Here is a 55,670-nt window from a genome sequence, read left to right on the forward strand (position 1 = left end):
GCACGGCCCCGGCCGGATCCCGGGGCCCGAAGCCCTGCTCGGTCACGGGCCGCGCCAGAAACCCGACCCGCCCCTCGGCCACCCACTGCCGCGCCGTCTCCACCAAGTCACGCATCTGCGCCGCCCCATCCTCACCGTCAGAGCACGCCACAGAGCACCAGGTCGACGACACAAAGTGGCCTCGCTCCCAACCTATGCACGCCCACCCCCGCCCCTCACCCCCCAAAACCCACAGACCCACCCCCACGTCCTTCGTACGGACCACCATTGGCGCGCGCACCGCCCCCACGGCCCGTGCCTGATAACCGATCATGTGGCGGCGGGGGGTGGAGTACAGCTGTGCGGCAGCCGGCAGGGGGACTGGGTCGCCGTCACGTTGAGATCTGAGGGATCGCATGGTGTCGCTGGTTACGTCGGACGCTCTCGAGCGCGAGGAAAGATTTGATTGGTTCTGCGAGACGGTGTCCAGCGACGTGATGCCCGTCACGCTCAACACCCGGCACCGGGCCGATTTCCGGGCGAGCCTCATGTACCTGGACCTCGGCGTTGCGCAGCTGTCCTCCCTGACCTGCTCACCGGTGACCTCGCGGCGCACCTCGGCCCACGTCCGGCGCGGCGATCCCGAACACCTGCAGCTGGCGCTCATCACGCAGGGCACCGTCAGGATCTCGCAGCGGAGCAACGAATCCCTGGTCGCGGGGGGCCTCATGCTCACGGACACCTCGCGGCCGAGCGAGGGCGCATGCATGGGCGAGCAGACCGGGACGGTCGTCCTGCAGATCCCCCGCCAATCCCTGGCGCTGGGATCGGACCGGGTGGACCGCCTCCTGGCCCGGCCCCTGGCCGCAGACGTGGGATCGGGGGCGATCCTCGCCGACTTCCTCAAGGCGCTGGTCGCGCGTGGCCCGCACTGTCACCCCGAGGAGCTGCGGGCGATGGGGGCCGTCACCCTGGACTTGACCACCGCGTTCCTCGCGCGGCAGCTCGGTGACCCCGGCCAGGCGCCTGCCGAGGCCCGTGCGCAGGAGACCCTGCAACGGGTCTACCGCTTCATCGAGAACAATCTCGGCGACCCGGACCTGACCATCCGGACGGTCGCCGACCGGCACAACCTCTCCCTGCGCCGCCTCCACGCCCTCTTCGGTGACCAGCCCCTGACCGTCGCGGCACACATACGCCAACGCCGCCTGGCCCGCGCCCACACCGACCTCGTGTGCGGGGAACTGAGCGGCCGGCCCGTCCAGGCGATCGCCGCTCGCTGGGGCTTCCCCACCGCAACCGCCTTCAGCCGGGCGTTCCGCGAAACCTACGGCATCACCCCCACCGAACACCGTGCGCTCGCCTCGGCCGCCCCACGGCACTGAGCGCACACAAACGCAGCGCTCAACGCACACCACCGCACGCCGCTCCGGCCTAGATTCACCTCCGGCGACACGGGCCCGGGTGAACACAATTCACGGGCTCCGAGCAGGTGCGACGTTGGCACCGGCCGGGTGTCGGCGAGGTATTTGTCATGGGCATGTCTATTTACCGAATCGGCTGATCCTCCACGGTGGCCTGGGAGATCAGCGCAGAACCGACGGGTCACGCGCACGTTCCTTCCTCGCCACCGGAGATCGGCCGGTGGGCAACTCGCCTCTGATGCACGCCATATGCGTATGCGCATGCGGAGGGCGCCATGGCGCTGCCTTTCCCGACGCCTCTCGCCCCTTATCGGCCGCTCGCTCGGCACGGATCGAATTCGAGGAACCGCCTATGCTTCGACGCACTTCGGCAATGCTGCTCGCCACGGCATCCCTGGTCGGCGCGGGATTCGCCATGGGCGCCCCCGCTCAGGCCGTCCCGGTCTGCACCCCCGACAACGCCTGTCTCTATTCGGACTCGAACTTCACGGGATTCGAGCGGGATGACTACAGCTCCCGTCCCAACTGGTCCACCCTCACCTACGACTACGCCCCGACCAGGAAGCTCTACGCGGGCGACGGCGTCGTCGACAACGTCAGCTCCATTAACAACATGGACGCGGACACCAAGATATCGATCTACTACAACTCCGGATACGCCGGCCCCTGCTTCAAGGTCGCGGCTTACGGACTGGTGGACAACTTCGGGAAGATCACCCTCAGTTCCGGTTCGACCGCCAACGACAGGATGAACTCGCACAACTTCAGCAACAACTGCGCGGGGAACACGTACAACATCTTCTGATCGTCGGCCCATGAATACGGTGGGGCAGCGGCCAATTCTGCCCGACCGCACATGAGACGAGCCCCCTGTTCGACACTGAATGAAAACGAGGAAACAGCTCATGATTCGACGCACTTCGGCGATGCTGCTCGCCGCTGCATCCCTGTTCGGCGCGGTAGTTGCCATGGCTGCGCCCGCGCAGGCAGCGGATTGCACCGAGGACAACGTCTGTCTCTGGTCGGACAGCGGCCACACCGGATACCTGCGGGACGACTACCAGTCCCGTGACAACTGGTCCATCATCTCGTACGAATACGCCGGCTGGCGGCTTTACGCGGGCGACGGCAACCCTGCCAACGTCAGCTCCATCGACAACTGGGATCCGGACACCAGGGTCTCGGTCTACTACAACTCCGGATTCGCCGGCCCCTGCTTCAAGGTCGCTGCTTACGGTGCCGTGACGAACATGGCGAGCATCACCCTCAGCTCCGGCAAGACCGCGAACGACAACATGAACTCGCACAACTTCACCAACAATTGCAACGGGACCACGTACAACTTCTGATCCCGGCCCGTGACCGCGGTGGGGCGGAGGCCAATTCCGCCCCACCGCACACGAGATGCACCGTTTGTTCGGCACGGAACGAAAGCAAGGAAAGAGCTCATGATTCGACGTACTTCTGCAATGCTGCTTGCCACTGCCTCCCTGTTCGGCGCGGCAGTCACCATGGCCGCGCCCGCACAGGCCTACAGCTGCACCTGGGACAACGTCTGTCTTCACTCGGACAGCGACTTCAACGGACTGGTCCGGGACGACTTCAGCTCCCGTCCCAACTGGTCCCAGATCACCTACTACGGTGGCCAGCCCGCGGTCTACCAGGGTGACAACCACCCCGACAACGTCAGCTCCATCAACAACATGGACCCGGACTCCAGGGTCTCGGTGTTCTACAACTCCGGATACGCCGGTCCCTGCTTCAAGATCGCGGATTACGGCAGGGTGAAGAACATGGCGAGCATTTACATCACCGCCACCAAGCAGGCCAACGACAACATGAACTCCCACAGGTTCGGCGACAGCTGCCAGGGGAGCATGTACAACTTCTGATCGCCGGCACATGACCACGGTGGGGCGGAGGCCAATTCCGCCCCACCGCGCACATCCACTCTATCCAGGGGTTCCCTTGCGTTATACGCGTCTCGTCATCGCCGCCGGGGTCGGCACGCTGCTGCTCACCGGCTGTTCGGAGGGCGGTCGGGAAGGCGCCCGCGCAGGCGGTGGCGGTGCTGCTGTCCGGGATGTCGTCACGGAGGCCGACATCGTCCTCCCGGTGTCCGCCTACCTCTTCACTGCCGAGCAGCAGGCGGTGGTCGACACGGCTCACTCCGCCCTGGCCTCCGACTGCATGAAGCGGTTCGGTTTCGACTGGCCCGTCAGAAGGGCCGAGCCGGCCAAGATCGTGAACCGTCGGTACGGCGTGGTCGGCGAGAAGGTCGCCGCCGAGTACGGCTATCACGTGATCCCGTCGCCGGGCGACAAGGAGCACGCCGAAGGCGCGGTGTCCAGCGGGGCCAAGCTCCCGCCCGAGGCCTACATGGTCTACGGCGCCAAGGGCGGCAAGGCCGACGCGGGCGGCAGTTACGCGGGCAAGGACATCCCTCAGGGCGGTTGCATCGGGGAGGCGAGCCGCAAGCTGGGGCTCGACAAGGTGCAGGACCCCTCGAAGGGCAAGATCGGGCTGCTCAGCATCGACTACTCCTCCTTCGGAAAGGCCCTGGCGACGCCGGAGTTCAAGAAGACGCAGGACGAATGGGTGGCCTGCATGAAGAAGTCCGGCTACCAGCACACCGCCTTCCTCCAGCCCGCCGAGAAGTACGCGGCCCAGGGGACCTCCGCATCACCGGAGGAGAAGGCCGTGGCCAAGGCCGACGTGCAGTGCAAGCAGGAAACGAAACTCGCCACCGTCCTGGTCCGCGCCGAAACGAAGATCCAGAACGAGTACATCGAGCAGAACGCCGCCGGTTTCGCCGAAATCAAGAGGGATCAGGGCGCGGTCATCAAGTCGGCCAACGAGGCATTGGCGAACTGAATGCAGAACGACGAACAGCCCTCGGTGGACGCGGCCGGGGCGGCCCACGCCAACACCGGCAACACCGGCAAAGGTGGTGACGGCGTACGGATCAGGCGCCGCTCGCTCGCCCTGATCGCGGTGGGCGCGGTCGCGCTCACCGGTGCGGGCTTCGGAGCCTCCCTGCTGATCAAGTCGCCCGCCCAGGCCGCGGCGGACTCCCGGCCTCCCGCGCCGTCCGTGATCACCACTCCGGTCGAATACCGGGCGCTGGCCTCCTCGTTGGTCCTCCGCGGCACCGTGGTCGCAGGCCAGAGCGTGGAGATCACCCCCGGCGGGGGCTCGGCCGATGGAGGCAGTCCCACGGTCTCCAAGCTGCCGCTGAAGGCAGGGGACGAGGTGAGCGCGGGCCGCCTGCTGGTCGAGGTCTCCGGCCGTCCGGTGATCGCGCTCCAGGGCACCGTTCCGCTCTACCGCGACCTCAAGCCCGGTGCCCAGGGCAGTGATGTGGGCCAGCTCCAGGACGCGCTCCAGAAGCTCGGCCACTCCACCTCCCCCGACAACCGGGGGCGTTTCGGCGAGGGCACGAAGGCGGCGGTCACCAAGCTGTACGAGGCGGCCGGGTACGAACCCGTCCCGGTCGGCGGAGCCGAGGGATCGGCCGCCGTCACCACGGCCGAGGCACAGGTGACCTCGTCCGAACGGGCCCTGGACGACGCCAAGGACGCGCTGAAGTCCGCAGAGTCCGGCGCCGGTTCGGGCTCGGGTTCCCGTACGGGCTCGACCGCCGGAACATCCGGAACATCCGGAACATCCGGAACATCCGGGAAGGCCGATGGCGGTGCTCGCGACCTGGCGCCGCTGCGCAAATCGGTCGACCGCGCCCGGGAGGACCTGGCCACCGCGCGCGAAGGCCTCATCGCCGCGAAGGCGGCCTCCGGCCCCATGGTCCCGTCCGGCGAGGTGACGTTCCTGGAGAGCTTCCCCGCCCGGGTGCAGGACCTTCCCGTGCGGCTCGGCGGGAAGGTGCAGGGAGCCGTGATGACCGTTGCCGCAGGTCCCCTGGTGGTGCACGCCTATGTGCCCGACCACCAGAAGGGCCTGATCCGGGCGGACCAGAAGGCGGAGCTCCTCTCGGAGGCCGACGGGGCCACCGCCGACGCCTCCGTACGGTCCATCGCGACCGCGCGCACGATGCCGCGTACCGCTGCCGGCGCACAGGACGGGCAGCCGGCCGCCGGGCAGGCCGGTGGGCAGGCGGACGCGGACGGCTACCTGATGGTGCTGGCACCCGGCCGGCCGCTGGAGGCCCAATGGACCGGGCAGAACGTCCGCCTGACCGTCCTGGCCGCCACGACCGGCGGCAAGGTCCTCGTCGTCCCCGTCTCGGCGGTGTCGGCGGGCGCCGACGGTGCCACCGTGGTGACCGTGCTCGAGGACGACGGCAAGCAGCGCCGGGTCCGGGTGAAGCCCGGCACCACCGGCGACGGCCATGTCGAGGTCACCCCCGTGGACGACGGGGCCCTCCGCGAGGGCGCCCGGGTGGTGACCGGGGTCCGGGCCGACGTCGCCGCGCCGGGAGGCGCCGGATGACCGTGTCCCCGTCCCCGGCCCCGTCCGTGCCGCCCGTCATCGAATTCCGGCAGGTCGGCCTCACCTATCCGGGGCCGCCGCCCGTGGAAGCGTTCCGCCCCGGCGACCTCGTGGTCCGCAAGGGCGAGTTCATCACCGTCGTCGGCCCCTCCGGATCGGGCAAGTCCACCTTCCTGAACATCGCCGGACTGCTCGACACCCCCACCACGGGCAGCTTCCTGCTCGACGGCATCGACACCGGCCGGCTCAAGGACACCCAGCGCACCACGTTGCGCGGCCGCCGCATCGGATTCGTCTTCCAGGCGTTCCACCTGCTGCCGCACCGCAGCGCCCGCGAGAACGTCGAACTCGCCATGGTCTACGGCGACGTCCCGCGCCGCGAGCGTCCCGAGAGGGCTCGCGAAGCGCTGGCCCGGGTTCGCCTCGGGCACCGGACGGACGCGCTTCCCACCCGGATGTCCGGAGGCGAACGCCAGCGCGTGGCCATCGCGCGGGCCCTGGCCGCCCGGCCCTCGTTGCTCCTGTGCGACGAGCCGACGGGAAACCTCGACTCCGGCAACGCCGAGGCGGTGCTCCAGCTCCTGGAGACCCTCAACGCCGAGGGCATCACGGTCGTCCTCATCACCCACGACCTGGCCGTGGCCGCCCGCGGCCGGCGGACCATCACCATCCGGGACGGCTCCATGAGCGAGAGCGAGCAGGTGAGCGCATGCTGAGCCGGATCCGAAGGGCACCGGAAGCCGTACCGGAAGCCTCCCCCCACCCCGACCTCGGACGCTCCCTGTTCGCGCCACGGGACCTGCTGGCCGAGGCCTTGGCCGGGATGCTGCAGCGCCCGGCCCGCTCCGCGCTCACCATGCTCGGCACGGTCCTGGGCGTCGGCGCCTTCGTCGCGGTGCTCGGCCTGACCGCCACCGCCTCCTCGCAGATCGACGACCGCTTCAACGTGCTCTCCGCGACCGAGGTGACGGTCGAGGACATCGCCCACGAACAGGACAAGTTCGCCGACCCGGCGTTCCCGGACGACGCCACGGACCGCGTCGAGCGGCTCAACGGGGTGCGGCACGCCGGCGTGCTGTGGACGGTCAAGCCCCGGCGCAGCGCCGCCGAACTCGCCGTCACCGCCGCCCCGGTGGGCGGCAGCGGGGGAGAGGCCCTCAGCGTGGTGGCCGCCGCTCCGGCCGCCCTGCGCGCGGCCGAACCCCGGCTCTCCCAGGGCAGGCTCTACGACGAGTTCCACGCCGGTGCCCGCCAGCGCGTCACCGTGATCAGCTCGGGCATCGCCGCCCGTCTGGGGATCACCACGCTGGAGACCGAACCGGCGATCTTCATCGGGGGGCAGCCGTTCACGGTCCTCGGCATCGTCGAGGACGTCGAGCGCCAGCCGGACGTACTGCTCTCGGTCCTCGTACCGCAGACCACCGCGGTCGAGATGTGGGGGCGGCCCGCCGAGGGCGCGAGGATGCTCATCGCCACCGACCTGGGCGCCGCCCGTCAGGTGGCGGCGGAAGCCCCCACGGCACTGCGCCCCGACCACCCGGAGTACCTCAAGGCGGTTCCGCCGCCCGACCCGAAGAGCCTGCGCACCTCGGTCACCTCCGACCTCGAACAGCTCTTCCTGCTGCTCGCCGGAGTGTGCCTGGTCATCGGAGCGGTCGGCATCGCCAACACCACCCTCGTGGCGGTCCTGGAACGCACCGGGGAGATCGGCCTGCGCCGCGCCCTCGGCGCCCAGAGGCGCCACGTCACCGCCCAGTTCCTCGCCGAGTCGGGCACGCTGGGCGCGTTCGGCGGACTCATCGGCACGTCCATCGGCACGCTGGCCGTCCTGGTGGTCGCGCTGGTCAGGGACTGGACACCGGTCATGCACCCGGTGACCCTGGCCACCGCCCCGCTCATCGGCCTGGCAACCGGCGTCGTGGCGGGCATCTACCCCGCCCGACGCGCCGCCTCCGTACAACCGGCCGACGCCCTCCGCGGCTGACCCACCCCGACCCGCGCACAGACACGGCCCCCTGCCAGAGTTCTTCGCCCTTGCGGGGGGCCACCCCCTTCTCGCCCACGAGACGCGCCCTACGACTGCACAGCGCGGCAGTTGGCAGCACATACGCGAAGACCCCGTCTCAGCGAACTCGCTGACGGCGGGGTCTTTGGGCACTCCTTGCGAAGTGCCCCCGGCAGGATTCGAACCTGCGCACACGGCTCCGGAGGCCCCGTGCGTCCTACACGTTGCAGCAGGTCAGGGGCTGGTAGACCGGCTGAAGGCACTCGCTAGTCCACGAATGGGCCGCGGCCAACGATGGACTACGGCTGAGGGAAGCTCTGCTTGAGCCACTCCCGAACGGAGTCCACTGTCGTCCGTCCGTGCTGCCGCAGCACATCGATGATGTCCCGCCCGCAGACCAGTGCAATCGGATGGGCGTCTTCATGGACTTCGTCCTGCACCTGCTTGTTGAAAAACGAGGTCGTGACCAGCACACCGAAGTTGCGGTGCCGGAGCCGTGAGATCAACCGGGAAACCTCGCGTACGCCGACCGAGCTGTCTGTTGCGTAGCACTTGGCTTCAAGTGCGAAGTCGATGGCGATGGGGTTCGCCACCGGGCCCAGCACGTAGATGCCCACCGCGTCTCGCCCGCCGTCCCGGCTCGGGCGGGTGACGTCTACCGCTCCCGTGCTCGGGGCGATCAGCCGCCAGATGGCAACTGCGCAGGCCTCGAAGTCATGCTCGCGTCCGCGGAAGTACTCGCGGATCTCTTCCAGCATCGCCCGACCGGCGGGGTCATCAGGGAGCTGGTTAGCCTTCGAGCGGATGACGGTGGTGGAAGGTGCCAGCAGGGGCCGGTACACGCGGCTCTCGACCCAGGTCCGCCACACGTCGGGGCAGTCTCCGCCCAGAGGGCCCCCTCCGTCGAGTAGCTGCTGGATCCAGGTGCGGGGGATCAGGGGGTGGTCGAGCACGGTGAAGCGCGCCCGGTAGTTCTGGAATCGCTTGTCTCCAGTTGCCCTCCAGATCGCTGCCAGCTCTTCGTCAGATGTCATGGTTGGCCCACCGGGGGCCAGCAGGCCACGGAATCTGACCGACCGGCCTGACGTTCCCGACTTCTCGAAGAGGAGAAAGGGTGGGACGCTAGCGCGCTCCGTGGGGGTCCTGTAGGACGCCTCGAACGCGTCCCTCATCAGGGAGTTGCCCGACCGCTTGGTCTCGTGTAGCCCCTGGCCCGGCCTCTTGTTGTCGCCGTAGTAGGTGAAGGTGCCCGTCTGCACGTCAAGGTGGTCAGGCCAGTCGACGTCCTCGCCGCTGGTGTACAGCACGACCAAGCGCACTGTTCCCTTGGCTGGCGAGCCGGCGTACCTGAAGCCGCCCTGGTTGCCAACTCCCTTTATCAGCTTGGACATCGGGTCGTCGCCGGTGTTGCCCTTCGCCCCACCTGCGTAGAGCTTGTCGACCACAAGGTCAGCGGACGGCAGGTCTGCGAAGGGCACGTGGGGTTCAGGAGCGACAGGGAGGGTCATGCTTCATGGTCTACCACCCTGCACTGACAGTCCGGGCGGTCGCTGGCTCGTCTGCTGCGGTGCCCGGCAAAGGCGAACGAGCCTTAGCTGTCAGTGCTGTTGCGTAGGATTCCCCCGGGTACCGCCGGGTGATCTTGAGGGATGGTTGATGCGACCACTGCGCGTGATGGACCTCTTCGCAGGCTGCGGGGGGTTCAGTGAAGGGTTCCGTTCGTTCTCCACGACGGGGCACGCTCGTGAGCACGCCTTCTCCACCGTTGCCGCCGTGGAATATGCCCCTGCGGCAGCTGCCACCTTCCAGGCCAACCACGTGGGCGCCAAGGTGATGTGCGTCGACATAGAGAAGTTCGACGCGTACGACTTCGAGGGTGGCATCGACGTCATCACTGGCGGGCCGCCCTGTCAGGGTTTCTCGGGCCTGGGGAAGGGGGATACCTTTGATCCGCGAAACTCCCTGTGGGAGCAATACGCCAGGATTGTGAGCCAGGTGCGCCCAAAGGCCTTCGCCCTGGAGAACGTCGACCTATTCTTCAAATCCTATGAGTACGAGCGGCTCCAGGAGGCCGTCCAGCCAAGAGGTCCTCTCGCGGACTACACCCTGGCTGAGGGCATCCTGAATTCTGCGGACTACGGAGTTCCTCAGGCGCGTAGGCGCGCTATCGTGATTGGGACGCACCGTTCGGTCGGGAAAGCGATCACCCTGCCCGCCCCGACACATGCGAAGGTGCCAGCCCGAACCGATGGCCTGCTCCTGTTTGATGCGGAGCCCCGGCTCCTACCCTGGGTTCCAGTTGATTTGGTCTTCGAGCGGTCCGCGGCACTGAAGATCAGTGGAACGTTCCTTCCTGATCGCCAAGGAGCCGGCAACATCGCCGGGCCTTTCTATACGAGAGAGATTCACATCGGCCGGAATCCGACGGCTCTCTCGTTGGCCCGGTATCAAGCAATTCCGGCAGGGGGCAACAGGGTAAACCTCCGCGGTGTGGAGGCCGAGGTCGGTGGCAGGATCGTGTACCTCGGTACGGAGAGCTGGGACAGGCATCACAATGGCTCTGGAGATGTGATGGGTCGCCTTCGACTTGGGCAGCCGTCTGTCACAATCCGCACCGAGTTCTACAAGCCAGAAAAGGGTCGCTATCTCCACCCCTTGGAGGACCGCCCCATTACGCATTACGAGGCCGCACTCATACAGGGCTTCCCCGAGGACTACCTCTGGCATGGGACAAAAATCGAGATCGCGCGACAGATCGGCAACGCGGTGCCTGTGGGGCTGGCGCGTGCTGTGGCCGAGGCCATTCATCATCGGCTGGCTACCTGAGACCTCCAAGGATAGTAGGGGGCTGTAGGCCTAAAGATGACACCGTTGCCAAGCATTGAGAGGGCCCAGGTCACCCCCAGGCCCTCTCGCTAAGCCGTCAAACGACTAGTCAGTTATCGCCGCCGGCGAAATCGAGATGGACTCCGATCCAATGCCGGTTTCCGGAGAATCGGTGAGGCCGTACTCCTGTGACAGCGAGGCGGTCGGCGTCAAGGTTGCAATGGATTCAGAGTGCAGTAGAGATTGCTGAGCCATCTCGCGAATTACGGACAGTACATCGAGGATAGGGAACTGTCTCCGGCTTTCGAGTTCCTTTACGATGAACCGGTCCTCTGCATCTGGTAGTTGTACCGGTGGCGGAACCCGCGCATCACTCTTCAGGAACGCTCGCACGAGATAGAAACTCTTATAGTAGAGCTCCATGAAAGCGGAATCGTAGGGCAGCGGTAGGCGGATGAGGTTGAGCTTTTCATCCCTTCTCGGGACGTCGGCTTCGTTGGCTTTAGGGTAGATCCCCACCCGCAGTCCCTGGGCGCTCTCCAGTGCACCCGGCTTCACCTTTACAGTTGTGCCTACCCAGCGGTCGACTGAGGGATTTCCGATGAATAGGTCAGCCTTCCATAGCCCATTGATCGATCGGGGAAGGGTGTTCCTGTCCTCGTGTCGATGGAATGCCCGGAAGATTTGCGGAATGTAGCGCTTCAGCTTTGGTGGCTGACCTCGGTTTCCGACGTATACTCGCGAATCGTCGGTCAGGGAATCCTGGATTGATTCAAGGATGGGAATCCTCCCCTCTTTCTCCGGGCCGAAGAGGATAGAATTAGCGCCCCCCGAGATCCCGCAGAATCCCTCCAGGACCTCGCTCGCGAGAGGCCAAATCAGGCTGTTGCGATTGGCGATGGCCTCATGTACTGCCAATTCAAAGCAGATTCCGGCGTCACCGAATCCTTCCCTGAATTCCCTGGCAAGGTCCTGTAGCGTCCAAGCCGGATATCCACCCAGCCGCTGAACGCGATCCATGGCAACTGAATAGAGTGTGGCTTCGAGGACTGGCGCCACCATTGCAAACTTTGCCATGACTGCGTCAGAAACTTCCTCCTGCTGGAAGCTCTTGAGTACGCGCATATAGCATATCCCCAGCTGGTCGGACTTCATTTAGAGAGGGCAGGTGCACCATTTTTGTTGGATGTTGGAGTTCTGGGCCTATAGAAAGCCGACCCTCCGTGTCTGCTCGGCTGACGATCTGCTCGAGCTATGCGTCAGCCATGGCGCGACAGTAGTGGTTGCTGGTTCCGAATGTGGCGAGACGGCGAAGATCCGCTGGCTGCCCCGCCGCAGGGCCCCCAACTCCCATCCCGTCTGCCGTCGGCCCACACGTATGTGGAGCGGGCGCGGTGCCGGGCGTCCAGGTGGAGCGCCCAACTGGACGAACGACCTGGACGCCCGGTGCCGTGTCTGCTCGGCTTGTCCTGGGTCGATGGCAGATGGGATGGGAGTTCCCCGCCTCAACCCTCCACGGGCCGGCACCCGCCAATGGCGCCCCCGCCATCCCGGAGCCGGAGGCCCCCGCCGGAGGCATGTCGGTGAGTGATGGCACCGCGGGCCCGTAGGGGACTGCCTCATGCCTTTGGGCCTATCCCGCCTTGCAGGGGCGGGCGTCGGCGCAGCGGGGGCGGAGCGGGCCGCAGGCAGGAGCGTCGCCCCGAGCGGAGCCGGGAAGCCCGCCCGGCGGAGCGGAGCGCAGCCGGGTGCTTGATGAGGTAGAGAAACCTGTAACAGCTTGCTCTGTCCCCGGCGGTCTTGCCGACCTGGCCGTTAGCTGCTGGCATAAGCATGGGGACGGCATGCATGGGGGGGGGGGCTGCTGATGAGCGATCTGACGGTGCACTCGTGGAAGCGGCATGGCAAGGATCGGCTCTACGTGAACCTGCCGGACGGAACGGCAGTTGCCTGGGCGGATCGAGCAACCAAGGCCGTGACGATCAAGCTTCGGCAGTACGAGGCGGAGTCCCTGGCTCTCCTTCGACGTCACCTTGGGGACGAGCTTGTCGTCAGCGCCCCTCCTCCGCCGGCGCGCCCACCTCGTCCCGCGGCTCCCCCTCAGCAGCCAACGCACCCCATTCAGGCAGTCCCGAAACCCCGGCTCGAACGGTCGGCGTCTCTCCCGCCCCTCAGCCCCAGTGAGGACTTGGCGAGGAACCGCCCCGGCTCCCGAGTCGTCGGAATGATCGCCGAACGAGGTCCGTCGAAGGTACAACGGCTGACGGCGAAGTTACTGCGGCAGTCTTCGGAGTGGGACAGCTGGTACGCGGGCCTGGAAGGCGAGCGTCGGGTAGGCCGTGAGCTAGAGCGCCTTTCCCCACTCGGCTGGCGCGTGCTCCACGGCATCGAGAAGGGCAACGGCGGCGACATCGACCACGTGCTGATCGGCCCTGGCGGCGTGTTCAGCATCAACACCAAGAACCACCGAGGTGCCTCGGTATGGGTCGGTGACTCCATGGCCAAGATCAACGGCGGAAAGCCGCGTCCCTACGCTGCGGCAAGCCAGGCCGAGGCCGACTTCGTACGGAAGGTTCTGGGGCGGTACTGCGCCTTCGACGTGCCCGTCGAACCGGTCCTGGTCTTCGTCGGCATCTCGTCACTGGACCGGGCAGCAACGCAGTATGCCGTCCGCGTCTACCAGGAACGGGAGGTGTCGTCCTTGGGGCCGCTCGCCGGGAAGCTCACGCCCGAGCAGGTGGAGCACGTGTATGGCGTCGCCCGTCACCGACGCGTCTGGCTCCGCGCCTGACCGGTCGTGTCTCGCAAGAGGCGACTCGTGAAGCCCTGCCTGCACAGTCGTTCGTAAGCCTCGGCCACGTCGTCCGGGACCTGCTGGCTGATCATGAAGCCCTGCTCGGGATAGACCAACAGCCGCTGCAACGCACCGACCAGCATGTCGATGACCAGTCGGGCGTCGCCGATGGTGTCGATGTACTCGTCGAGCGTCATCGGGCTGGAAGCGCTGACGATCTCCACTTCGGGCCAGAGCTTCCGCGCCGTGGCGTACGCACGTCGCTCCTCGTACGGCTTGCTGATGAGCAGGACGGAGGACACGTCGATGCCGGCCTCTCGCAGTAGCTCTCGACAGAAGCTGATGTTCTCGCCTGTGTTCCGTGCTCGCGGCTCCACGAGCACAGCGGAGCTGGGGACCCCAAGCTCCAAAGCGCGCTCGCGGTAGTGAACGGCCTCGCCGCGGGGCATCCGTTCGCGCGTCGTCGGGCTGGTGGCGCCGGTGAACACGAGCAAGGGGGCCATGCCCCGGCGGTACAGGTCGACGGCTGCATCCGCCACGCCCAGGTCGTGGCTGCCGAGCCCAATCGCTACCGAGCACGGCTGCGGGGCATGCCCCATCTGGTGGTAGTCCCAGATGAGTCGGGTGTCTGCCCAGTCCTGGGTCGAGATCACTCCTGGCCTTCCTTGTCGTTCGCCGAATCCGGTACCTGGAAGTCGTACTCCCAAGCAAAGCGCGAAGCGGCGTGTACTCCGAGGGCGAATTCGACCACGGTGCCGTCGGCCGTGTAGGTGGTCCGGTGCAGCTCGACAACCGGTTCGCCCGGCGGAAGCTGCAAGAGACTCACTTCGTCGGCCGTCGGCGGGCGGGCGAAGATCCGCTCCTTCATGTGGTCGATCTCGTAGCCGGCGTCGTAGAGCACGCGGAATCCACCGCCGCGGCCGGCCGGACCGGGCGTCGGATCGACCAGGCGAGTGCCTTCGACGTGCTCCGGCCGGTAGTAGCTGGTCAGTGTGTGCGTCGGCTGATCGCCTTCCTTAACCAGCCTTGCGCGTGCGTAGACCTGTGCGCCTGCCGGCAGCCCGTGTGCGGCCGCTGCCGCAGGCGGTGCTTCTACGAGGCTGACCGACTGGGTTTGCTCGTTGCGGCGGTACGCGCGCCCTGAGGCCACGCGGTCCGCGATGAACGCCACCTCGTCCCCGTCGCGCCACTTGGCCTTGTCGTACCGGGCGATGCCAAGTCGCTTGAGCGGAACCTGCTCCCTTACGACGGTGCCGTGGCCTCGGGATGAGGTGACCAAGCCTTCCGCTTCCAGCGCCTTGTAGGCGGCGTGGACGGTCGCCTTTGAGCCCTCTCCGGCGTCGACCAACTCTCTGATGTGCGGCAACTGCTGGCCCGGGGCGTAGTCACCCTTTCTGATCTGATCAGCCAGCTTGTCGGCCAGCTCTCTCCACTTCGGCGCCATCTCCACCTCTCTTGTTGCCATCAAGTCAAACACAGTCCTAGGACTGTTGACAGTCCTAGGACTGCGCTGCACTATCTATCCAAGAGCTCGCAGTCCTAGGACAGCGGGCAACGGAGGGCCTTCTTTGGGCTGTTCCCAACAACGCTGGAGGCATTGATGCCGTCGTTCAAGGTAGACACGTCGACCGCCGTGGTGTTCGTGGCCACGGCTCCGACCCCGAAGCTCGTGAGCAAGCAGACCGGTGAGCGGGCGATGGACCGGGAGACCGGCGCCGGCCTCTCCACGGTGGGCCTGCTGATCTCGGACGAGGGGGAGGGCAACCTCTACCAGGTGACCGTCCCGGAGACCGGTCTCCCCGAGGGCCTGATGCCGGGCATGCCGGTGTCGGTGATCGGCCTCAAGGCCCGTGACTGGGAGAACACGTTCAACGGCCAGACCCGGCACGGCATCTCGTTCCGCGCCGTCGCCCTCACGGCCGGGATCTGAGCATGACCGACCTGACGCCCTTATGGGAGGTCGGCCTCCCCCTGGCCGGTGCAGGTGGTGCGCTCGGCTACGCCAAGGCTCGGGCGCCCCGTGTGTACTGGTCGCTCGTCGGGCTGCCGATGGCGAGTGCGCGGTTCACGATGACGTACCGGTCGACGATGGACGTGTGCGGGCTGACGGTCCAGCCGTCCCGCTTCCGGGCCTTCCTCGTCCGTAACGTCGCCCGCCGCAGCGACGTCCAGCCGGTACCGCCGAAGGTCCGCCGACTGCGGGGCTCCACGACCGGGATGCGCGTCACGCTCCGTCTGCCGGCCGGGCTGGAACCCGCCGACGTGATCGCGGCCTCGGAACGTCTGCGGCATGCCTGGGGTGTCCACTCCGTGCACGTCGTGGAGACCAAGCCGGGGTTCGTGGAGCTCCGGATGACCGGCTACGACGTCCTGCGCCGGGTGAAGATGCCGAAGCGGAAGCCGTCCGGTCGGCTGGTGGCGCTGGTCGCGCTGCGGGAGGACGGTGCGGCGTTCGTCCGGGACTACGAGAAGGTGCCGCACGCGCTGACGCTCGGCGCCAACCAGTCCGGCAAGTCGATGTACCAGCGGAACCTGATCAAGGGGCTTGCGAGCCTTCGGGTCGCGCTCGTCGGCATCGACTGCAAGCGGGGGGTCGAACAGCGCCGGTACGCGCCACGGCTGTCAGGCCTCGCGATCACGCCGGAGGAAGCATCCGGCCTCCTGAACGCCCTCGTGGGCGAGATGGAAGACCGCTTCGACCTGCTCGACCAGTACGGCGTCACTGACCTGTGGGGCCTGCCTGCGGACGTGCGGCCGGTGCCGGTCGTACTGCTCGTGGACGAGGTCGCAGAGCTGTTCCTCGTCGCGGGCAAGAAGGACGAAGAACGCCGGGACCAGATGGTCACGCAGTTGATCCGTCTCGGGCAGATGGCCCGCGCCGCCGGCATCTACCTGGAGATCTGCGGCCAGCGCTTCGGCTCCGAACTCGGCAAGGGCGCCACCACACTCCGCGCACAGCTCACCGGCCGCGTGGTGCACCGCGTCAACGACAAGCAGACCGCCGACATGGGCTTGGGCGACGTCGCCCCTGATGCCGTCGCAGCCGTGACCGCGATCCCCGCCGACCGACCCGGCGTCGCGGTGGCCGGCGACTCCTCTGGCGGCTGGACCCGGATCCGCACCCCCGAACTGAGCGCCGACGAAGCTGCCGAGATCTGCGCCCAGTTCGCGCACCTGACCCCGGCCCTCCCCGCCCTCGCGGCCTTCCGGCCGACGCTCCGGCCGACCGCCCCGGCCAGTGAACCCGTCCCGCTGGTCAAGCCGATCCCCGCGATGGACTAGCAGTTCCTTCCCCACCTCGGTCGGCGCGACCTACTCGCGCCAGGTCCCTACCGGCCCATACCCGGATTCGAAAGGAACCACCATGACCACCGCCAAGACCCCTTCGCCCCGAAAGCCCCGCCGATCCAAGCCCGCCGCAGTCACCACGCCGGAGAAGTGCGGCACCTGCGACGGATCGGGCGAGACCACCACGACGGTCCGTGTCGGTCGCAAGCGCCGCGAGATCGGCGCCACGCAGACCGGACTGTGCCCGACCTGCTTCGGCGCCGGGACGGCCTGACCCTTCCCCGAACCTGCCGGTGCCGGAGCACAGGAATCGGCACCGGTCTCCCCGAAAGGAGGTGACCCGGTGTCCCGCACTTTCCGCCTCGACCCCGTGCTCATCCAGGCCGTCATCGCCGGAGCCCTGTCCTTCGCGCACCTCCACGACCTCGCGGCGGCGGCCGGACAGGACGGCTGGAAGGCCTGGGCCTACCCGGTCAGCGTCGACCTGCTGTTGGTCGCCGCATGGCGCCGGATGCGCACGGACACAGAGAACCGTGACGCCTGGCTGTGGTTCGCCATCGCCCTCGTCGCATCGCTCGGCGCCAACGTCGCCACCGCCGGCCTGCTCGACCTGAACGACGTACCGCCCTGGCTGCGCATCCTCGTCGCCGGATGGCCCGCGCTCGCCTTCCTCGGCGGCACGCTCCTGGCCCACGCACCCGCCCGGGCGGAAGTGCCAGAGCCTCCGGAGCCGGCCGAAGTGGATCCCGTCCCGGACGCCATCGTGGAGCGGGCGCCCGATCGGGCTCCTGAGCTGCCGCCTGCGGACCCCGCGCCCGAGCACGAAGCCCTACCTGCTGCCCCGACCGCGCCGCCGGTATCGGTGCCGCCCGCCCTGCTCGACCACGCACAGAAGATCGCGAACGCCCATCAGGCCCGGACCGGTGCCCCGATCGACACCGACACCTTGCGCAGCCACCTCGGCGTACCGCCCGCGCTCGCGGACGCGATCACCCTCCAACTCACCTGACAGGAAGGAAGACAGACCCGTGCGTCCGAACCGCTTCCACAACGTCATACGCATCGGCCCGGTGCAGGTCGGCACCCACCACGACGGCCGGGGCCGCGTCCGCCACACGGCCGTCTGCACCGCCCCCGGCTGCGACTTCTCCGCCGACTACCTCACCCGCGCCGCCGCCGAACTCGCAGCCCGCACCCACCGCTGCAACCCGCGCTGATCGCGAAGGAGACCTGCGTCTTGGACGTACCGCTCTGGCTCGCTCTGATCGTTGTCGCCGCCCTCGGAATCAAGCTCATCCGCCCGCCCTGGTGGCTCGTCGCCGTGATCCTCCTCGGCGGCTACCTCCTCGCGCACAGCTTCATGGCCCCACTTATCGACCCAATCACCAAGTAGGGAGATCCCGCCATGCTCCGACCCCGCATCCCGATCAACCCGCTGCCGACCGGCATCGTCACCCCGCTCGTCCAGCCCGTTCCCGCCTTCGACGTCGAGAGCCGCTCCGAGTCCTCGCCGATGGCTTGCGTCCACCACGCCCCGGTTCCCGGCCCGATCACCTCGGCCCGCCCCACGGTCCAGCTCACCCCCGGCAGTGTGGTCGCCCTCGTCGCCGGAGGGGGTGCCGTGGTCCTGGTCGTCGGCGCCGTCCTCGTCTCGATGCTCCTGGCGGTCGCCATCACCGGCGTCTCCGTCGCCGTGATCGCGGTAGTCCTGCGCCTGCTCGTCAAGGACCTCCAGAAGGGTCGGTGACCGAGATGGATACGCACGTCATCGCGGCAGGCTTACCGGCCCTGGGCTGGGCCCTGCACGGCGGACTGCTCCTGCGCCGCCTGTCCACCGCTCGCCGCGACCCCTTGACCGGCCTGCACACCCGCGCCGGATGGACCGCCCGAGCTGATCACCTCATGGCCAAGCACCCGAGTGCTCTCGTCCTCCTGGTCGACCTTGACGCCTTCAAGGCCATCAACGACACCTTCGGCCACGCGGCCGGCGACCTGGTGCTCACGACCACTGCGCACCGCCTCACCGCGTGGTGCGGACGCCACGGCATCGCCGCCCGCCTCGGCGGAGACGAGTTCGTCGCCATCGTCACCGGCGCCGATCGGACCCCTGGCCTCCCGGCCCTCCGAGCCGCCCTCGATCGGCCGGTCGAACACAACGGCCACACCGTGGCGGTCTCCGCCTCGGTCGGCCACTGCCACCGCAGTCATCTGCTGGTGCCGGCCCTGACCGACGCCCTGTCCGCCGCCGACCTCTCGATGTACGCAGCCAAGGGCCACGGCAGGCGCAACACACGCTAAGCGGCCCCCGGAGCGGCCTCGGTCGCCAAACTTCCGCCGCCCCGGGCGCCTGAACCCAATCCAGATCCAACGGACCCGAAAGGGAGACCTCATGATGCCCGAAACCGCTTCGACCGCGCCCGTCTGCCACGACTGCGACGGCTTCGCCACCGCCACGATCACCACCGGCTCCCGCTCCACGGACGGCACCCGGGCCACCGTTCACGTCAACTGCCCGACGTGCCGGGGCCTCGGTCGCACCGTCCCCGCCGTCCTCGTTCGGATCGGGCGGTGAGCGTCATGGCCAACCTCGCCCCCACGAGTAGCGCGCCCGGCCTGCACGTGAGCAAGCCCTCGCCGTCCGAGCCCGCCACGGCGTCCGCCTTCTGCCACTGCGGTGCCTCCGCTTCCGCCAGGGGAGACGCGCAGGTCGGTGCCCTGGTCGTCGGTTGGAACTCCAACCACGGCTCTGCCCACACCACGGGAGGCACCGAATGAACGTCCCTCTCTCCAACGGACTCAAGGTGCTCGACCTGTTCTGCTGCCAGGGTGGAGCGAGCATGGGGTACCACTTCGCGGGCTTCGAGGTCGTCGGCGTCGACCTCTCCCACCAGATCCGCTACCCCTTCCGGTTTGTCCAGTCCGATGCACTCGACTTCGTCCGTGAACACGGACCGGAGTTCGACTTCATCCACGCATCACCGCCGTGTCAGCGCTACACGCTCGCCCAGCGCATCCAGAAGCGGGACCACCCCGACCTGATCGCTCCCACCCGCGCCGCACTCGAAGCCACCGGGCGCCCCTGGGTGATCGAGAACGTCGAAGAAGCGGCAGGCGAGCTGCGCAACCCGGTCACTCTGTGCGCCGCCACCTTCGGCATGCACACCTACCGCCACAGGCTCTTCGAAACAGGAGGCGGCCTCACGCTCGCACCGCCCCAGCATCAGCCTCACACCGCGCCCCTGACCAAGATGGGACGTCCCCGGGCTCAGGGTCACTTCGCCCACTACGTCGGCAACTTCTCCGGCGTGCAGGACGCCCGCAACGACATGCGCGTGCCCTGGATGAACCGGGACGGCATCCGTGAGTGCATCCCTCCGGCCTACACGGAGTACATCGGCAGCGCGCTGTACGCCTCGCTGCTGGAGGTAGCCGCGTGACTGACTCCGCCACCCTGGCGGGCCTGGACCCGGCCACCCTGAGCGACCTGCTCCGGGTGGCCGGGGACCCCGGCTTCGACCGCCTCCACGAACAGATCCGCCGCACCGGAGGATGCGCCGCCCCGATTCGCCTCTCCGGCGGGACCAAGCTCCTCGACCCGGCCACCCGGACTGTCCTCCACGCCTACAACACCGACACCGAACCCGGCGGCGTCCTCCGCGTCGCCTGCGGCAACCGCCGGGCCTCCCGCTGCCCCGCATGCGCCTGGACCTACGCCGGCGACACCTACCACCTGATCCGCGCCGGGCTCGTCGGCGACCCCGCCAAGGGCACCCCCGAGACGATCCGCGATCACCCTCGCGTCTTCGCCACCCTGACGGCTCCGTCGTTCGGGCCCGTCCACAACCGCCCCGGTACCCGGCCGTGCCGGTGCGGCGTCCGGCACCCCGAGGACGCTGGGGAACTGGGCATCCCGCTCGACCCGAGCACGTACGACTACGCGGGCGCCGTGCTGTGGAACAACCACGCCTCCGAGCTGTGGCGCTACTTCTCGATCTACCTCCGCCGTGAGGTCGCCGCCCGTGCCGGCCTCACTCAGAAGACCGCCCGCGAGCAATCCCGCGTCTCCTTCGGGAAGGTCGCCGAGTACCAGAAGCGCGGGGCCGTGCACTTCCACGCTGTGATCCGGTTCGACGGACCGGACGGGCCCGACAGCCCACCGCCCGCGTGGGCCACCCTCGACCTGCTCACCGACGCCATCCGGGCAGCCGCCGCCCGCGTCCGCGTCGTCGTTCCCGCTGCCCCGGAGCATGGCTTCGCCAACGACTGGGTGCTCCTGTGGGGCGAACAGATCGACGTGCAGCCCATCGGCGCCTTCGGAAACGGGGAGGAGCTGACGGAGCAGGCGGTCGCGTCCTACGTCGCCAAGTACGCGACTAAGGCTGCCGAGACGACCGGCGCTGTGGATCAGCCCGTGGGCAACAAGGAAGCGCTCGTCCTCCTCGGCGTGCCCGACCACCCCCGGCGGCTCATGGAAGCCTGCATGGACCTCGACGGGGCCTACCCTGAGCGTCGCTTACGAGCCTGGGCTCACATGCTCGGCTTCCGCGGCCACTTCTCCACCAAGTCCCGCCGCTACTCGACCACCCTGGGCGCCTTACGCCAGGTCCGAGCCGACTACCGCGCCGCCCAGCAACGCGCCTCGCTCGGCCTGCCCGACCCCGACGACCACCTGGAAGCCACCCTCCTCGTCGTCGCCCACTGGTCCTACGCCGGCCACGGCTCCACTCCCGGTGAGTCCTGGCTCGCCGCCAACATCCGCCGCGACATCCAGCTCAATCGCGAGACCGCCCGCGAAGCCCTGATGGACCTGGAAGGAGCGTTGACGTGAAGGATGAACTGATGACCGTCCCGGAGATCCTCGCGGAGCTGAAAGGGATCTCCAGGCGCACCTTCTACCGGTGGCGCGAGCTCGGTCATGCTCCTGAGGCCTTCAAGCTGCCCAATGGTGAACTGCGTGTGTGGCGGAGTGACTTTCTTGCCTGGCTTCGGAGCCGGGAGGGTGCTGCCACGTGAAATCGCTCGACGTCAAGATCTGGAGTGTCCGAAAGAGGGAAACGAAGAAGCCCTCCTATGACGTGCGCTGGTCTGTAGCCGGGCAGGTCTTTTCCGAGTCGTTCAGGACGAAAGGGCTCGCAGACAACTTCCGGTCCAAGCTGATGCGGGCGGCCCGTGACGGCGAGGAATTCGACACAGAGTCCGGCCTTCCCGCATCGATGGCCGAGCGGAAGGCAACGTTGAGCTGGTATGCCTTCGCGCTCAAGTACCTCGCGATGAAGTGGCCCCACGCGGCGCCGAACACCCGGGACGGCATCAACGAATCCTTGGCGTCGGTCACGATGGCCCTGCTGGATGACCGACCTGGCCGGCCTGCCGATGTCGAGATGCGGAAAGCTCTTCGGAACTGGGCCTTCGTACTGCCCGGTCCGGACAGCAGGGAGCTTCCCCCGGAGATCGGAAACATCCTGCACTGGGTCGGCAAAGCCTCTCGTCCCTTGTCGGATCTCACCGACCCGGCCCTTGGGCGAGCGGTGCTCGATTCGCTGAAGATCAAATTGGATGGGACCGCGGCTGCTGCCGAGACCGTGCGGCGGAAGCGGCGCACCTTGGTCAATGCCCTGCACTACGCCGTGGATCTCGGGGAATTCCGTGAGAACCCGCTCTCGGCGGTTCGCTGGCAGAAGCCCAAGGTGTCGAACGAGGTCGATCCGCGGGTGGTGGCCAACCCTGAGCAAGCCCGATCGCTCCTCCACGCCGTCTCGTACGTCGGTGGGTACAGCCGGGCTCGTGGACGGCGGCTGGTGGGGCTCTTCGCCGGGATGTACTTCGGGGGCTTCCGGCCGGCTGAGGTCGTGGGGCTGGCTGAGTCGGACCTGACCCTTCCGGGGGCGGGCTGGGGGACGGCACTCCTTCACCGGACCCGGCCGAGCGTTGGTAAGCAGTGGACCGACTCCGGCGAGAGCCATGACGACCGCGGGCTTAAGAACCGGCCCACGGAAGACGTACGCCGGGTGCCGATTCCTCCGCAGCTCGTGGTGATCCTGCGCGAGCACCTCGACACCTTCGGGACGGCCAAGGACGGTCGCCTCTTCTTCAGTGAGGGCGGGGGAGTGGTCTCCTCCTCGACCTATTACCGGGCGTGGCAGGAAGCCCGGCTGCTGGCCCTACCGCCGGCCGCCGCCGCCTCGCCGCTCGCCCACCGGCCCTACGACCTGAGGCACTCGGCGCTCTCCACGTGGCTCAACGCCGGCGTCGACCCCACCGAGGTTGCCGAGCGGGCGGGCAACAGTGTGGAGGTGCTGCTCAGTCGGTACGCGAAGTGCCTCGACGGTCGGCAGGAGGTGGCCAACCGGAGGATTGAAGATCTGCTCAGCGAGTACGAGTGATCGCGAGTGACTGGCGATGCGCTGCGAGGCCCCTGGACCTGTCCGGGGGCCTTCCGCGTTTCTACCGCTGACCTGCGCCGATGGACCAAGATCCTGTCCACGAATAGTCCACAGGGTCTGACATACGGGTGCGCAGGGCCGCAGTTGGCTGCACAAACGCGAAGACCCCGTTCTCAGCGAACTCGCTGATGGCGGGGTCTTTGGGCACTTCCTGCGAAGTGCCCCCGGCAGGATTCGAACCTGCGCACACGGCTCCGGAGGCCGTTGCTCTATCCCCTGAGCTACGGGGGCGCTGTCGCTGGTGTTGCGGCGACGGGTTGAACACTACCAGCTTCCGGACGGTGATCAGGAACGGATTCCGGGGGAGCGGGGCGTGCGTCGCTCGGAGGGGGTGGAAGTGGCAAAAACCCGGACGCGGGGGCCGGGGTCGACCTACTCTCGAGTTGTGTCGGGCGCCTCGGGCCGGGTGCTTGTTGTCGACGACAACAAGGTCATCCGGCAGCTGATCAAGGTCAATCTCGAGCTGGAGGGCTTCGAGGTCGTGACCGCGAACGATGGTGCCGAGTGTCTGGACGTCGTCCATCACGTGCTGCCCGATGTGATCACCCTTGATGTGGTCATGCCCCGCCTGGACGGGTTCGGGGCCGCCGCGCAGTTGCGGGCCGATCCGAGGACGCGGCATCTGCCCGTTGCGATCGTGAGTGCCTGTACGCAGAACGAGGTCGAGGCCGGGATCGCCGCCGGCGTGGACGCCTTCCTCGCCAAGCCCTTCGAGCCCGCGGAGCTGGTGCGGGTCGTGCGTCGGCTCATCGAGCGCCGCGACCGGAGAGAGCGGAAGGGTGCTCCTGCGGGGAGAGGGAGGGGATGACCCCCCGAGAGATGCCCCCCCCGAGAGATGCCCCCCGAGAGATGACTCCCTGAGATGGGGAGCTGGGCTGAGCTGAGCTGAGCGGGACTGAGCTGGGTTTAGCTGTGTTGAATTGTTCTGTCTTGTTGGCCTTCGTGGCCCCGTTGGGGCTTCCCGTGGTGGTCGCTGTTCACATGGCGAAACCCTTCGCGTGACCTCGGGGCTTCTCCCCTAGGCTGGACACGTGACCCCCGTCGACCTCTCCCGCTCCGTCGTGTGCGCCCTGCGCCGCGCCGTCGAGGACGGGGAGCTGCCCGTCGGTGTGGTCGTGCCCGAGCGGGTCGTCGTCGAGCGGACCCGGCCCGGGGGAGTGGGGGACTACGCCTCGCCCGTCGCCTTCGGGGTGGCGAAGGGGGCCGGAGTCGCGCCCCGTGGAGTGGCCGAGGTGCTGGCCCCGCGGCTGGCCGGCCTGGCCGGGATCGAGCGCGTGGAGATCACCGGCGCCGGGTTCCTGAACTTCGTACTCGCCGAGAGTTCGGTCGGAGAGGTCGTACGGGGCATTCGCGCCCGTGGGGCGTCCTACGGGTTCGCCCACGGAGCGCGCGAAACCCCGGGGGCCGAGGCGTTCCTCGACGTGCCCCTCGCGGCCCTGCGCGAGCGCGTCGTGCACGCCGCCGTGCAGCGGATCGTGAGCAGCCAGGGGGTGGTGGGAGGAGGAGAGGGCGTCGCCGCCGCCCGCATCGCCCCCGTGGCCAAGCGGGACGGGGATGTCCGCGCCCGGTTCGGGGCCGACGCCGCCGCCTGGGCGATGCTCTGCGTTCCCGCGCACGAGACCCCGGTGTTCCCCGCATGGCTGCTCGTCCAGGACGAGTCGAGCGAGTTCTTCCGGGTGCGGTACGCCCACGCCAGGGCGCGGGCCCTGACCCGCAATGCCGGGCAGTTGGGGTTCCGGGGCGAGCCCGGGGAGGTACGCGAGGGGCACGGTGCCGGTGCGCTGCTCGGCGCGCTCCGCGACCACCCCCTCGTGCTCGAAGCCGCCGCGCACCACCGTGCGCCCGAGCGGCTCGTCCGGCAGCTCGTCGTGCTGGCCGACGCCCTGCTCGACTTCCAGTACCACGTCCTGCCCCAGGGGGACGAGAAACCCTCGGCCGCCCACCGCGCCCGGCTGGCCCTTGCCGAAGCCGCCGGGACGGTGCTGGCCGGCGGCCTGGCCCTGCTCGGTATAGACGCGCCCGACGACCACTGCCTGTGAAGCCCGCGAAACGCGTGTGATCCGATTGTGATCCGATGTGATCCGATGTGATTCGCCTGCGATCCGGATGATTTGCGAAGAGAGAATGCTGAGATGAGCCGTTCCGCACACCCCGCAGGGCCCCGCCACGCCGACGTCCTGCCCGAGGGCCACTACTCCCCGCCGGCCGCCGACCTCAACGTGCTCGACGAGAAGGTCTGGGCCCGGACGGTCGGCCGGAACGCCGAGGGAGTCGCCACCGTCGGCGGGATCGAAGTGACCCGTCTCGCCGAGGAGTTCGGGACGCCCGCCTACTTCCTCGACGAGGAGGACTTCCGGGCGCGCTGCCGCGCCTGGGCGCACGCCTTCGGGCCGGACGCCGACGTCTTCTACGCCGGCAAGGCCTTCCTCTCCAAGGCCGTCGTGAAGTGGCTCAAGGAGGAGGGGCTCAACCTCGACGTGTGCTCCGGCGGGGAGCTCGCCACCGCGCTCGCCGCCGAGATGCCGGCCGCCCGGATCGCCTTCCACGGCAACAACAAGTCGACGAGCGAGATCACCCGCGCCATCGAGGCCGGCGTCGGCCGGATCGTGCTCGACTCCTTCCAGGAGATCGCCCGCGTCGCGCACATCGCCCGCGAGCTCGGCGTGCGCCAGCCCGTGCAGATCCGCGTCACCGTGGGCGTGGAGGCGCACACCCACGAGTTCATCGCCACCGCGCACGAGGACCAGAAGTTCGGTATCGCCGTCGCCGACGGGTCGGCCGCCGAGGCCGTACGGCGCGCGCTGGGGCACGACAGCCTGGAGCTGCTCGGCGTCCACTCCCACATCGGCTCGCAGATCTTCGACATGGCCGGCTTCGAGGTCTCCGCCAAGCGCGTCGTACGGCTCCTCGCGGCCGTGCGCGACGAGCACGGGGTGGAGCTGCCCGAGATCGACCTCGGCGGCGGCCTGGGCATCGCCTACACCTCCGCCGACGACCCGCGCGAGCCGCACGAGATCGCCAAGGCCCTGCACGAGATCGTCGCCCGCGAGTGCGAGACGGCCGGCCTGCGCGCCCCGCGGATCTCCGTGGAACCCGGACGGGCGATCGTGGGCCCGACCGCCTTCACCCTGTACGAGGTGGGCACGGTCAAGCCGCTCGAGGGCCTGCGGACGTACGTCTCCGTCGACGGCGGGATGTCCGACAACATCCGGACGGCCCTCTACGACGCCGAGTACTCGGTCAGCCTCGTCTCCCGGACCTCCGACGCCGAGCCCATGCTCGTGCGCGTCGTGGGCAAGCACTGCGAGAGCGGCGACATCGTGGTCAAGGACGCGTTCCTGCCCGCCGACGTCGCCCCCGGGGACCTCCTCGCGGTCCCGGCCACCGGCGCGTACTGCCGTTCGATGGCGAGCAACTACAACCACGTGCTCCGCCCGCCGGTCGTCGCCGTGCGTGACGGAGAGGCGCGCGTCATCGTCCGCCGGGAGACGGAGGAAGATCTCCTGCGTCTCGACGTCGGCTGATACGCATTCTTCTGGGGGACACCCCCCAGACCTCGGAATAGGTGTCTCACTCAATGGACCGAGGGTGGAAACTGTTGTCCATTGAGTGAGACTGGTTCACACCTGGGGTGCAAACCGCGCAACAGGTACTGATGTGAAGATCGAAAGGCGTAGGTCGAATGATGCGTACGCGTCCGCTGAAGGTGGCGCTGCTGGGCTGTGGAGTGGTCGGCTCGGAAGTTGCCCGCATCATGACGACGCACGCCGACGACCTGACGGCCAGGATCGGCGCGCCCGTCGAGCTCGCGGGCGTGGCCGTGCGCCGTCCCTCCAAGGTGCGCGACGGCATCGACCCGGCCCTGGTCACCACCGATGCGACCGCGCTGCTCAAACGCGGCGACATCGACGTCGCGATCGAGGTCATCGGCGGCATCGAGCCGGCCCGCACCCTGATCACCACCGCCTTCGAGCACGGCATCTCCGTCGTCTCGGCGAACAAGGCGCTGCTCGCCCAGGACGGCGCCGCGCTGCACGCCGCGGCCGAGGCGGCCGGGCTGGACCTGTACTACGAGGCCGCCGTCGCCGGCGCCATCCCGCTGGTCCGTCCCATGCGCGAGTCCCTCGCCGGCGACAAGATCAACCGGGTGATGGGCATCGTCAACGGCACGACGAACTTCATCCTCGACAAGATGGACTCCACCGGCGCCGGGTACCAGGAGGCCCTCGACGAGGCCACCGCCCTCGGGTACGCCGAGGCCGACCCCACCGCCGACGTGGAGGGCTACGACGCCGCCGCCAAGGCCGCGATCCTGGCCGGCATCGCCTTCCACACCCGGGTCCGCCTCGACGACGTCTACCGCGAGGGCATGACGGAGGTCAGCGCCGCGGACTTCGCGTCCGCCAGGCGCATGGGCTGCACCATCAAGCTCCTCGCCATCCTGGAGCGCGCCGCCGACGGCGAGTCCGTCACCGCGCGCGTCCACCCGGCGATGATCCCGCTGACCCACCCGCTCGCCTCCGTCCGGGAGGCGTACAACGCGGTGTTCGTCGAGGCGGAGGCCGCCGGGCGGCTCATGTTCTACGGGCCCGGCGCGGGCGGCGCGCCGACCGCGTCCGCGGTCCTCGGCGACCTCGTCGCCGTCTGCCGCAACAAGCTCGCCGAGGCAAAGGGGCCGGGCGAGTCGGCGTACACCCAGTTGCCGGTCAGCCCCATGGGGGATGTCGTCACCCGCTACCACATCAGCCTCGATGTGGCGGACAAGCCGGGCGTCCTCGCCCAGGTGGCGACCACCTTCGCGGAGCACGGTGTCTCGATCGACACCGTCCGTCAGCAGGGAAAGGACGGCGAGGCCTCCCTCGTCGTCGTCACTCACCGTGCGCCCGACGCCGCCCTCTCCGGGACCGTCGAGGCGCTGCGGAAGCTGGACACCGTCCGCGGTGTCGCCAGCATCATGCGTGTTGAAGGGGAGTAAGGACCCATGAGCAGCAATCGCACCCACCAGTGGCGCGGCATCATCGAGGAGTACCGGGACCGCCTGCCGGTCACGGCGACGACCCCGGTGGTGACGCTCCGTGAGGGCGGCACTCCCCTCGTCCCCGCCCAGGTGCTCTCCGAGCGCACCGGCTGCGAGGTACACCTCAAGGTCGAGGGGGCGAACCCCACCGGGTCCTTCAAGGACCGCGGCATGACCATGGCGATCACCAAGGCCAAGGAGGACGGCGCCAAGGCCGTCATCTGCGCCTCCACGGGCAACACCTCGGCCTCCGCCGCCGCCTACGCGGTGCGCGCCGGGATGGTCTCCGCCGTCCTCGTGCCCCGCGGCAAGATCGCGCTCGGCAAGATGGGCCAGGCCCTGATCCACGGCGCCAAGATCCTTCAGGTCGACGGCAACTTCGACGACTGCCTGGACCTGGCCCGCGCGCTGTCCGACAACTACCCGGTGGCGCTGGTCAATTCGGTCAACCCGGTACGCATCGAGGGCCAGAAGACGGCGGCCTTCGAGATCGTGGACGCGCTCGGCGACGCCCCAGACATCCACGTGCTGCCCGTCGGCAACGCCGGCAACATCACCGCGTACTGGAAGGGCTTCAAGGAGTACAAGGCCGATGGCCTGGCCTCCCGTACGCCCCGTGTGTGGGGTTTCCAGGCCTCCGGTTCCGCGCCGATCGTGCGCGGCGAGGTCGTCAAGGAGCCGCACACCATCGCCACCGCGATCCGCATCGGCAACCCGGCCTCGTGGGACTACGCCCTGCAGGCCCGGGACGAGTCGGGCGGCTTCATCGACGAGGTGACGGACCGCCAGATCCTGGCCGCCTACCGCCTGTTGGCCGCTCAGGAGGGTGTCTTCGTCGAGCCCGCCTCGGCCGCGTCCGTGGCCGGTCTGCTCAAGGCCGTCGACCTCGGCCTGGTCGACCCCGGCCAGAAGATCGTGTGCACCGTCACCGGCAACGGCCTGAAGGACCCCGACTGGGCGGTGGCCGGCGCTCCGCAGCCGATCACCATTCCGGTCGATGCCGAGGCCGCCGCCGTCCGCCTCGGTCTCGTCTGACCGGGAGCTGCGGGCCGTCCGTCCGGTAAGGATCGTCGGCCGCCGCGACCAGCAGTACCGCAGTAACCGAGTTGCCGGATTCCGGAAGTCTTTCGAAGGCTGAGGAATCCGGCAACTCGGGCCGTACGGCACGAAAACCGATGGAAACCCGCCAGATTTCGCGGTGGAAACCCGGCCGGACCGGGGAGAGCGGGCGACACGCATCGTGCGCCTGCCGTGCGCCCTATGTCGGAGAAGAACCTTCCTTCGATAGGCTGTACTTACATCCGCCGTCGCGCATATGACCGCGGTGCTGCCCACAGGGCCTTCGGGTGTCGTACGTTCTCCAGTACATTCACAGCGAGCCAGCGAAGATCCCGTCTCGCACAGTCACAAGGAGTGTCATCGGAAGATGGCCGGTCCCGCCTTCCGCGCCGCCGCCGTACGGGTGCGCGTTCCCGCCAGCAGTGCCAACCTCGGCCCGGGCTTCGACGCCTTCGGGCTGGCCTTGGGGCTCTACGACGACGTCGTCGTACGCGTGGCCGATTCCGGCCTGAACATCGACATCGCGGGCGAAGGTGCCGACACCCTGCCCCGGGACGAGAGCCACCTCCTCGTGCGTTCCATGCGCACCGCCTTCGACCTGCTGGGCGGCCAGCCGCGCGGCCTCGAAGTCGTCTGCGCCAACCGCATCCCGCACGGCCGCGGTCTCGGCTCCTCCTCCGCCGCCATCTGCGCGGGCATCGTGGCCGCCCGCGCCGTGACCATAGGCGGAGAGGCCAAGCTCGACGACACGGCGCTGCTGGAGCTCGCCACCGAGATCGAGGGCCACCCCGACAACGTCGCCGCCTGTCTGCTCGGCGGTTTCACCCTTGCGTGGATGGACGGCGGCAGCGCCAAGGCGATCCGCATGGAGCCCGCCGATTCCATCGTTCCGGTGGTCTTCGTCCCCTCCAAGCCGGTCCTGACGGAGACCGCGCGCGGCCTGCTGCCGCGCACCGTCCCGCACGTGGACGCGGCCGTCAACGCAGGCCGCGCGGGCCTGCTCGTAGAGGCCCTGACCAGGCGTCCCGAGTTCCTGCTGCCGGCCACCGAGGACCGTCTCCACCAGGAGTACCGGTCCCCGGCGATGCCCGAGAGCGTGGCGCTCGTGGCCCGACTGCGGGCGGACGGCATCCCCGCGGTGATCTCCGGCGCGGGCCCCACGGTCCTCGCGCTGGTCGACAACGGTGCGGCCGACAAGGTCGCACGGCTCGCGGGCGAGGGGTGGGCGGCCAACCGGCTCGCACTCGACGCAGCGGGCGCGAGCGTACTTCCGCTGGGAACCCAGGGCGGCTGATCCGTTCAGTAGAGGACACAGCCGGCCAGGGGCGGGCGGCCAGGGCAGGCCGCCCGCGCGGAGCCCGCGCGAAACCCGCGCGGATGGGCTCGATAGCCGGTGATGGAGAGGGGGAATGTCTGTTGGATCCGGTAGTGTTAGTCTCAAGTGCGCATCCGAAGCCGCCATGGCTTGGTGCTCAGTGTCCCTATCAGGGACCACCTTTCTTCCGGGAGCCTCCCCGACTGCTTTGATCGCTGCCAGCAGTTTCGAGCACGCTCCGGAATCGGCGTGACATTCCCACGCTTTCAGCTCGGGGGCTTCTCGCCGGAACCACCCACGCACATGCACGTTTCTCTCCGCCGTATCTCTATCGGCGGACCACCGCCCCGGCAGTAGTTCGCGGCTCATCGAGTCGTGGCTTGCTGACGGACAGCACAACCGGTCGCCGAGCCAGACAGGCCGACGTCCGCTCCAGGGAAGGACCCTTCGTGAGCGACACCACCGATCTGATGGGCGCTGCCGACACCAACGTCGACACCAGTGCCCCCGCCGAGGGCGCCGCGCCGACCAAGCGCCGCCGCTCCGGCACCGGCCTTGACGGCATGGTCCTGGCCGAGCTCCAGCAGGTCGCGTCGGGCCTCGGCATCAGGGGCACCGCGCGGATGCGCAAGGGCCAGCTGATCGAGGTCATCAAGGAGGCGCAGGCGGGAAGCAGCGCCCCCAAGGCCGCGGCCTCCGCGCCGGCCGCCGCGCCCGCCGACAGCGGCGAGACCAAGCCGAAGCGCCGCGCCACCAGCAAGGCCCGTACGGGCGAGGCCGCCGCCGAGGCGCCCGCCGAGAAGACCGCCACGCAGGCCCAGATCGACATCCCGGGCCAGCCGGCCAGCGAGGACGCCCCGGTCGGCGAGCGCCGCCGTCGGCGTGCCACCGCCCCCTCCGGCAGCCCCGAGGGTTCGGCCCCCGCCGCCGCCGTGCAGGTGGAGCAGAAGCCCGAGACCGTCGCCCCGGCCGCACAGGCCGAGGCGAAGGCCGAGGCCGCCACCGCCCCTGCCGGCCAGGCCGCACAGGGCCAGGAAGGCGAGGGCCGCGGCCGTCGCGACCGCCGCGAGCGGGGCAACGACCGCGCCGACGGTCGCCGCGAGCGCCGTGAGCGCGGTGCCAAGGCCGACGACCAGGGCCAGGGTGCTCAGGGTCAGGGCCAGGCCGGTCAGGGTGGCCAGGGCCAGAGCCAGGGTCAGGGCCAGCAGGGCGGCCGCCAGGACCGGACCGACCGTCAGGACCGCCAGCAGGGCGGCCGCGGTCAGGGTCAGGGCCAGGGGCAGCAGGGTGGCCGTCAGGACCGGGACCGTCAGGACAACGGCCCGCAGGACGACTTCGACGAGGACGGCCGTCGCGGCCGTCGCGGCCGCTACCGCGACCGCCGTGGCCGTCGCGGACGCGACGAGTTCGCGCCGGCGGAGACGCCCGTCGCCGACGACGACGTCCTGATCCCCGTCGCGGGCATCCTCGACATCCTCGACAACTACGCGTTCATCCGGACCTCGGGCTACCTGCCCGGCCCGAACGACGTGTACGTCTCCCTCGCCCAGGTCCGCAAGGCCGGTCTGCGCAAGGGTGACCACACCACCGGTGCGGTCCGTCAGCCCAAGGACGGCGAGCGCCGCGAGAAGTTCAACGCGCTCGTGCGCCTGGACTCCGTCAACGGCATGGCGCCCGAATCCGGCCGCGGCCGCCCGGAGTTCCAGAAGCTGACCCCGCTCTACCCGCAGGACCGGCTCCGCCTGGAGACCGACCCGGGCGTGCTGACCACCCGCATCATCGACCTCGTGTCGCCGATCGGTAAGGGCCAGCGCGGTCTGATCGTGGCCCCGCCGAAGACCGGTAAGACCATGATCATGCAGGCGATCGCCAACGCGATCACGGTCAACAACCCCGAGTGCCACCTGATGGTCGTCCTGGTCGACGAGCGTCCGGAAGAGGTCACCGACATGCAGCGGTCGGTGAAGGGCGAGGTCATCTCCTCGACCTTCGACCGCCCGGCCGAGGACCACACCACCGTCGCCGAGCTGGCCATCGAGCGCGCCAAGCGTCTCGTCGAGCTCGGCCACGACGTGGTCGTCCTGCTGGACTCCATCACCCGTCTGGGACGCGCGTACAACCTCGCCGCCCCCGCCTCCGGCCGCATCCTGTCCGGTGGTGTCGACTCGACCGCGCTGTACCCGCCGAAGCGCTTCTTCGGTGCCGCGCGCAACATCGAGGACGGCGGCTCGCTGACCATCCTGGCCACCGCGCTGGTCGACACCGGCTCGCGCATGGACGAGGTGATCTTCGAGGAGTTCAAGGGCACCGGCAACATGGAGCTCAAGCTCGACCGGAAGCTCGCCGACAAGCGCATCTTCCCGGCCGTGGACGTGGACCCCTCGGGCACCCGCAAGGAGGAGATCCTCCTCAACAGCGAGGAGCTCGCCATCGTCTGGAAGCTGCGCCGGGTGCTGCACGCGCTCGACTCGCAGCAGGCCATCGAGCTGCTCCTCGACAAGATGAAGCAGACGAAGTCGAACGCCGAGTTCCTCATGCAGATCGCGAAGACGACCCCGTCGGGCAAGAACGACGACTGACGTCTCCCCGTAGCACCACCTGCGTGACCACGACCGCCCCCGCCGCACCCGCGACGGGGGCGGTCGCGTCGTACCGGGGCCCGGAGGGCCTAGAGGGCCTACGCAGCCTGCGGGGTCCCGGGGCCGCGATGAGGGGGCGTGCGGTCTACGACGCTTCGTGCCGGGGTGCGACCTTTGCCACACTCCGTACGCCGCACGGCCCGGGGCACTCACCCCGCGCCTACGGGGGAAACCGCAGGTAGGTGAGGGGTCACGGGGTGTCCGCGGCGGCCGGTCGCGGGGGTCGTACGGGCCGGGACCGCCACCGGACGCACACGGGACGCACAGGCGGCCGTGGAACCCTGGGAGCCGTCTGGCCGTCTCCGACAGGGGGAACGGGGAATCCGGGCCGAACACAGACGGGCAGAGCAGAGCATGAGCCAGGACAACAGGGGCCACGGCCGCAGGGCCGCCGCGGGCCGGCGCCGACGGAAGCCGGCCGCGCGCCGCAGGGCCGTCGTCATCGCCGCGTGGACCGCCGCCGGCGTGGTCGTCCTGGGCGGGGCGGGGCTCGGCTACTTCTACGTCAAGTTCAACGGCAACCTCAAGACGGTCGACATCGACGCGGCCCTCGGCACGAACCGCCCGCAGAACGTGGACAACGGCTCGATGGACATCCTCGTCCTCGGCTCCGACTCCCGCAGCGGCGCCAACGGGGAGTACGGCCAGGACGACGGCGGCTCCGCACGCTCCGACACGGCGATGGTCGTCCACCTCAACGAGGGCCACACCAAGGCCACCGTCGTATCCATACCCCGCGACACCCTCGTGACCAGGCCCTCCTGCAAGCTCTCCAACGGCAAGACCGACCTGGGCGGCCCGCGCAAGATGTTCAACGAGTCGTTCACCGTCGGCGGGGCCGCCTGCGCCGTCGCGACCGTGGAGAAGATGTCGGGGATCCGCATGGATCACTACCTCGAAGTCGACTTCACGGGCTTCAAGGAGATCATCGACAAGCTCGGCGGCGTCGAGGTGACGACCACCAAGCCGATCAAGGACGACTACAGCCACCTCGACCTGCCCGCCGGGACGAACAGGCTGAACGGCGAGCAGGCCCTCGGCCTCGTCCGCACCCGCCACGGCGTCGGCGACGGCGGAGACCTGGGCCGAATACAGCTCCAGCAGGCCTTCATCAAGGCGCTGATCAAGCAGGTCAAGAGCATCGGCGTCTTCGAGAACCCGAAGAAGCTGCTCGACGTGGCCGACACCGCCACCAAGGCCATCACCACGGACAAGGCGCTCGGCGACGTGAAGTCCCTCATGGGATTCGCCCAGGGCCTGGAGGGCATCAGCCCCGAGAACATGCAGATGATCACGCTGCCGGTGACCGGGGACGCCCGTGACCCCAACCGGGTCGTCCCGCTCACCAAGGAGTCCCAGATGGTCTGGGACGCCCTGCTGGCCGACCGGCAGGTGCCCGCCGAGGCCACCGCGAACTCGGCCGGCGACAAGGGCACCGCCGGTACGGTCGTCCGGTAGCACGAACCGCCTGGTCGGACGGGTTCCGGCAGGCCTCGGAATAGATGCGGGCCCCCCTCCGTTGAGGGAGGCGTCCTCAGAATTTTGACAGGCAGCCCGGTCCTGGCAGACTGGTCTGTCGGCCCCGGTTCACGCAGCGCGCAATTCGGCTCCTGCGACCCGGCGCCCTCCCGAATCTAGGAGACACCTTGAAGCGCGATGTTCACCCCCAGTACGTCGAGACCCAGGTCAGCTGCACCTGTGGCGCGTCGTTCACCACTCGTAGCACCCTGACCGAAGGCACCATCCGTGCCGAGGTCTGCTCCGAGTGCCACCCGTTCTACACGGGCAAGCAGAAGATCCTCGACACCGGTGGCCGCGTGGCCCGCTTCGAGGCCCGCTTCGGCAAGGCTGCACAGAAGTAGCGAGCCTCAGGCGCCGGATCCCGGCTGCACCCTGTTCGCACGGGGGCAGCCGGACCGGCGCCTTTCTCGTCCCGCAGCCCTTTTCTTCACATTCACCATCTTCAGGAGCCCCCGATGTTCGAGGCGGTCGAGGAACTGATCGGCGAGCACGCCGATCTTGAGAAGAAGCTCGCCGACCCTTCGGTCCACTCGGATCAGGCCAACGCGCGCAAGCTGAACAAGCGCTACGCGGAGCTGACCCCGATCGTCGCGACCTTCCGTGCCTGGAAGCAGTCCGCCGAGGACATCGAGACGGCGAAGGAGTTCGCGGCCGACGACCCGGACTTCGTGGCAGAGGTCAAGGAACTGACCGCGCAGCGCGAAGAGCTCACCGAGAAGCTCCGCCTGCTGCTCGTTCCGCGCGACCCCAGCGACGACAAGGACGTGCTCCTGGAGGTCAAGGCGGGTGCGGGCGGTGACGAGTCGGCCCTGTTCGCCGGCGACCTGCTCCGCATGTACCTGCGCTACGCCGAGCGCGTGGGCTGGAAGACCGAGATCATCGACGCCACCGAGTCCGAGCTCGGCGGCTACAAGGACGTCCAGGTCTCCGTCCGCACCAAGGGCGGCAACGGCGCCACCGAGCCCGGCCAGGGCGTCTGGGCCCGCCTGAAGTACGAGGGCGGCGTGCACCGCGTCCAGCGCGTGCCGGCCACCGAGTCCCAGGGCCGCATCCACACCTCCGCCGCCGGCGTGCTCGTCACCCCGGAAGCCGAGGAGGTGGAGGTCGAGGTCAACATGAACGACCTCCGCATCGACGTGTACCGCTCCTCGGGCCCCGGCGGCCAGTCCGTCAACACCACCGACTCGGCCGTGCGCATCACGCACATCCCGACCGGTGTGGTCGCCTCCTGCCAGAACGAGAAGAGCCAGCTCCAGAACAAGGAGCAGGCGATGCGCATCCTGCGCTCGCGCCTGCTGGCCGCCGCCCAGGAAGCCGCCGAGCAGGAGGCCTCCGACGTGCGCCGCAGCCAGGTGCGCTCCGTGGACCGCTCCGAGAAGATCCGTACGTACAACTACCCGGAAAACCGGATCTCGGACCACCGGACGGGCTTCAAGGCGTACAACTTGGACCAGGTGCTCGACGGAGACCTCGACCCGGTCATCCAGGCCTGCGTCGACACGGACTCCGCCGCCAAGCTCGCGTCCGCGCACTGAGTCCCTCGCAGGACCCCCGCAGCACCCTGCAGGACCCCGCACCACCCCCCGTACGACAGCAGCCCGGAGGACCAGCGTGAACTTGCTGCTTGCCGAGGTGGCCCAGGCCACCCAGCGGCTGGCCGCCGCCGGCGTGCCCTCACCGCGTTTCGACGCGGAGGAGCTCGCGGCCTTCGTGCACGGCGTCAAGCGGGGGGAACTCCACCACGTCAAGGACGCGGACTTCGACGCCCGCTACTGGGAGGCCGTCGCCCGCCGCGAGGCGCGCGAGCCGCTCCAGCACATCACCGGCCGCGCCTTCTTCCGGTACCTGGAGCTCCAGGTCGGGCCCGGGGTCTTCGTGCCCCGGCCCGAGACCGAGTCGGTCGTGGACTGGGCCATACAGGCCGTCCGGGCGATGGACGTCGTCGAACCGCTGATCGTGGACCTCTGCACCGGCTCCGGCGCCATCGCGCTCGCCATGGCGCAAGAGGTGCCGCGCTCGCGCGTGCACGCCGTCGAGCTGTCCGAGGACGCCGTGCGGTGGACCCGTAAGAACGCCGAGGGCTCCCGGGTCACCGTCCACCAGGGCAACGCGCTCAGCGCCCTGCCCGAGCTGGACGGACAGGTCGACCTGGTCATCTCCAACCCGCCGTACATCCCGCTCACCGAGTGGGAGTACGTGGCACCCGAGGCCCGCGACCACGACCCCGAGATGGCGCTGTTCTCCGGCGAGGACGGCCTGGACACCATCCGCGGCATCGAGCGCACCGCCCACCGGCTGCTGCGCCCCGGCGGCATCGTCGTCATCGAGCACGCCGACACCCAGGGCGGACAGGTCCCGTGGATCTTCGCCGAGGAGCGGGGCTGGGCCGACGCCGCCGACCACCCCGACCTCAACAACCGACCGCGCTTCGCGACCGCCCGCAAGGCCCTGCCGTGACCGGCCCTGCCGTGAGCGGCGCAGTCACCGCGCGCATTCCCGCCACCCCCCTGCTGCACGAGGAGGCCCGCTGATGGCCCGGCGATACGACTGCAACGACGCGACGGACCGCAAGACGGGCCTGCGCGAAGCCGCCTCCGCCGTACGCCGCGGCGAGCTCGTCGTGCTGCCCACCGACACCCTGTACGGGATCGGCGCGGACGCCTTCAGCGCGGAGGCCGTCGGCGACCTGCTCGCCGCCAAGGGGCGCGGCCGCAACATGCCCACCCCCGTCCTCATCGGCTCCCCGAACACCCTGCACGGCCTGGTCACCGACTTCTCCGAGCAGGCCTGGGAGCTCGTCGACGCCTTCTGGCCGGGCGGTCTGACGCTCGTCGCCAAGCACCAGCCCTCGCTGGCGTGGGACCTGGGCGAGACCGGCGGCACCGTGGCCGTACGCATGCCCCTGCACCCCGTCGCGATCGAGCTGCTGACCGAGGTCGGCCCGATGGCGGTGTCCTCGGCGAACCTGACCGGACACCCGGCGCCCGAGGACTGCGACGCGGCGCGCGAGATGCTCGGCGACTCCGTGTCCGTGTACCTGGACGGCGGGCCGACCCCGAGCACCCTGCCCTCGTCGATCGTCGACGTCACCGGGAAGGTTCCCGTCCTGCTGCGCGAGGGCGCACTGACCGCCGAGCAGCTGCGGGAGGTCGTGCCCGACCTCGAGGTGGCTCCGTGAGCCCTGAGGGGCGTGGCATAGCCGGGGACAGCACCTTCCGCATACTCCACGTCAGCACCGGCAACGTGTGCCGCTCGCCCATCACCGAGCGGCTGACGCGGCACGCGCTGTCCCACCGGCTCGGCGGCCCCGTCACCGGCGACCTGATCGTGGAGAGCGCGGGCACCTGGGGCCACGAGGGCGCGCCCATGGAGGCCAACGCGGCCGCCGTGCTGGCCGACTTCGGGGCGGACGCCTCCGGATTCACCGGCCGGGAGCTCCTGGACGAGCACGTCATACGCGCGGACCTGGTCCTGACCGCCACCCGCGACCACCGTGCCCAGGTGATCTCCATGGGGCATTCGGCGGGGCTGCGCACCTTCACCCTGAAGGAGTTCACCCGGCTGGTGCGGGCGATAGACCCCGCGACCCTGCCGCCGCTGGAGGACGGGATGGTGGAGCGGGCCCGAGCGCTGGTCCGTGCCGCCGCCGCTCTACGCGGGTGGCTGCTTGCGCCGTCCCCGGACGCGGACGAGGTGTACGACCCGTACGGGGCGCCGATCACCTTCTTCCGGTCGATCGGCGACGAGATCAACCAGGCGCTGGACCCCGTGGTCACGGCCCTGACGGGCGTCACGGCTTCCCGCTGACGCCGGCGGTGCCGGGTGCGGTCGCCCTGCGGGGCCTTCCCCTACCCGCCCTTCCACCGTTCCCCGGGGCTCCGCCCCGGCCCCCCCCCTGGGGCTCCGCCCCGGACCCCGTGCCTCAAACGCGGGCGAGGCTGGATTCGTCGCGAGGCGGGACGGGCGGGCCCGGCCTACAGTGGCTGGTACCCGGTATGAGGTACCCCCCTGGAGTCGCGCCATGAGCGTCATCACCGAGCCGATGGACCTGCTGCGGCAGCAGGATCCCCAGATGGCCGACGTGCTCGCCGGCGAGGCACAGCGGCAGGCGGGCTCCTTGCAGCTGATCGCCGCCGAGAACTTCACCTCGGCCGCCGTGCTCACCGCACTGGGATCGGTGCTCGCCAACAAGTACGCCGAGGGATATCCCGGCGCCCGCCACCACGGCGGCTGCGAGTACGCCGACCTCGCCGAGCAGATCGCCGTCGAGCGGGCCCGCGCCCTCTTCGGCGCCGAGCACGCGAACGTGCAGCCGCACTCCGGATCCGCCGCCGTGCTCGCCGCCTACGCCGCACTGCTGCGGCCCGGGGACACCGTGCTGGCCATGGCGCTCACCTCCGGGGGCCACCTCACCCACGGGTCGCCCGCCAACTTCTCCGGGCGCTGGTTCGACTTCGTCGGGTACGGAGTGGACGCCGAGACGGGGCTCATCGACTACGCCCGGGTGCAGCGGCTCGCGCACGAGCACCGGCCCAAGGCCATCGTGTGCGGGTCCATCTCCTATCCGCGGCACCCCGAGTACTCCGTGTTCCGGGAGATCGCCGACGAGGTCGGGGCCTTCCTGATCGCCGACGCCGCCCACCCCATCGGACTCGTGGCCGGCGGGGCCGCGCCCAGCCCCGTGCCCTACGCCGACGTCGTCGTGGCCACCACCCACAAGGTGCTCCGGGGTCCGCGCGGCGGGATGATCCTGTGCGGGGCCGAGTTCGCGGAGCGGATCGACCGGGCGGTGTTCCCCTTCACCCAGGGCGGCCCGCAGATGCACAGCATCGCCGCCAAGGCCGTGGCCTTCGGCGAGGCCGCCGGGCCCGCCTTCACCTCGTACGCGCACCGGGTGGTCGCCAACGGCCGCGCGCTGGCCGACGCGCTCGCCGCCCGCGGGTTCGCGATCACGACCGGGGGGACCGACACCCACCTGATCACCGCCGACCCCGCACCGCTGGGCGTCGATGGAGCGGGTGCCCGGGGCCGGCTGGCCGCCGCCGGCATCGTGCTGGACACCTGCGCCCTTCCGTACGGCGACCGGCGCGGGATCCGCCTCGGCACCGCGGCGGTGACCACGCAGGGCATGGGGGAGGCCGAGATGGTCCGGATCGCCGAGCTGTTCACGGCCGCGCTGACCGGCGGGGAGCCCACGAAGATCCGTAGCGACGTCAACGAGCTGGTGGTCAGTTTTCCGCCGTATGGGGTTTAAGCGGGGCAAGAGCGACGTACCGCAACCGGGATACCGCCCCTGCGCGTCCCCGACAGTGAGTACATCGCAGCTAGTGTGTGGGGCTGAGATGGCCGGCGATACATCTGGGGCAGCCCGTGCGTGAATATCTGCTGACGCTTTGCGTCACGGTCGCGGTGACTTATCTACTCACCGGGCCCGTGCGGAAGTTCGCGATCGCCGTGGGCGCGATGCCCGAGATCCGTGCGCGCGACGTGCACCGGGAGCCCACTCCGCGGCTCGGCGGCATCGCGATGTTCGGCGGACTGTGCGCCGGCCTGCTCGTCGCGGACCACCTGAAGAACCTCAACGGGGTCTTCGAGCTGTCGAACGAGCCGCGGGCCCTGCTCTCCGGGGCGGCCCTGATCTGGCTGGTCGGCGTCCTCGACGACAAGTTCGAGCTCGACGCCCTGATCAAGCTCGGCGCCCAGATGATCTCCGCCGGCGTGATGTGCATGCAGGGCCTGACCATCCTGTGGATCCCGGTCCCCGGAGTCGGCTCGGTCTCGCTCACCCCCTGGCAGGGCAACCTGCTCACCGTGGCCCTCGTCGTGATCACCATCAACGCGGTGAACTTCGTGGACGGCCTCGACGGCCTCGCCGCCGGCATGGTCTGCATCGCGACCTGTGCGTTCTTCCTCTACGCCTACCGGATCTGGTTCGGCTACGGGATCGAAGCGGCCGCGCCCGCGACCCTCTTCGCCGCCATCCTGATGGGCATGTGCCTCGGCTTCCTGCCGCACAACATGCACCCCGCCCGCATCTTCATGGGCGACTCCGGCTCGATGCTCATCGGCCTGGTGCTGGCCGCCGCCGCCATCTCCGTCACCGGACAGGTGGACCCGGACGCGATGGCGCTGTTCGTCGGCGGCGAGCGCAACGCGACCCACGCGATGCTGCCGGTCTTCATCCCGCTGATCCTGCCGCTCACGATCATCGCGATCCCGATGACGGACCTGATCCTCGCCATCGTGCGGCGCACCTGGAAGGGCCAGTCGCCCTTCGCCGCGGACCGCGGACACCTCCACCACCGGCTCCTGGAACTCGGGCATTCGCACAGCCGGGCGGTGCTCATCATGTACTTCTGGTCAGGATTGATCGCCTTCGGCACCGTGGCGTACTCCGTGCATTCCGCCTCGATGTGGATCGTGCTGGCGATCTCCGGGCTGAGCGCCGTGGGCCTGCTGCTGCTCCTGCTGCCGCGCTTCACCCCGCGTGCCCCGCGCTGGGCGGAGCGACTGGTCCCGCCGCGCTACCGGCACGCGGAACGGGCCGCGGAGGCCGCCCTGCAGGACGATTCGGCGGCAGAGCCGGAGCCGGCCCGGCCGATCGCGGCGGGTGTGTCCGGCGTCAACGGGGCGACCGCCATTGGCCCCCGTTCGCGCTTCCCCGACCGGCGTAAGGCCGGGTCCTCCCGCTGACACCCGGTGCGCATGTCGGACATGAACCCCCTTTACCAGACAACCCACTTGCGCGTCGCGCACACACGCGCAGGGTCACTCTCATGTGTGACAGTCCGCACACCCTCCGAGTAAAGCTCTCATCAAATACTTTGTGATACCGTTCACTAAACCCGGCGACAGAGCCGAAGGACCGTAGTGCGACGGTCCATTGGCCCGAGGTACTCACTCGGACCGGGCTTACGCTCGTCCTGTACGAGTCCCGTGCCCCCACCACCACGCGGAGCAAACCGCCATGCGGTCAGATGACGTCCGATCCCTCCTGCAATCCGCCGTTCCCACGGCTGTCGCCGGCGCTCTCGCCGCCGTCGTCAGTGGGATCGTCGCCGGTGGCAAGGGGGCCGTGGGCGCCGTCGTCGCGACGGTGGTGGTGATGCTGTTCATGGGCATCGGATTCCTCGTACTGCAGCGCACGGCGAAATCACTGCCGCACCTGTTCCAGGCCATGGGGCTCATGCTCTACACGGCCCAGATCCTGCTGCTCTTCGTCTTTCTCGCCGTGTTCAAGAACACGACGCTGTTCAACCCCAAGGCCTTCGCGATCACGCTCGTCGTCACCACCCTCGTGTGGATCGGCGCACAGGCACGTGCTCATATGAAGGCCAAGATCCTCTACGTCGAACCCGATTCGATGAAGGGCGACAAGCCCGGAAATTCGGGTCAGAAGTCGTGAGGGGTAGGGGCGGAATAAGTGCGCGTTCGAGATGCTGCTATCGTCCGGTTTCAACTGCGGCATTGCGGGCGCGGGCATCTGAAGCTGACGCCTGTTCCATCGCGAGGCTCGATGCCTGACTGTCGCCCCACCATCCGTAACACCAGTCCAGTGCCGAACCGCGGCTGCACGCCGCGCCGACACAACGAGGTTGCCGTACCTATGCGCCACGCTGAAGGAGCCTGCGGTGAGTGCTGCTGACATGACGCTCGCCTTCGATATCAATTGTCATTTCGAAGACGGCACTGGCTGCGGCTTCCCGGGCCCGACCCTGTACTCGTTCCTGTTCAAGCCGATCTTCGGTGACGCCGACACGAACCTGTACTTCAACAAGACGATGCTGCTGGCCCTCCTGGGCTCGCTCGTCATCGTGGCCTTCTTCTGGGCCGCGTTCCGGAAGCCGAAGGTCGTACCGGGCAAGCTTCAGATGGTCGCCGAGGCGGGCTACGACTTCGTACGCCGCGGCATCGTCTACGAGACGCTCGGCAAGAAGGAAGGCGAGAAGTACGTCCCCTTCATGGTTGCGACGTTCTTCTTCGTCTGGATCATGAACCTGTGGTCGATCGTGCCGCTCGCCCAGTTCCCGGTGACTGCCGTCATCGCGTACCCGGCCGGCCTCGCCCTCGTCATCTACGTGATGTGGATGTCGGTGACCTTCAAGCGCCACGGCTTCGTGGGCGGCTTCAAGAACATCACCGGCTACGACAAGTCCCTCGGCCCGATCCTGCCGATGGTCATGGTGATCGAGTTCTTCTCGAACGTCATCGTCCGCCCCTTCACCCACGCGGTCCGACTGTTCGCGAACATGTTCGCCGGCCACACGCTGCTGCTGCTGTTCACGATCGCGAGCTGGTACCTGCTGAACGGGATCGGCATCGCTTACGCGGGCGTCTCGTTCGTCATGGTCATCGTGATGACCGCGTTCGAACTCTTCATCCAGGCTGTCCAGGCGTACGTCTTCGTCCTCCTGGCCTGCAGCTTCCTGCAGGGCGCGCTCGCCGAACACCACTGAGCCACAGCCCGCTCCTGCAATCCCCCCGAATCGTCCGGTGGCCAACCCCCACCGGTCCATGAAAGAGAAGGAAGAACTGGCATGTCCCAGATCCTCGCTGCTGCCACCGAAGGCGTCACCGGCTCCCTCAGCTCTGTCGGCTACGGTCTCGCGGCCATCGGCCCGGGCGTCGGCGTCGGCATCATCTTCGGTAACGGCACGCAGGCTCTTGCCCGTCAGCCCGAGGCTGCCGGTCTGATCCGCGCCAACCAGATCCTCGGCTTCGCCTTCTGTGAGGCGCTCGCCCTCATCGGTCTGGTCATGCCGTTCGTCTACTAAGACGAACTCAACGACTAGTCCGAATCGACGAAAGGCACTGATGTGAACCTCCTGGTTCTCGCGGCCGAGGAGCCGGGTAACCCCCTCGTCCCGCCGATCCCCGAGCTTGTCATCGGTCTGATCGCCTTCGTCATCGTCTTCGGTTTCCTCGCGAAGAAGCTCCTCCCGAACATCAACAAGGTTCTGGACGAGCGCCGCGAGGCCATCGAAGGCGGTATCGAAAAGGCTGAGGCCGCTCAGACCGAGGCTCAGAGCGTGCTGGAGCAGTACAAGGCCCAGCTCGCCGAAGCCCGGCACGAGGCCGCTCGCCTGCGCCAGGACGCTCTGGAGCAGGGCACTGCGCTGAAGGAAGAACTTCGCGCAGAGGGCCAGCGGCAGCGTGAGGAGATCATCGCTGCCGGTCACGCCCAGATCGCGGCTGACCGCAAGGCCGCCTCTTCCGCTCTCCGTCAGGACGTCGGCAAGCTGGCGACCGACCTGGCCGGAAAGCTTGTCGGCGAGTCCCTCGAGGACCACGCCCGGCAGAGCCGCACGATCGACCGCTTCCTCAGCGAGCTTGAGGAGAAGGCCGAGGCCGCCCGATGAACGGAGCGAGCCGCGACGCGCTGGCCACCGCCCGCGAGCGTCTCGACGCGCTGACGGACAACACGTCCGTCGACGCGGCGAAGCTCGCAGGCGAGCTGGCGGCCGTCACCGCGCTGCTCGACCGTGAGGTCTCGCTGCGTCGGGTCATCACGGACCCGGCGCAGTCCGGCGAGGCCAAGGCCGAGCTGGCCGGTCGTCTGCTCGGCGGCCAGGTGGGCGGGGAAACCCTCGACCTGGTGACCGGCATGGTCCGGTCCCGCTGGTCGCAGTCCCGTGACCTGGTGGATTCGCTCGAGGTCCTGGCGGCCACCGCCGACCTCACGGCGGCCCAGGCCGGCGGAGGCCTCGACGACGTCGAGGACGAGCTGTTCCGGTTCGGCCGGATCGTCACCTCGAACACCGAGCTGCGCGCAGCACTGACCGACCGGTCGGCCACCGCCGCCGCCAAGAGCCAGCTGCTCCGCAGCCTGCTCGGCGGCAAGGCGAACGCCGTCACCGAGCGGCTGGTCACGCGTCTCGTCACGCACCCGCGTGGACGTAGCCTGGAAGCGGGCCTCGAGTCCCTTTCGAAGGTCGCCGCCGAGCGTCGTGGCCGCATGGTCGCCACCGTGACCACCGCGGTTCCGCTCAGCGACGTCCAGAAGCAGCGTCTCGGCGCGGTGCTGGCCAAGCTGTACGGCCGCCCGATGCACCTGAACCTCGACGTGGACCCCACGGTCCTCGGCGGGATCTCGGTGCGGGTCGGCGACGAGGTCATCGACGGCACCATTGCGGACCGCATCGCCGAGGCGTCGCGCCGCATGGCCGGCTGACCAGCCACACCTTAGAAAAAAGCATTCCTAGCGGCCCGGTTGGGCCGTGCAGAACTTGCAGAAGATTCCTGGGGGTCGCCCCCAGACCCCTAAGAAGCTTCAGGCCCAACAAGGAGAGCAGGGAACCCAGATGGCGGAGCTCACGATCCGGCCGGAGGAGATCCGGGACGCACTGGAGAACTTTGTCCAGTCGTACCAGCCGGACGCGGCCTCGCGCGAGGAGGTCGGAACGGTCAGCGTTGCCGGCGACGGCATCGCGAAGGTGGAGGGCCTGCCCTCCGCCATGGCGAACGAACTGCTGAAGTTCGAGGACGGAACCCTCGGTCTCGCCCTGAACCTCGACGAGCGCGAGATCGGCGCCGTCGTCCTCGGCGAGTTCAGCGGTATCGAGGAGGGCCAGCCGGTGCAGCGCACCGGTGAGGTGCTCTCCGTCGGCGTCGGCGAGGGTTACCTCGGCCGCGTTGTCGACCCGCTCGGCAACCCGATCGACGGCCTCGGCGAGATCGCGACCGAGGGCCGCCGCGCCCTCGAGCTGCAGGCCCCCGGCGTCATGATCCGCAAGTCGGTTCACGAGCCGATGCAGACCGGCTACAAGGCGATCGACGCGATGGTGCCGGTCGGCCGTGGTCAGCGTCAGCTGATCATCGGTGACCGTCAGACCGGCAAGACCGCTCTGGCCGTCGACACGATCATCAACCAGCGCGACAACTGGCGCTCGGGCGACGTGAACAAGCAGGTTCGCTGCATCTACGTCGCCATCGGCCAGAAGGGCTCGACCATCGCGTCCGTTCGCGGCGCCCTGGAAGACGCCGGTGCGCTCGAGTACACGACGATCGTCGCCGCCCCGGCGTCCGACCCGGCCGGCTTCAAGTACCTGGCGCCGTACACCGGTTCGGCCATCGGCCAGCACTGGATGTACGCCGGCAAGCACGTCCTGATCATCTTCGACGACCTGTCGAAGCAGGCCGACGCCTACCGCGCCGTGTCGCTGCTGCTGCGCCGTCCGCCGGGCCGCGAGGCCTACCCGGGCGACGTCTTCTACTTGCACTCCCGTCTGCTGGAGCGTTGCGCCAAGCTCTCCGACGACATGGGTGCCGGTTCGATGACCGGTCTGCCGATCGTCGAGACCAAGGCGAACGACGTGTCGGCGTTCATCCCGACCAACGTCATCTCCATCACCGACGGCCAGTGCTTCCTGGAGTCCGACCTGTTCAACGCGGGCCAGCGCCCGGCGCTGAACGTCGGTATCTCGGTCTCCCGCGTCGGTGGCTCGGCCCAGCACAAGGCCATGAAGCAGGTTTCCGGCCGTCTGCGCCTGGACCTCGCCCAGTACCGTGAGCTGGAGGCGTTCGCCGCCTTCGGTTCCGACCTGGACGCCGCGTCGAAGGCCTCGCTGGAGCGCGGCAAGCGTCTGGTCGAGCTGCTGAAGCAGGGCCAGTACCAGCCGATGCCCGTCGAGGAGCAGGTCGTCTCCGTCTGGGCCGGCACCACCGGCAAGATGGACGACGTCCCGGTCAACGACATCCGTCGCTTCGAGTCGGAGCTGCTGGACCACCTGCGCCTCGAGCGCAAGGAGCTCCTCACCTCCATCGCGGACGGCGGCAAGATGTCGGACGACACTCTGACGTCCATCGCCGACGCCATCGCCAACTTCAAGCGGCAGTTCGAGACCTCGGACGGCAAGCTCCTGGGCGAGGACGTACCGGCCGTCAACGTCTCCAAGTGACGACGGAAGGGACCTGACTCATGGGAGCGCAGCTCCGGGTCTACAAGCGTCGCATCCGTGCCATCACGGCGACCAAGAAGATCACCAAGGCGATGGAGATGATCGCCGCCTCGCGCATCGTCAAGGCGCAGCGCAAGGTGGCGGCGTCGATGCCGTACGCGACCGAGCTCACCCGCGCGGTGACCGCGGTGGCGACCGGTTCGAACACCAAGCACGCCCTGACCACGGAGGTCGAGGCGCCGGTGCGCGCCGCGATCGTGCTCATCACGAGCGACCGCGGTCTGGCCGGCGGCTACTCCTCGAACGCCATCAAGCAGGCGGAGCGGCTCACCGAGCGGCTGCGCGGCGAGGGCAAGGAGGTCGACACCTACATCGTCGGCCGCAAGGGTGTCGCCTACTACGGCTTCCGTGAGCGCAAGGTCACGGAGTCGTGGACGGGCTTCACCGACAGCCCGGCCTACGCCGACGCCAAGCGCGTCGCGGCGCCGCTGATCGAGGCCATCGAGACGGCTACGGCCGAGGGTGGCGTCGACGAGCTGCACATCGTCTTCACGGAATTCGTGTCGATGATGACGCAGAACGCGGTGGACGGCCGGATGCTGCCGCTCAGCCTCGACAAGGTCGAAGAAGAGGACGGTGCGAAGGGCGAGATCCTTCCGCTGTTCGACTTCGAGCCGTCGGCGGAGGACGTCCTCGACGCCCTTCTGCCGCGCTACGTCGAGAGCCGCATCTACAACGCACTGCTGCAGTCGGCCGCTTCCGAGCACGCCGCCCGCCGCCGCGCGATGAAGTCGGCTACCGACAACGCCGGGGATCTCATCAAGAGCCTCTCCCGGCTTGCCAACGCGGCCCGCCAGGCCGAAATCACCCAGGAAATCAGCGAGATCGTCGGTGGCGCGAGCGCCATGGCTGACGCGACCGCGGGGAGTGACAAGTAATGACGACCACTGTTGAGACGGCCGCCGCCACGGGCCGCGTCGCCCGGGTCATCGGCCCGGTCGTCGACGTGGAGTTCCCCGTCGACGCCATGCCCGAGATCTACAACGCCCTCAAGGTCCAGGTCGCCGACCCGGCCGAGGACGGCAAGCTCAAGACCCTGACCCTCGAGGTCGCGCAGCACCTGGGTGACGGCCTCGTCCGTACCATCTCGATGCAGCCGACCGACGGTCTGGTCCGCCAGGCCCCGGTGACCGACACGGGCGAGGGCATCACCGTCCCCGTCGGTGACTTCACCAAGGGCAAGGTGTTCAACACCCTCGGTGAGGTGCTGAACTACCCGGAGGAGAACGCCAACGTCACCGAGCGCTGGCCGATCCACCGCAAGGCGCCCCGCTTCGACGAGCTCGAGTCGAAGACCGAGATGTTCGAGACCGGCGTCAAGGTCATCGACCTTCTCACCCCGTACGTCAAGGGTGGAAAGATCGGTCTGTTCGGTGGTGCCGGTGTCGGCAAGACCGTTCTGATCCAGGAAATGATCTACCGCGTCGCCAACAACCACGACGGTGTGTCGGTCTTCGCGGGCGTCGGTGAGCGTACCCGTGAGGGCAACGACCTCATCGAGGAAATGGCCGACTCGGGCGTCATCGACAAGACGGCGCTTGTCTTCGGCCAGATGGACGAGCCCCCGGGCACCCGTCTGCGCGTCGCGCTTGCCGGTCTGACCATGGCGGAGTACTTCCGCGATGTGCAGAAGCAGGACGTGCTCTTCTTCATCGACAACATCTTCCGTTACACCCAGGCCGGTTCGGAGGTGTCGACCCTTCTGGGCCGCATGCCGTCCGCCGTGGGTTACCAGCCGAACCTGGCTGACGAGATGGGTCTGCTGCAGGAGCGCATCACCTCGACCCGCGGTCACTCGATCACCTCGATGCAGGCGATCTACGTCCCCGCGGACGACCTGACCGACCCGGCGCCGGCCACCACCTTCGCCCACCTCGACGCGACGACGGTTCTTTCCCGTCCGATCTCCGAGAAGGGCATCTACCCGGCCGTGGACCCGCTGGACTCGACGTCCCGCATCCTCGACCCGCGGTACATCGCGGCGGACCACTACGCCACGGCGATGCGCGTCAAGGGGATCCTGCAGAAGTACAAGGACCTCCAGGACATCATCGCGATCCTCGGTATCGACGAGCTGGGCGAGGAGGACAAGCTCGTTGTCCACCGTGCCCGTCGTGTCGAGCGCTTCCTGTCGCAGAACACGCACGTCGCCAAGCAGTTCACCGGCGTCGACGGTTCGGACGTTCCGCTCGAGGAGTCGATCGTTGCCTTCAACGCGATCTGCGACGGAGACTACGACCACTTCCCCGAGCAGGCGTTCTTCCTGTGCGGTGGCATTGAGGACCTCAAGGCCAACGCCAAGGAGCTGGGCGTCTCCTGAAGCCGCGCTCATTCGTGAGCACAGCTGAATGACGGAGAGGGGCGGGTGTGTCCCGTCCCTCTCCTCACGCCCATTAGAATTTGACCCAACACCCGGCCTTTCCGCCGGGTGGTGACCCGAGGAGCCACCATGGCTGCTGAGCTGCACGTCGAGCTGGTCGCGGCGGACCGGAATGTCTGGTCCGGCGAGGCCACCCTGGTTGTCGCCCGCACCACGTCCGGCGACATCGGCGTCATGCCCGGTCACCAGCCGCTTCTCGGTGTGCTGGAATCGGGCCCGGTGACCATCCGTACCGTCGGGGGCAACACTGTTGTCGCCGCGGTGCACGGCGGATTCATCTCGTTCGCGGACAACAAGTTGTCGCTGCTGGCCGAGATCGCCGAGCTTGCCGACGAGATCGACGTCGAGCGGGCGGAGCGGGCACTGGAGCGCGCGAAGGCGGAGACCGATTCGGTCTCCGAGCGTCGCGCCGATGTCCGGCTGCGCGCGGTTTCGGGGCGCTGAGTCCCGGTACTGGTAAGAGTTTCAAACCTCAGCCGCGGCCTGTTCCGGAATTTTCCGGACCGGGTCGCGGCTGAGGCGATGCGGGTGCGTTTTTGGATGTGCGTCATTCGATGAGCGAGGAGGTCGGTGAAAGATGCTCCTCGCTCTGCTTGTGAGCGGCCTGGTCGTAGTAGCCCTGGTGGTGATCGGGCTGTTTGTGTTCGGGCTGCGCCGCAGGCTGATCCAGCGCTCCGGCGGCACCTTCGACTGCAGCATGCGCTGGGGCGTGTCCGAGGAACCGGACGTCTCCGGCAAGGGCTGGGTGTACGGGGTCGCCCGCTACAGCGGTGACCGCATCGACTGGTTCCGCGTCTTCAGCTACTCCCCGCGGCCGCGCCGGCTGCTGGAGCGGGCCTCCATCGAGGTCATCGCCCGCCGTGCGCCCGAGGGCGAGGAGGAGCTGGCCCTGCTCTCCGACGCCGTCGTCCTGTGCTGCTCGCACCGCGGCACCCGCCTGGAGCTGGCGATGAGCGATGACGCGCTGACCGGTTTCCTGGCCTGGCTGGAGGCCGCGCCGCCCGGGCAGCGGGTGAACGTCGCCTGAGGCGTGACACGCGAGAAGCCGGAGGGACGGGGGCGGACCCGTCCCTCCGGCTTCGTCTTGTCACCGGTCAGTGCGTGGGGCTCACTGCAGGCCGGTGTGGATCGCGTTCGCGAGCTCACCGTTCGTGGTGTCTCCGCTGAACTCCCAGAAGAAGGCTCCCCGCAGACCCTGCTGCTTGGTCCAGGTCATCTTCGAGGCGATGGTGGCGGGGGTGTCGTAGCTCCACCAGTTGCTGCCGCACTTGGCGTACGCCGTGCCCGCGATGGTGCCGGTCGACGGGCAGGTGTTCTTGAGGACCTTGTAGTCCTCGATGCCCTGCTCGTAGGTGCCGGCGGCCGGTCCGGTGGCGGTGCCGCCGGGCGTGGCCTGGGTGACGCCGGTCCAGCCGCGGCCGTAGAAGCCGATGCCGAGGTTGAGCTTGGAGCCGGGGATGCCCTTGCCCTTGAGCTTGGTGATGGCGGCCTCGGAGTTGAAGCCGGCGATCGGGATGCCGCTGTACGAGGTGAGCGGAGAGTGCGGGGCGGTCGGGCCCTTGGCGTCCCACGCGCCGAAGAAGTCGTACGTCATGACGTTGTAGAAGTCGGTGTACGGGGCCGCGCCCGCGTAGTCCGCGAGGTCGAGCTTGCCGCCGTTGGAGCCGTCCGCGGAGATCGCGGCGGTCACCAGGTTGTTCGCGCCGAACTTGGCGCGCACGGCCTGCATCAGGTTCTTGAAGGAGGCGGCGCCGCTGGTGTCGCAGGACAGGCCGCAGGCGTTCGGGTACTCCCAGTCCAGGTCGATGCCGTCGAAGACGTCGGCCCAGCGCGGGTCCTCGACCAGGTTGTAGCAGGAGTTCGCGAAGGCGGTGGGGTTGGCCGCGGCCTGGCCGAAGCCGCCGGACCAGGTCCAGCCGCCGAAGGACCACAGGATCTTGATGTTCGGGTACTGCTTCTTGAGCTTGCGCAGCTGGTTGAAGTTGCCGCGCAGCGGCTGGTCCCAGGTGTCGGCGACGCCGTCGACGCTCTGGTCGGCGGTGTACGCCTTGTCGTAGTCGGCGTAGGCGTCACCGATGGTGCAGGCGCCTCCCTGGACGTTGCCGAAGGCGTAGTTGATGTGGGTGATCTTCGCGGCGGAGCCGGAGGTGACCAGGTTCTTCACGTGGTAGTTGCGCCCGTAGACGCCCCAGTTGGTGAAGTAGCCGAGCTTGACCGCGCCGCCGGGGGGCGGGTCGGTGACCCCGGCCGTGGTGAGCGTGGCCTGGGCGGAAGCGGCGCCGGTCTGGTCGGCGGTGTCACGGGCGACCACGTGGTACTGGTACGGGGTCGCCTTGGTCAGACCGGTGTCGGTGTACGAGGTGCCGGTGACCGTGGCGATCTTGGCGCCGCCGCGGTAGAGGTCGTAGTTCTTGACGCCCTTGTCGTCGGTGGCGGCTGCCCAGCTCACGGTGATCGCGGTCTCGGTGATCCCGGAGCCGGTGGGGGTGCCGGGGGCGCTCGGCGGGTTGTCGGTCGGGTTGGTGCCGCCGGTGGTGGTCACCGAGAGGGCGCCGGAGGCGGGCCCGGTCTGGTCGATGGTGTCGCGGGCGACCACCGTGTAGCTGTACGTCGTGCCCTTGGTCAGGCCCGAGTCGGCGTACGAGGTGCCGGTGACGGTGGCGATCTTGGCGCCGCCGCGGAAGACGTCGTAGTTCTTGATGCCCTTGTCGTCGGTGGCCGCGGCCCAGTTGAGGGTCAGGCTCGTGTCCGTGACGCCACTGGCCGTGGGGGTGCCGGGGGCGCTGGGCGGGTTGTCCGTGGGGGTGGTGCCGCCGTCGCAGCTGCCGCCGTTGACCTTGCAGCCGCTGGGGGCGCCGGAGCCCGTGCCGTTGAAGCCGAAGCTGATGGTGGCGCCCGGGGCGAGGGTGCCGTTCCAGCCGACGTTCTTGCCGGTCCAGTGGGTGCCCGAGCTGGTGACGGTGGCGTCCCAGGCGGAGGTGACGGCGGTGCCGGCCGGGTAGTCCCACTCCACGGCCCAGCTGTTGAGGGTGGTCGTGCCGGTGTTCTTCACCGTCCACTTGCCCTCGAAGCCGGTGCCCCAGTCGGAGACCTTGGTGTACGTCGCGGTGGCCGAGGCGGCGGCCTCGGCGGGACCGGCGACGGCCACGAGTCCGGCGACGGGCAGGGTGAGGACGGCCAGTGCGGCCGCGACTCTTCGGAACAGCGGTGCGCGTCGTGGGGGTGCTGTGCTCAAGGGTGCTCCTCCGAGGTCCGCAGCGGCCGTGGGGACGGCCGCTGCATGGGGGTGGGACCTGCGCCGCCCGTGAGCGCGCCGTATGACGTTTTGTCATGGCACGCTCACCACAGTTGTGCGTGAGAGTAGAAAGGTCTGGACCAACCGTCAAGAGGTCCAGACCTCCCGTAGCAGCCTCGGAATCATTTCCGGCCGGATCCGGCTAGAGCCCCAACTCCTGTGCCAGCACGGCGGCTTGGACCCGACTGCGCAGTTCCAGCTTGGCCAGCACCCGGCTGACGTGCGTCTTCGCCGTCGCCTCCGCCATCTCCAGGCGCACCGCGATCTCCGCGTTCGACAGCCCCTCGCCCAGGCACCCCAGCACCTCCCGCTCGCGCGGGGTCAGCGACTCCACCGTCGCCGGTACGGGGACCCGTACGGGCCGCGGGGCCGCGAACTCCGCGATCAGCCGGCGGGTCACCGCCGGGGCGATCAGGCCCTCCCCGCGCGCGACGGTCCGTACCGCCGTGATCAGCTCCGCCGCGTCCGCGTCCTTCAGCAGGAAGCCCGACGCGCCCGCGCGCAGTGCGCCGAAGACGTACTCGTCCAGGTCGAAGGTGGTGAGCACGAGGACGTCGGCCAGACCCTCCGCGACCACCTGACGGGTCGCCGAGACCCCGTCCAGGCGCGGCATCTGCACGTCCATGAGCACCAGATCGGGCCGCAGCTCGCGGGCCAGGCGCACGGCCTCCTCCCCGTCCGCGGCCTCGCCCGCCACCTCGATGTCGCCGGCGCTGCGCAGGATCAGGACCAGCCCGGCCCGTACCGCGCTCTGGTCCTCCGCCACCACGACCCTGATCGTCACGCCCGTACCGCCTCTTCTTCCACGGGCAGCGTCGCCCGGACCCGCCAGACCGCGTCCGCGCGGCCCGCTTCGAATGCCCCGCCCAGCAGTTCCGTCCGCTCGCGCATGCCGATCAGGCCGGCGCCGGAGCCGGGTGCGCGGGGGCCGGGGCGTTCCCCGTAGGGGGATTCGACCACGACGTGCAGCGCACCGTCGCCGCCGGCCCGGCCGCCGCCCGCGGGGCGGTCGCGGGCCAGGCGGACGGTGACCGTGCCCGGAGCGGCGTGCTTGAGGGCATTGGTCAGCGACTCCTGGACGATCCGGTACGCCGCCAGTTCCACCGGGGCGGGCAGCGGCTCGCGCGCCGGCCCCCGGGTGCCCCCGGCTTCCGCCGCTTCCCCGGGCCGGTCGTCGCGGAGTACGAAGTCCAGCCCGCTCCCGGCCCCGTTCGTACGGGCCTGCTCCAGCAGGGCGTCCAGCCCGTCCAGCGAGGGCGTGGCGACGGCCTCCTGTCCGGCGCCCGCGTCCCGCAGCAGTCCGATCAGACGGCGCATCTCGGCCAGTCCCTGGACGCTGTTCTCCCGGATCACCCCGAGCGCCTCGCGGCTGGTGGCGGGGGAGTCGATGGAGAGCGCGGCGGTGGAGTGGATGGCGATGGCGGAGAGGTGGTTGGCCACCATGTCGTGCAGTTCGCGGGCCATCCGGGCCCGCTCGGCGACGACCGCCTGCGACCGGTCCATCTCGGCCAGCAGCGCGGTCTGCTCGGCGCGCAGCCGGGCGGCCACGGCGGCCTCCCGGTGGTTGCGCAGGGTGGCCCCGGTCAGTGCCGGTCCGAAGCTCACGATGCCGGTGACCACGCCGATCAGCAGCGCCTGCGGGGTGCGCAGCCAGGCCACGGCGGCGATGGTGACGGCGACGGTGATCAGGCCGGTCTGGACCGGGAGGCGGCGGGCCATGGCCGGTTTGCCGTAGACGACGGCCGCGTACATCAGGTCGGTGAAGATCAGGACGGTGGCCAGGTTCCCCACGGTGAACTGGTCGGCGATCAGCCCCGCGGTGCCGACCGCCAGGGTCACCCGGGGCATGCTGCGGCGCAGCAGCTCCATCGGGCCGAGGACGAGGAGCGGCACCAGGGCGGCCCAGGCCGGGAGCAGGTCCCGGCTGGGGGAGCTGTGCACCCCGAGCGACCACAGGAGCAGGCCGGCGGCCACGCTGCACCCGGCGAGCAGCACGTCGTCGCGGTGCGGTGGCGGGATCTTGAAGGTCACGGACCCATCCAACAGGCTGCGGCGGGGCCGGGCGTCGCCATCGCGGCTGCCTTTCGGGCGGGTCCCGTACATCGAAGGATGCAGGGCGGCCACCTCGGCATTCGTCATCAGTGACGACGAAACGGTGCGCACCGGGCGGGAAGCTGGAGGCATCCCCCACCGCAGGAACGGAGACTCCCGTGCTCGTCACCCTGATCATCGCCTGTGAAGTCGGCTTCTGGGTCCTGCTGGCCGGCGGCCTGGCCCTGCGCTACCTCGCGAAGATGCCGAAGACCGGCGCGGCCGTCCTGCTGTGCGAGCCGCTCCTGGAGCTGGCACTGCTGGTGGCCACCGCGGTGGACCTGCGCGGCGGCGGCGAGCCCGACTGGAAGCACGGGCTGGCCGCGCTGTACCTCGGCTACACCGTCGCCTACGGGCACTACACCGTGCGCTGGCTCGACGGCCACGCCGCGTACCGGCTGGCCGGGGGACCCAAGCCGGCCGGCGCCGGTTACGGCGTGGCGCGGGCCGTCCACGAGTGGAAGCTGGTCGCGCGGACCGTCCTCGCGGCGGCCGTCGCGGCCGGCCTGCTGCAGGCCGCGATCTGGTACGTCGGCGGTTCGGGCGACACCACGGTGCTGCGCGGATGGCAGCTCTCGGCCCTGCGGGTGGTCGGCATCCACACCCTGATCGCCGTCGCCTACACGGTGTGGCCGAAGCGCGAACCGGCGAAGGCGCTCTCCTCCGCGGACCGGGCCTAGGGGCGGACCGGTCCCAGGAGGTGGTCCCGGACGCGACGGGCCCCGGACCGGCGGTCGTCCGGGACCTATCCGGGACCTACCGGTCGCCGCCGGGGACCCACAGGACGTCGCCGACCTCCTTGTTGGCCGTGCGGGCCAGGATGAAGAGGAGGTCGGAGAGACGGTTGAGGTAGGTGGCCGTCAGCGGGTTCATGACCTCGCCGTGCACCTCCAGGGCCGCCCACGTGGAGCGCTCCGCGCGCCGGACCACCGTGCACGCCTGGTGCAGGAGGGCCGCGCCGGGGGTGCCGCCGGGGAGGATGAAGCTGCGGAGCTTCTCCAGCTCGCCGTTGAAGAGGTCGCAGTCGGCCTCCAGCTTGTCCACGTAGAACTGCTCGACGCGCAGCGGCGGGTACTCCGGGTTGGGGGCGACCGGGGTGCAGAGGTCGGCGCCCACGTCGAACAGGTCGTTCTGCACACGGACCAGGACCTTCACGACATCGGCGGGCAGCGCGCCGAGTGCGATGGCCGT

The 55,670-nt window shown here is 69.0% G+C and carries 59 protein-coding genes and 2 tRNA genes (2 of these 61 running past the window's edge); 50 read left to right on the forward strand and 11 right to left on the reverse strand.

Going from position 1 to position 55,670, the window contains the following annotated elements:
* Positions 1-115 carry the 5' end (the start) of an XdhC family protein gene (locus ACFRU2_RS11195; RefSeq protein ID WP_382970545.1) on the reverse strand. The gene continues 869 nt to the left of window position 1, outside the view, so only the first 115 of its 984 coding nucleotides appear in the window; its start codon is at positions 113-115; its stop codon lies off the left edge, out of view.
* Between the two features lie 280 nt (positions 116-395).
* Between ACFRU2_RS11195 and ACFRU2_RS11200 the strand changes: the two genes are divergently transcribed.
* From ACFRU2_RS11200 to ACFRU2_RS11235, 8 genes are all read left to right on the forward strand, one after another.
* Positions 396-1,364: a helix-turn-helix domain-containing protein gene (locus ACFRU2_RS11200; RefSeq protein WP_382970548.1), complete on the forward strand. Its 969-nt coding sequence runs from the start codon at positions 396-398 to the stop codon at positions 1,362-1,364.
* A gap of 391 nt (positions 1,365-1,755) precedes the next feature.
* Positions 1,756-2,208 carry a peptidase inhibitor family I36 protein gene (locus tag ACFRU2_RS11205; protein ID WP_382970550.1) on the forward strand — a complete coding sequence of 151 codons (453 nt, stop codon included), beginning with the start codon at positions 1,756-1,758 and terminating at the stop codon, positions 2,206-2,208.
* A gap of 100 nt (positions 2,209-2,308) precedes the next feature.
* The gene (locus tag ACFRU2_RS11210; RefSeq protein WP_274549556.1) at positions 2,309-2,752 is read left to right on the forward strand and encodes a hypothetical protein; all 444 of its coding nucleotides are present in this window, start codon (positions 2,309-2,311) and stop codon (positions 2,750-2,752) included.
* Positions 2,753-2,872: 120 nt separating this feature from the next.
* Positions 2,873-3,295, forward strand: coding sequence for a hypothetical protein (locus ACFRU2_RS11215; protein ID WP_382970553.1), 423 nt, complete (start codon positions 2,873-2,875; stop codon positions 3,293-3,295).
* Between the two features lie 76 nt (positions 3,296-3,371).
* Positions 3,372-4,277: a hypothetical protein gene (locus ACFRU2_RS11220; RefSeq protein WP_382970556.1), complete on the forward strand. Its 906-nt coding sequence runs from the start codon at positions 3,372-3,374 to the stop codon at positions 4,275-4,277.
* On the forward strand, positions 4,278-5,849 hold the full coding sequence (locus ACFRU2_RS11225; RefSeq protein WP_382970558.1) for a peptidoglycan-binding protein: 1,572 nt from the start codon (positions 4,278-4,280) through the stop codon (positions 5,847-5,849).
* Positions 5,846-6,565 carry an ABC transporter ATP-binding protein gene (locus ACFRU2_RS11230; RefSeq protein ID WP_382970560.1) on the forward strand — a complete coding sequence of 240 codons (720 nt, stop codon included), beginning with the start codon at positions 5,846-5,848 and terminating at the stop codon, positions 6,563-6,565. The genes ACFRU2_RS11225 and ACFRU2_RS11230 overlap by 4 nt, the downstream gene beginning before the upstream one ends.
* Complete coding sequence (locus ACFRU2_RS11235) at positions 6,559-7,833, forward strand: ABC transporter permease (RefSeq protein ID WP_382970562.1); 1,275 nt, start codon at positions 6,559-6,561, stop codon at positions 7,831-7,833. The genes ACFRU2_RS11230 and ACFRU2_RS11235 overlap by 7 nt, the downstream gene beginning before the upstream one ends.
* Before the next feature lie 185 nt (positions 7,834-8,018).
* Here ACFRU2_RS11235 and ACFRU2_RS11240 read toward each other — a convergent pair.
* Positions 8,019-8,160, reverse strand: a tRNA-Arg gene (locus ACFRU2_RS11240).
* A complete protein-coding gene (locus tag ACFRU2_RS11245; RefSeq protein WP_382970564.1) occupies positions 8,154-9,362 on the reverse strand; it encodes a restriction endonuclease in 1,209 nt (402 codons plus the stop codon). Before ACFRU2_RS11245 ends, ACFRU2_RS11240 begins: the two co-directional genes overlap by 7 nt.
* 166 nt (positions 9,363-9,528) lie before the next feature.
* On the opposite strand from ACFRU2_RS11245, the gene ACFRU2_RS11250 reads away from it, so the two are divergent.
* A complete protein-coding gene (locus ACFRU2_RS11250; RefSeq protein ID WP_382970566.1) occupies positions 9,529-10,680 on the forward strand; it encodes a DNA cytosine methyltransferase in 1,152 nt (383 codons plus the stop codon).
* A gap of 105 nt (positions 10,681-10,785) precedes the next feature.
* On the opposite strand, the gene ACFRU2_RS11255 is transcribed toward ACFRU2_RS11250, so the two are convergent.
* On the reverse strand, positions 10,786-11,835 hold the full coding sequence (locus ACFRU2_RS11255; RefSeq protein WP_382970569.1) for a hypothetical protein: 1,050 nt from the start codon (positions 11,833-11,835) through the stop codon (positions 10,786-10,788).
* Positions 11,836-12,904: 1,069 nt separating this feature from the next.
* On the opposite strand from ACFRU2_RS11255, the gene ACFRU2_RS11260 reads away from it, so the two are divergent.
* Positions 12,905-13,471: a nuclease-related domain-containing protein gene (locus ACFRU2_RS11260; protein ID WP_382970572.1), complete on the forward strand. Its 567-nt coding sequence runs from the start codon at positions 12,905-12,907 to the stop codon at positions 13,469-13,471.
* On the opposite strand, the gene ACFRU2_RS11265 is transcribed toward ACFRU2_RS11260, so the two are convergent.
* Complete coding sequence (locus ACFRU2_RS11265; protein ID WP_382970574.1) at positions 13,444-14,127, reverse strand: YdcF family protein; 684 nt, start codon at positions 14,125-14,127, stop codon at positions 13,444-13,446. The two genes, ACFRU2_RS11260 and ACFRU2_RS11265, sit on opposite strands and share 28 nt — an antisense overlap.
* Entirely contained in the window at positions 14,124-14,918 is a 795-nt protein-coding gene (locus ACFRU2_RS11270) for a GntR family transcriptional regulator (RefSeq protein ID WP_382970850.1), read from the reverse strand. The genes ACFRU2_RS11265 and ACFRU2_RS11270 overlap by 4 nt, the downstream gene beginning before the upstream one ends.
* A gap of 156 nt (positions 14,919-15,074) precedes the next feature.
* Between ACFRU2_RS11270 and ACFRU2_RS11275 the strand changes: the two genes are divergently transcribed.
* The 14 genes from ACFRU2_RS11275 (at position 15,075) to ACFRU2_RS11340 (ending at position 23,145) form a co-directional block, all read left to right on the forward strand.
* Positions 15,075-15,404, forward strand: coding sequence for a hypothetical protein (locus ACFRU2_RS11275; protein ID WP_382970577.1), 330 nt, complete (start codon positions 15,075-15,077; stop codon positions 15,402-15,404).
* A 2-nt stretch (positions 15,405-15,406) separates the two neighbouring features.
* Complete coding sequence (locus ACFRU2_RS11280; protein WP_382970580.1) at positions 15,407-16,756, forward strand: FtsK/SpoIIIE domain-containing protein; 1,350 nt, start codon at positions 15,407-15,409, stop codon at positions 16,754-16,756.
* Between the two features lie 82 nt (positions 16,757-16,838).
* Positions 16,839-17,036 (forward strand): hypothetical protein, encoded by a 198-nt coding sequence (locus tag ACFRU2_RS11285; RefSeq protein WP_382970583.1) that lies wholly within the window; start codon positions 16,839-16,841, stop codon positions 17,034-17,036.
* A 69-nt stretch (positions 17,037-17,105) separates the two neighbouring features.
* Positions 17,106-17,771: a DUF2637 domain-containing protein gene (locus ACFRU2_RS11290; RefSeq protein WP_382970586.1), complete on the forward strand. Its 666-nt coding sequence runs from the start codon at positions 17,106-17,108 to the stop codon at positions 17,769-17,771.
* A gap of 19 nt (positions 17,772-17,790) precedes the next feature.
* Positions 17,791-17,979, forward strand: a complete 189-nt coding sequence (locus ACFRU2_RS11295) for a mobile element transfer protein (protein WP_382970589.1) — start codon at positions 17,791-17,793, stop codon at positions 17,977-17,979.
* Between the two features lie 20 nt (positions 17,980-17,999).
* A complete protein-coding gene (locus ACFRU2_RS11300) occupies positions 18,000-18,155 on the forward strand; it encodes a hypothetical protein (RefSeq protein WP_382970592.1) in 156 nt (51 codons plus the stop codon).
* Between the two features lie 12 nt (positions 18,156-18,167).
* Complete coding sequence (locus ACFRU2_RS11305) at positions 18,168-18,509, forward strand: SpdD-like protein (protein ID WP_382970595.1); 342 nt, start codon at positions 18,168-18,170, stop codon at positions 18,507-18,509.
* A gap of 5 nt (positions 18,510-18,514) precedes the next feature.
* Positions 18,515-19,060: a GGDEF domain-containing protein gene (locus ACFRU2_RS11310; protein ID WP_382970853.1), complete on the forward strand. Its 546-nt coding sequence runs from the start codon at positions 18,515-18,517 to the stop codon at positions 19,058-19,060.
* Between the two features lie 94 nt (positions 19,061-19,154).
* Positions 19,155-19,334: a hypothetical protein gene (locus tag ACFRU2_RS11315; protein WP_382970855.1), complete on the forward strand. Its 180-nt coding sequence runs from the start codon at positions 19,155-19,157 to the stop codon at positions 19,332-19,334.
* Positions 19,335-19,339: 5 nt separating this feature from the next.
* A complete protein-coding gene (locus ACFRU2_RS11320; protein ID WP_382970857.1) occupies positions 19,340-19,537 on the forward strand; it encodes a hypothetical protein in 198 nt (65 codons plus the stop codon).
* Positions 19,534-20,199, forward strand: a complete 666-nt coding sequence (locus ACFRU2_RS11325; RefSeq protein WP_382970597.1) for a DNA cytosine methyltransferase — start codon at positions 19,534-19,536, stop codon at positions 20,197-20,199. The genes ACFRU2_RS11320 and ACFRU2_RS11325 overlap by 4 nt, the downstream gene beginning before the upstream one ends.
* The gene (gene repSA / locus ACFRU2_RS11330; protein ID WP_382970599.1) at positions 20,196-21,590 is read left to right on the forward strand and encodes a replication initiator protein RepSA; all 1,395 of its coding nucleotides are present in this window, start codon (positions 20,196-20,198) and stop codon (positions 21,588-21,590) included. The genes ACFRU2_RS11325 and repSA overlap by 4 nt, the downstream gene beginning before the upstream one ends.
* 11 nt (positions 21,591-21,601) lie before the next feature.
* Positions 21,602-21,775, forward strand: coding sequence for a helix-turn-helix transcriptional regulator (locus tag ACFRU2_RS11335; protein WP_382970859.1), 174 nt, complete (start codon positions 21,602-21,604; stop codon positions 21,773-21,775).
* Complete coding sequence (locus ACFRU2_RS11340; protein ID WP_382970602.1) at positions 21,772-23,145, forward strand: tyrosine-type recombinase/integrase; 1,374 nt, start codon at positions 21,772-21,774, stop codon at positions 23,143-23,145. Before ACFRU2_RS11335 ends, ACFRU2_RS11340 begins: the two co-directional genes overlap by 4 nt.
* A gap of 219 nt (positions 23,146-23,364) precedes the next feature.
* Here ACFRU2_RS11340 and ACFRU2_RS11345 read toward each other — a convergent pair.
* A tRNA-Arg gene (locus ACFRU2_RS11345) sits at positions 23,365-23,436 on the reverse strand.
* 100 nt (positions 23,437-23,536) lie between these two features.
* On the opposite strand from ACFRU2_RS11345, the gene ACFRU2_RS11350 reads away from it, so the two are divergent.
* From ACFRU2_RS11350 to ACFRU2_RS11470, 25 genes are all read left to right on the forward strand, one after another.
* Entirely contained in the window at positions 23,537-24,013 is a 477-nt protein-coding gene (locus ACFRU2_RS11350; RefSeq protein WP_374213601.1) for a response regulator, read from the forward strand.
* 223 nt (positions 24,014-24,236) lie between these two features.
* Positions 24,237-25,244 (forward strand): ArgS-related anticodon-binding protein NrtL, encoded by a 1,008-nt coding sequence (gene nrtL / locus ACFRU2_RS11355; RefSeq protein ID WP_382970605.1) that lies wholly within the window; start codon positions 24,237-24,239, stop codon positions 25,242-25,244.
* Positions 25,245-25,337: 93 nt separating this feature from the next.
* The gene (gene lysA / locus ACFRU2_RS11360) at positions 25,338-26,729 is read left to right on the forward strand and encodes a diaminopimelate decarboxylase (RefSeq protein WP_382970608.1); all 1,392 of its coding nucleotides are present in this window, start codon (positions 25,338-25,340) and stop codon (positions 26,727-26,729) included.
* A 161-nt stretch (positions 26,730-26,890) separates the two neighbouring features.
* Positions 26,891-28,180, forward strand: a complete 1,290-nt coding sequence (locus ACFRU2_RS11365) for a homoserine dehydrogenase (RefSeq protein WP_382970861.1) — start codon at positions 26,891-26,893, stop codon at positions 28,178-28,180.
* 6 nt (positions 28,181-28,186) lie between these two features.
* On the forward strand, positions 28,187-29,257 hold the full coding sequence (thrC, locus tag ACFRU2_RS11370; protein WP_382970610.1) for a threonine synthase: 1,071 nt from the start codon (positions 28,187-28,189) through the stop codon (positions 29,255-29,257).
* A 391-nt stretch (positions 29,258-29,648) separates the two neighbouring features.
* Positions 29,649-30,575 (forward strand): homoserine kinase, encoded by a 927-nt coding sequence (thrB, locus tag ACFRU2_RS11375; protein ID WP_243336217.1) that lies wholly within the window; start codon positions 29,649-29,651, stop codon positions 30,573-30,575.
* A 470-nt stretch (positions 30,576-31,045) separates the two neighbouring features.
* The gene (gene rho, locus ACFRU2_RS11380; RefSeq protein WP_382970613.1) at positions 31,046-33,175 is read left to right on the forward strand and encodes a transcription termination factor Rho; all 2,130 of its coding nucleotides are present in this window, start codon (positions 31,046-31,048) and stop codon (positions 33,173-33,175) included.
* A 414-nt stretch (positions 33,176-33,589) separates the two neighbouring features.
* Positions 33,590-34,693: an LCP family protein gene (locus ACFRU2_RS11385; RefSeq protein WP_382970616.1), complete on the forward strand. Its 1,104-nt coding sequence runs from the start codon at positions 33,590-33,592 to the stop codon at positions 34,691-34,693.
* A 188-nt stretch (positions 34,694-34,881) separates the two neighbouring features.
* Complete coding sequence (gene rpmE / locus ACFRU2_RS11390) at positions 34,882-35,097, forward strand: 50S ribosomal protein L31 (RefSeq protein ID WP_254384240.1); 216 nt, start codon at positions 34,882-34,884, stop codon at positions 35,095-35,097.
* Positions 35,098-35,211: 114 nt separating this feature from the next.
* Complete coding sequence (prfA, locus tag ACFRU2_RS11395) at positions 35,212-36,291, forward strand: peptide chain release factor 1 (RefSeq protein WP_266881142.1); 1,080 nt, start codon at positions 35,212-35,214, stop codon at positions 36,289-36,291.
* Positions 36,292-36,367: 76 nt separating this feature from the next.
* Positions 36,368-37,213 (forward strand): peptide chain release factor N(5)-glutamine methyltransferase, encoded by an 846-nt coding sequence (prmC, locus tag ACFRU2_RS11400; protein WP_382970619.1) that lies wholly within the window; start codon positions 36,368-36,370, stop codon positions 37,211-37,213.
* A gap of 73 nt (positions 37,214-37,286) precedes the next feature.
* The gene (locus tag ACFRU2_RS11405) at positions 37,287-37,934 is read left to right on the forward strand and encodes an L-threonylcarbamoyladenylate synthase (protein WP_134071127.1); all 648 of its coding nucleotides are present in this window, start codon (positions 37,287-37,289) and stop codon (positions 37,932-37,934) included.
* The gene (locus ACFRU2_RS11410) at positions 37,931-38,563 is read left to right on the forward strand and encodes a protein-tyrosine-phosphatase (RefSeq protein ID WP_266881145.1); all 633 of its coding nucleotides are present in this window, start codon (positions 37,931-37,933) and stop codon (positions 38,561-38,563) included. Before ACFRU2_RS11405 ends, ACFRU2_RS11410 begins: the two co-directional genes overlap by 4 nt.
* 214 nt (positions 38,564-38,777) lie before the next feature.
* Positions 38,778-40,010: a serine hydroxymethyltransferase gene (glyA, locus tag ACFRU2_RS11415; RefSeq protein WP_382970624.1), complete on the forward strand. Its 1,233-nt coding sequence runs from the start codon at positions 38,778-38,780 to the stop codon at positions 40,008-40,010.
* Positions 40,011-40,114: 104 nt separating this feature from the next.
* On the forward strand, positions 40,115-41,449 hold the full coding sequence (locus ACFRU2_RS11420) for an MraY family glycosyltransferase (protein ID WP_382970864.1): 1,335 nt from the start codon (positions 40,115-40,117) through the stop codon (positions 41,447-41,449).
* A 274-nt stretch (positions 41,450-41,723) separates the two neighbouring features.
* Positions 41,724-42,161 (forward strand): hypothetical protein, encoded by a 438-nt coding sequence (locus ACFRU2_RS11425; protein WP_382970626.1) that lies wholly within the window; start codon positions 41,724-41,726, stop codon positions 42,159-42,161.
* A 241-nt stretch (positions 42,162-42,402) separates the two neighbouring features.
* Positions 42,403-43,212, forward strand: a complete 810-nt coding sequence (gene atpB, locus ACFRU2_RS11430) for a F0F1 ATP synthase subunit A (protein WP_382970866.1) — start codon at positions 42,403-42,405, stop codon at positions 43,210-43,212.
* 81 nt (positions 43,213-43,293) lie between these two features.
* Positions 43,294-43,530, forward strand: coding sequence for a F0F1 ATP synthase subunit C (locus tag ACFRU2_RS11435; protein ID WP_266955157.1), 237 nt, complete (start codon positions 43,294-43,296; stop codon positions 43,528-43,530).
* Between the two features lie 42 nt (positions 43,531-43,572).
* Positions 43,573-44,115, forward strand: coding sequence for a F0F1 ATP synthase subunit B (locus tag ACFRU2_RS11440; protein ID WP_266955155.1), 543 nt, complete (start codon positions 43,573-43,575; stop codon positions 44,113-44,115).
* The gene (locus ACFRU2_RS11445) at positions 44,112-44,927 is read left to right on the forward strand and encodes a F0F1 ATP synthase subunit delta (protein ID WP_382970631.1); all 816 of its coding nucleotides are present in this window, start codon (positions 44,112-44,114) and stop codon (positions 44,925-44,927) included. Before ACFRU2_RS11440 ends, ACFRU2_RS11445 begins: the two co-directional genes overlap by 4 nt.
* A 130-nt stretch (positions 44,928-45,057) precedes the next feature.
* A complete protein-coding gene (atpA, locus tag ACFRU2_RS11450; RefSeq protein WP_382970634.1) occupies positions 45,058-46,653 on the forward strand; it encodes a F0F1 ATP synthase subunit alpha in 1,596 nt (531 codons plus the stop codon).
* A 20-nt stretch (positions 46,654-46,673) separates the two neighbouring features.
* On the forward strand, positions 46,674-47,591 hold the full coding sequence (locus ACFRU2_RS11455) for a F0F1 ATP synthase subunit gamma (protein WP_382970637.1): 918 nt from the start codon (positions 46,674-46,676) through the stop codon (positions 47,589-47,591).
* Positions 47,591-49,033: a F0F1 ATP synthase subunit beta gene (gene atpD / locus ACFRU2_RS11460; RefSeq protein ID WP_215148872.1), complete on the forward strand. Its 1,443-nt coding sequence runs from the start codon at positions 47,591-47,593 to the stop codon at positions 49,031-49,033. Before ACFRU2_RS11455 ends, atpD begins: the two co-directional genes overlap by 1 nt.
* A 129-nt stretch (positions 49,034-49,162) precedes the next feature.
* The gene (locus ACFRU2_RS11465) at positions 49,163-49,537 is read left to right on the forward strand and encodes a F0F1 ATP synthase subunit epsilon (RefSeq protein ID WP_243336233.1); all 375 of its coding nucleotides are present in this window, start codon (positions 49,163-49,165) and stop codon (positions 49,535-49,537) included.
* A gap of 133 nt (positions 49,538-49,670) precedes the next feature.
* On the forward strand, positions 49,671-50,120 hold the full coding sequence (locus ACFRU2_RS11470) for a DUF2550 domain-containing protein (RefSeq protein ID WP_250744740.1): 450 nt from the start codon (positions 49,671-49,673) through the stop codon (positions 50,118-50,120).
* An 81-nt stretch (positions 50,121-50,201) separates the two neighbouring features.
* On the opposite strand, the gene ACFRU2_RS11475 is transcribed toward ACFRU2_RS11470, so the two are convergent.
* The 3 genes from ACFRU2_RS11475 to ACFRU2_RS11485 form a co-directional block, all read right to left on the reverse strand.
* Positions 50,202-52,328 carry a glycosyl hydrolase family 18 protein gene (locus ACFRU2_RS11475; RefSeq protein ID WP_382970641.1) on the reverse strand — a complete coding sequence of 709 codons (2,127 nt, stop codon included), beginning with the start codon at positions 52,326-52,328 and terminating at the stop codon, positions 50,202-50,204.
* Between the two features lie 202 nt (positions 52,329-52,530).
* Complete coding sequence (locus ACFRU2_RS11480; protein WP_351374984.1) at positions 52,531-53,172, reverse strand: response regulator transcription factor; 642 nt, start codon at positions 53,170-53,172, stop codon at positions 52,531-52,533.
* Positions 53,169-54,431 carry a sensor histidine kinase gene (locus ACFRU2_RS11485; RefSeq protein ID WP_382970869.1) on the reverse strand — a complete coding sequence of 421 codons (1,263 nt, stop codon included), beginning with the start codon at positions 54,429-54,431 and terminating at the stop codon, positions 53,169-53,171. Before ACFRU2_RS11485 ends, ACFRU2_RS11480 begins: the two co-directional genes overlap by 4 nt.
* A 167-nt stretch (positions 54,432-54,598) precedes the next feature.
* On the opposite strand from ACFRU2_RS11485, the gene ACFRU2_RS11490 reads away from it, so the two are divergent.
* The gene (locus ACFRU2_RS11490; RefSeq protein WP_382970644.1) at positions 54,599-55,159 is read left to right on the forward strand and encodes a hypothetical protein; all 561 of its coding nucleotides are present in this window, start codon (positions 54,599-54,601) and stop codon (positions 55,157-55,159) included.
* A gap of 76 nt (positions 55,160-55,235) precedes the next feature.
* Here ACFRU2_RS11490 and ACFRU2_RS11495 read toward each other — a convergent pair whose 3' ends face one another.
* On the reverse strand, positions 55,236-55,670 hold the 3' portion of the coding sequence (locus ACFRU2_RS11495) for a cob(I)yrinic acid a,c-diamide adenosyltransferase (RefSeq protein WP_382970647.1). The gene runs 138 nt beyond the window's last position; 435 of the gene's 573 nt are visible here — the last part of the coding sequence; the start codon falls outside the window, past its right edge; it ends in the stop codon at positions 55,236-55,238.

Source organism: Streptomyces sp. NPDC056883 (assembly GCF_042788835.1).
GTDB lineage: Bacteria > Actinomycetota > Actinomycetes > Streptomycetales > Streptomycetaceae > Streptomyces > Streptomyces stoeckheimensis.

What these genes read in the sequence shown, in the direction of transcription:
- ACFRU2_RS11200 (WP_382970548.1), top strand. Translation starts at nt 396, where the DNA reads ATGGTGTCGCTGGTTACGTCGGACGCTCTCGAGCGCGAGGAAAGATTT.
- ACFRU2_RS11205 (WP_382970550.1), top strand. Translation starts at nt 1,756, where the DNA reads ATGCTTCGACGCACTTCGGCAATGCTGCTCGCCACGGCATCCCTGGTC.
- ACFRU2_RS11210 (WP_274549556.1), top strand. Translation starts at nt 2,309, where the DNA reads ATGATTCGACGCACTTCGGCGATGCTGCTCGCCGCTGCATCCCTGTTC.
- ACFRU2_RS11215 (WP_382970553.1), top strand. Translation starts at nt 2,873, where the DNA reads ATGCTGCTTGCCACTGCCTCCCTGTTCGGCGCGGCAGTCACCATGGCC.
- ACFRU2_RS11225 (WP_382970558.1), top strand. Translation starts at nt 4,278, where the DNA reads ATGCAGAACGACGAACAGCCCTCGGTGGACGCGGCCGGGGCGGCCCAC.
- ACFRU2_RS11230 (WP_382970560.1), top strand. Translation starts at nt 5,846, where the DNA reads ATGACCGTGTCCCCGTCCCCGGCCCCGTCCGTGCCGCCCGTCATCGAA.
- ACFRU2_RS11235 (WP_382970562.1), top strand. Translation starts at nt 6,559, where the DNA reads ATGCTGAGCCGGATCCGAAGGGCACCGGAAGCCGTACCGGAAGCCTCC.
- ACFRU2_RS11245 (WP_382970564.1), bottom strand. Translation starts at nt 9,362, where the DNA reads ATGACCCTCCCTGTCGCTCCTGAACCCCACGTGCCCTTCGCAGACCTG.
- ACFRU2_RS11250 (WP_382970566.1), top strand. Translation starts at nt 9,529, where the DNA reads ATGGACCTCTTCGCAGGCTGCGGGGGGTTCAGTGAAGGGTTCCGTTCG.
- ACFRU2_RS11255 (WP_382970569.1), bottom strand. Translation starts at nt 11,835, where the DNA reads ATGAAGTCCGACCAGCTGGGGATATGCTATATGCGCGTACTCAAGAGC.
- ACFRU2_RS11260 (WP_382970572.1), top strand. Translation starts at nt 12,905, where the DNA reads ATGATCGCCGAACGAGGTCCGTCGAAGGTACAACGGCTGACGGCGAAG.
- ACFRU2_RS11270 (WP_382970850.1), bottom strand. Translation starts at nt 14,918, where the DNA reads ATGGCGCCGAAGTGGAGAGAGCTGGCCGACAAGCTGGCTGATCAGATC.
- ACFRU2_RS11275 (WP_382970577.1), top strand. Translation starts at nt 15,075, where the DNA reads ATGCCGTCGTTCAAGGTAGACACGTCGACCGCCGTGGTGTTCGTGGCC.
- ACFRU2_RS11280 (WP_382970580.1), top strand. Translation starts at nt 15,407, where the DNA reads ATGACCGACCTGACGCCCTTATGGGAGGTCGGCCTCCCCCTGGCCGGT.
- ACFRU2_RS11285 (WP_382970583.1), top strand. Translation starts at nt 16,839, where the DNA reads ATGACCACCGCCAAGACCCCTTCGCCCCGAAAGCCCCGCCGATCCAAG.
- ACFRU2_RS11305 (WP_382970595.1), top strand. Translation starts at nt 18,168, where the DNA reads ATGCTCCGACCCCGCATCCCGATCAACCCGCTGCCGACCGGCATCGTC.
- ACFRU2_RS11310 (WP_382970853.1), top strand. Translation starts at nt 18,515, where the DNA reads ATGGATACGCACGTCATCGCGGCAGGCTTACCGGCCCTGGGCTGGGCC.
- ACFRU2_RS11315 (WP_382970855.1), top strand. Translation starts at nt 19,155, where the DNA reads ATGCCCGAAACCGCTTCGACCGCGCCCGTCTGCCACGACTGCGACGGC.
- ACFRU2_RS11320 (WP_382970857.1), top strand. Translation starts at nt 19,340, where the DNA reads ATGGCCAACCTCGCCCCCACGAGTAGCGCGCCCGGCCTGCACGTGAGC.
- ACFRU2_RS11325 (WP_382970597.1), top strand. Translation starts at nt 19,534, where the DNA reads ATGAACGTCCCTCTCTCCAACGGACTCAAGGTGCTCGACCTGTTCTGC.
- ACFRU2_RS11335 (WP_382970859.1), top strand. Translation starts at nt 21,602, where the DNA reads ATGACCGTCCCGGAGATCCTCGCGGAGCTGAAAGGGATCTCCAGGCGC.
- lysA (WP_382970608.1), top strand. Translation starts at nt 25,338, where the DNA reads ATGAGCCGTTCCGCACACCCCGCAGGGCCCCGCCACGCCGACGTCCTG.
- ACFRU2_RS11365 (WP_382970861.1), top strand. Translation starts at nt 26,891, where the DNA reads ATGCGTACGCGTCCGCTGAAGGTGGCGCTGCTGGGCTGTGGAGTGGTC.
- thrC (WP_382970610.1), top strand. Translation starts at nt 28,187, where the DNA reads ATGAGCAGCAATCGCACCCACCAGTGGCGCGGCATCATCGAGGAGTAC.
- thrB (WP_243336217.1), top strand. Translation starts at nt 29,649, where the DNA reads ATGGCCGGTCCCGCCTTCCGCGCCGCCGCCGTACGGGTGCGCGTTCCC.
- ACFRU2_RS11385 (WP_382970616.1), top strand. Translation starts at nt 33,590, where the DNA reads ATGAGCCAGGACAACAGGGGCCACGGCCGCAGGGCCGCCGCGGGCCGG.
- prfA (WP_266881142.1), top strand. Translation starts at nt 35,212, where the DNA reads ATGTTCGAGGCGGTCGAGGAACTGATCGGCGAGCACGCCGATCTTGAG.
- ACFRU2_RS11405 (WP_134071127.1), top strand. Translation starts at nt 37,287, where the DNA reads ATGGCCCGGCGATACGACTGCAACGACGCGACGGACCGCAAGACGGGC.
- glyA (WP_382970624.1), top strand. Translation starts at nt 38,778, where the DNA reads ATGAGCGTCATCACCGAGCCGATGGACCTGCTGCGGCAGCAGGATCCC.
- ACFRU2_RS11425 (WP_382970626.1), top strand. Translation starts at nt 41,724, where the DNA reads ATGCGGTCAGATGACGTCCGATCCCTCCTGCAATCCGCCGTTCCCACG.
- atpB (WP_382970866.1), top strand. Translation starts at nt 42,403, where the DNA reads ATGACGCTCGCCTTCGATATCAATTGTCATTTCGAAGACGGCACTGGC.
- ACFRU2_RS11435 (WP_266955157.1), top strand. Translation starts at nt 43,294, where the DNA reads ATGTCCCAGATCCTCGCTGCTGCCACCGAAGGCGTCACCGGCTCCCTC.
- ACFRU2_RS11445 (WP_382970631.1), top strand. Translation starts at nt 44,112, where the DNA reads ATGAACGGAGCGAGCCGCGACGCGCTGGCCACCGCCCGCGAGCGTCTC.
- atpA (WP_382970634.1), top strand. Translation starts at nt 45,058, where the DNA reads ATGGCGGAGCTCACGATCCGGCCGGAGGAGATCCGGGACGCACTGGAG.
- ACFRU2_RS11455 (WP_382970637.1), top strand. Translation starts at nt 46,674, where the DNA reads ATGGGAGCGCAGCTCCGGGTCTACAAGCGTCGCATCCGTGCCATCACG.
- atpD (WP_215148872.1), top strand. Translation starts at nt 47,591, where the DNA reads ATGACGACCACTGTTGAGACGGCCGCCGCCACGGGCCGCGTCGCCCGG.
- ACFRU2_RS11465 (WP_243336233.1), top strand. Translation starts at nt 49,163, where the DNA reads ATGGCTGCTGAGCTGCACGTCGAGCTGGTCGCGGCGGACCGGAATGTC.
- ACFRU2_RS11470 (WP_250744740.1), top strand. Translation starts at nt 49,671, where the DNA reads ATGCTCCTCGCTCTGCTTGTGAGCGGCCTGGTCGTAGTAGCCCTGGTG.